General features: G+C 41.1%; 39 protein-coding genes, 2 tRNA genes and 2 pseudogenes. 10 read left to right on the forward strand and 33 right to left on the reverse strand.

Features of this window, described 5'->3' with window-relative positions:
- Positions 1-423: 423 nt before the first annotated feature.
- The 4 genes and pseudogenes from ACI4L0_RS09930 to earP form a co-directional block, all read right to left on the reverse strand.
- A pseudogene (locus ACI4L0_RS09930) lies at positions 424-2,280 on the reverse strand (phosphoenolpyruvate carboxykinase (GTP)); the annotation flags it as partial.
- A gap of 259 nt (positions 2,281-2,539) precedes the next feature.
- A tRNA-Arg gene (locus ACI4L0_RS09935) sits at positions 2,540-2,614 on the reverse strand.
- Between the two features lie 92 nt (positions 2,615-2,706).
- The gene (gene efp / locus ACI4L0_RS09940; protein ID WP_439800016.1) at positions 2,707-3,279 is read right to left on the reverse strand and encodes an elongation factor P; all 573 of its coding nucleotides are present in this window, start codon (positions 3,277-3,279) and stop codon (positions 2,707-2,709) included.
- A 151-nt stretch (positions 3,280-3,430) separates the two neighbouring features.
- Complete coding sequence (gene earP, locus ACI4L0_RS09945; protein ID WP_439800017.1) at positions 3,431-4,621, reverse strand: elongation factor P maturation arginine rhamnosyltransferase EarP; 1,191 nt, start codon at positions 4,619-4,621, stop codon at positions 3,431-3,433.
- A 169-nt stretch (positions 4,622-4,790) separates the two neighbouring features.
- On the opposite strand from earP, the gene ACI4L0_RS09950 reads away from it, so the two are divergent.
- Positions 4,791-6,356 (forward strand): YifB family Mg chelatase-like AAA ATPase, encoded by a 1,566-nt coding sequence (locus ACI4L0_RS09950; protein ID WP_439800018.1) that lies wholly within the window; start codon positions 4,791-4,793, stop codon positions 6,354-6,356.
- A 3-nt stretch (positions 6,357-6,359) separates the two neighbouring features.
- Here the strand turns inward: ACI4L0_RS09950 and ACI4L0_RS09955 are convergent.
- Positions 6,360-6,442: transfer RNA gene (locus tag ACI4L0_RS09955), tRNA-Leu, on the reverse strand.
- A 180-nt stretch (positions 6,443-6,622) separates the two neighbouring features.
- On the opposite strand from ACI4L0_RS09955, the gene ACI4L0_RS09960 reads away from it, so the two are divergent.
- A complete protein-coding gene (locus tag ACI4L0_RS09960; RefSeq protein WP_439800019.1) occupies positions 6,623-8,179 on the forward strand; it encodes a RecQ family ATP-dependent DNA helicase in 1,557 nt (518 codons plus the stop codon).
- Between the two features lie 71 nt (positions 8,180-8,250).
- On the opposite strand, the gene ACI4L0_RS09965 is transcribed toward ACI4L0_RS09960, so the two are convergent.
- From ACI4L0_RS09965 to ACI4L0_RS10030, 14 genes are all read right to left on the reverse strand, one after another.
- Complete coding sequence (locus ACI4L0_RS09965; RefSeq protein ID WP_439800020.1) at positions 8,251-9,936, reverse strand: HEAT repeat domain-containing protein; 1,686 nt, start codon at positions 9,934-9,936, stop codon at positions 8,251-8,253.
- 48 nt (positions 9,937-9,984) lie between these two features.
- Positions 9,985-11,121 (reverse strand): tRNA guanosine(34) transglycosylase Tgt, encoded by a 1,137-nt coding sequence (gene tgt / locus ACI4L0_RS09970; protein ID WP_439800021.1) that lies wholly within the window; start codon positions 11,119-11,121, stop codon positions 9,985-9,987.
- A gap of 46 nt (positions 11,122-11,167) precedes the next feature.
- Positions 11,168-12,241, reverse strand: a complete 1,074-nt coding sequence (locus ACI4L0_RS09975; RefSeq protein ID WP_439800022.1) for an LptF/LptG family permease — start codon at positions 12,239-12,241, stop codon at positions 11,168-11,170.
- Positions 12,238-13,581 carry an LptF/LptG family permease gene (locus ACI4L0_RS09980; RefSeq protein WP_439800023.1) on the reverse strand — a complete coding sequence of 448 codons (1,344 nt, stop codon included), beginning with the start codon at positions 13,579-13,581 and terminating at the stop codon, positions 12,238-12,240. The genes ACI4L0_RS09975 and ACI4L0_RS09980 overlap by 4 nt, the downstream gene beginning before the upstream one ends.
- A gap of 3 nt (positions 13,582-13,584) precedes the next feature.
- Entirely contained in the window at positions 13,585-14,028 is a 444-nt protein-coding gene (gene dut, locus ACI4L0_RS09985; protein WP_439800024.1) for a dUTP diphosphatase, read from the reverse strand.
- Positions 14,013-15,299: a M16 family metallopeptidase gene (locus ACI4L0_RS09990; protein ID WP_439800025.1), complete on the reverse strand. Its 1,287-nt coding sequence runs from the start codon at positions 15,297-15,299 to the stop codon at positions 14,013-14,015. Before ACI4L0_RS09990 ends, dut begins: the two co-directional genes overlap by 16 nt.
- A 178-nt stretch (positions 15,300-15,477) precedes the next feature.
- Positions 15,478-17,568, reverse strand: a complete 2,091-nt coding sequence (gene pnp, locus ACI4L0_RS09995; RefSeq protein WP_439800026.1) for a polyribonucleotide nucleotidyltransferase — start codon at positions 17,566-17,568, stop codon at positions 15,478-15,480.
- A gap of 240 nt (positions 17,569-17,808) precedes the next feature.
- Positions 17,809-18,078 (reverse strand): 30S ribosomal protein S15, encoded by a 270-nt coding sequence (gene rpsO / locus ACI4L0_RS10000; RefSeq protein WP_439800027.1) that lies wholly within the window; start codon positions 18,076-18,078, stop codon positions 17,809-17,811.
- Positions 18,079-18,317: 239 nt separating this feature from the next.
- Positions 18,318-20,174 carry a tRNA pseudouridine(55) synthase TruB gene (gene truB / locus ACI4L0_RS10005; RefSeq protein ID WP_439800028.1) on the reverse strand — a complete coding sequence of 619 codons (1,857 nt, stop codon included), beginning with the start codon at positions 20,172-20,174 and terminating at the stop codon, positions 18,318-18,320.
- Positions 20,149-20,556, reverse strand: a complete 408-nt coding sequence (rbfA, locus tag ACI4L0_RS10010; protein ID WP_439800029.1) for a 30S ribosome-binding factor RbfA — start codon at positions 20,554-20,556, stop codon at positions 20,149-20,151. The genes truB and rbfA overlap by 26 nt, the downstream gene beginning before the upstream one ends.
- Complete coding sequence (gene infB / locus ACI4L0_RS10015) at positions 20,556-23,318, reverse strand: translation initiation factor IF-2 (RefSeq protein WP_439800030.1); 2,763 nt, start codon at positions 23,316-23,318, stop codon at positions 20,556-20,558. The genes rbfA and infB overlap by 1 nt, the downstream gene beginning before the upstream one ends.
- Positions 23,319-23,336: 18 nt before the next feature.
- Positions 23,337-24,797, reverse strand: a complete 1,461-nt coding sequence (nusA, locus tag ACI4L0_RS10020) for a transcription termination factor NusA (protein WP_439800031.1) — start codon at positions 24,795-24,797, stop codon at positions 23,337-23,339.
- 11 nt (positions 24,798-24,808) lie between these two features.
- Entirely contained in the window at positions 24,809-25,276 is a 468-nt protein-coding gene (locus ACI4L0_RS10025) for a ribosome maturation factor (RefSeq protein WP_439800032.1), read from the reverse strand.
- 246 nt (positions 25,277-25,522) lie between these two features.
- On the reverse strand, positions 25,523-25,978 hold the full coding sequence (locus tag ACI4L0_RS10030) for a GNAT family N-acetyltransferase (RefSeq protein ID WP_439800033.1): 456 nt from the start codon (positions 25,976-25,978) through the stop codon (positions 25,523-25,525).
- Positions 25,979-26,230: 252 nt separating this feature from the next.
- Here ACI4L0_RS10030 and ACI4L0_RS10035 point away from each other — a divergent pair, with 252 nt between their 5' ends.
- The 5 genes from ACI4L0_RS10035 to ACI4L0_RS10055 all read left to right on the forward strand — a co-directional run bounded on the left by ACI4L0_RS10035 (position 26,231) and on the right by ACI4L0_RS10055 (position 29,401).
- Positions 26,231-26,479: a cysteine hydrolase family protein gene (locus tag ACI4L0_RS10035; RefSeq protein ID WP_439800052.1), complete on the forward strand. Its 249-nt coding sequence runs from the start codon at positions 26,231-26,233 to the stop codon at positions 26,477-26,479.
- Between the two features lie 708 nt (positions 26,480-27,187).
- On the forward strand, positions 27,188-27,772 hold the full coding sequence (locus ACI4L0_RS10040; RefSeq protein ID WP_439800034.1) for a DUF2589 domain-containing protein: 585 nt from the start codon (positions 27,188-27,190) through the stop codon (positions 27,770-27,772).
- Positions 27,773-27,840: 68 nt separating this feature from the next.
- Positions 27,841-28,422, forward strand: coding sequence for a DUF2589 domain-containing protein (locus ACI4L0_RS10045; protein WP_439800035.1), 582 nt, complete (start codon positions 27,841-27,843; stop codon positions 28,420-28,422).
- A 30-nt stretch (positions 28,423-28,452) separates the two neighbouring features.
- Positions 28,453-29,004 (forward strand): DUF2589 domain-containing protein, encoded by a 552-nt coding sequence (locus ACI4L0_RS10050; protein WP_439800036.1) that lies wholly within the window; start codon positions 28,453-28,455, stop codon positions 29,002-29,004.
- Positions 29,005-29,026: 22 nt separating this feature from the next.
- On the forward strand, positions 29,027-29,401 hold the full coding sequence (locus ACI4L0_RS10055; protein WP_439800037.1) for a hypothetical protein: 375 nt from the start codon (positions 29,027-29,029) through the stop codon (positions 29,399-29,401).
- A gap of 115 nt (positions 29,402-29,516) precedes the next feature.
- Here the strand turns inward: ACI4L0_RS10055 and ACI4L0_RS10060 are convergent, their stop codons facing one another.
- The 3 genes and pseudogenes from ACI4L0_RS10060 to ACI4L0_RS10070 form a co-directional block, all read right to left on the reverse strand.
- A complete protein-coding gene (locus ACI4L0_RS10060) occupies positions 29,517-30,038 on the reverse strand; it encodes a tyrosine-type recombinase/integrase (protein WP_439800053.1) in 522 nt (173 codons plus the stop codon).
- Between the two features lie 87 nt (positions 30,039-30,125).
- Positions 30,126-30,416 (reverse strand): annotated as a pseudogene (locus ACI4L0_RS10065) (phage integrase N-terminal SAM-like domain-containing protein); the annotation flags it as partial.
- A gap of 197 nt (positions 30,417-30,613) precedes the next feature.
- Complete coding sequence (locus tag ACI4L0_RS10070) at positions 30,614-30,949, reverse strand: DUF2589 domain-containing protein (RefSeq protein ID WP_439800038.1); 336 nt, start codon at positions 30,947-30,949, stop codon at positions 30,614-30,616.
- 87 nt (positions 30,950-31,036) lie between these two features.
- On the opposite strand from ACI4L0_RS10070, the gene ACI4L0_RS10075 reads away from it, so the two are divergent.
- Positions 31,037-31,318, forward strand: coding sequence for a hypothetical protein (locus ACI4L0_RS10075; RefSeq protein ID WP_439800039.1), 282 nt, complete (start codon positions 31,037-31,039; stop codon positions 31,316-31,318).
- Positions 31,319-31,519: 201 nt separating this feature from the next.
- Here ACI4L0_RS10075 and ACI4L0_RS10080 read toward each other — a convergent pair whose 3' ends face one another.
- Complete coding sequence (locus ACI4L0_RS10080; protein WP_439800040.1) at positions 31,520-32,176, reverse strand: glycosyltransferase; 657 nt, start codon at positions 32,174-32,176, stop codon at positions 31,520-31,522.
- A gap of 80 nt (positions 32,177-32,256) precedes the next feature.
- Here ACI4L0_RS10080 and ACI4L0_RS10085 point away from each other — a divergent pair, with 80 nt between their 5' ends.
- Together ACI4L0_RS10085 and ACI4L0_RS10090 are read left to right on the forward strand one after the other, a co-directional pair.
- Entirely contained in the window at positions 32,257-32,463 is a 207-nt protein-coding gene (locus ACI4L0_RS10085) for a type II toxin-antitoxin system HicA family toxin (protein ID WP_439800041.1), read from the forward strand.
- Positions 32,460-32,861 carry a helix-turn-helix domain-containing protein gene (locus ACI4L0_RS10090; protein ID WP_439795671.1) on the forward strand — a complete coding sequence of 134 codons (402 nt, stop codon included), beginning with the start codon at positions 32,460-32,462 and terminating at the stop codon, positions 32,859-32,861. Before ACI4L0_RS10085 ends, ACI4L0_RS10090 begins: the two co-directional genes overlap by 4 nt.
- A gap of 74 nt (positions 32,862-32,935) precedes the next feature.
- Here ACI4L0_RS10090 and ACI4L0_RS10095 read toward each other — a convergent pair whose 3' ends face one another.
- From ACI4L0_RS10095 to ACI4L0_RS10140, 10 genes are all read right to left on the reverse strand, one after another.
- Positions 32,936-33,097 carry a hypothetical protein gene (locus ACI4L0_RS10095; protein ID WP_439800042.1) on the reverse strand — a complete coding sequence of 54 codons (162 nt, stop codon included), beginning with the start codon at positions 33,095-33,097 and terminating at the stop codon, positions 32,936-32,938.
- 256 nt (positions 33,098-33,353) lie between these two features.
- Positions 33,354-34,604: an ATP-binding protein gene (locus tag ACI4L0_RS10100; RefSeq protein WP_439800043.1), complete on the reverse strand. Its 1,251-nt coding sequence runs from the start codon at positions 34,602-34,604 to the stop codon at positions 33,354-33,356.
- Positions 34,605-34,925: 321 nt separating this feature from the next.
- Positions 34,926-36,047 carry an NAD-dependent epimerase/dehydratase family protein gene (locus ACI4L0_RS10105; RefSeq protein ID WP_439800044.1) on the reverse strand — a complete coding sequence of 374 codons (1,122 nt, stop codon included), beginning with the start codon at positions 36,045-36,047 and terminating at the stop codon, positions 34,926-34,928.
- A gap of 6 nt (positions 36,048-36,053) precedes the next feature.
- On the reverse strand, positions 36,054-37,127 hold the full coding sequence (locus ACI4L0_RS10110) for a glycosyltransferase family 4 protein (protein ID WP_439800045.1): 1,074 nt from the start codon (positions 37,125-37,127) through the stop codon (positions 36,054-36,056).
- 140 nt (positions 37,128-37,267) lie between these two features.
- A complete protein-coding gene (locus ACI4L0_RS10115; protein ID WP_439800046.1) occupies positions 37,268-38,071 on the reverse strand; it encodes a glycosyltransferase family 32 protein in 804 nt (267 codons plus the stop codon).
- Positions 38,064-39,047, reverse strand: coding sequence for a glycosyltransferase (locus ACI4L0_RS10120; protein ID WP_439800047.1), 984 nt, complete (start codon positions 39,045-39,047; stop codon positions 38,064-38,066). The genes ACI4L0_RS10115 and ACI4L0_RS10120 overlap by 8 nt, the downstream gene beginning before the upstream one ends.
- A 2-nt stretch (positions 39,048-39,049) precedes the next feature.
- On the reverse strand, positions 39,050-40,120 hold the full coding sequence (locus ACI4L0_RS10125; RefSeq protein ID WP_439800048.1) for an EpsG family protein: 1,071 nt from the start codon (positions 40,118-40,120) through the stop codon (positions 39,050-39,052).
- A 35-nt stretch (positions 40,121-40,155) separates the two neighbouring features.
- Positions 40,156-40,683 carry a glycosyltransferase family 2 protein gene (locus ACI4L0_RS10130; RefSeq protein ID WP_439800049.1) on the reverse strand — a complete coding sequence of 176 codons (528 nt, stop codon included), beginning with the start codon at positions 40,681-40,683 and terminating at the stop codon, positions 40,156-40,158.
- A gap of 40 nt (positions 40,684-40,723) precedes the next feature.
- A complete protein-coding gene (locus tag ACI4L0_RS10135) occupies positions 40,724-41,041 on the reverse strand; it encodes a glycosyltransferase (RefSeq protein WP_439800050.1) in 318 nt (105 codons plus the stop codon).
- Positions 41,042-41,089: 48 nt separating this feature from the next.
- Complete coding sequence (locus tag ACI4L0_RS10140) at positions 41,090-42,070, reverse strand: hypothetical protein (protein ID WP_439800051.1); 981 nt, start codon at positions 42,068-42,070, stop codon at positions 41,090-41,092.
- Positions 42,071-42,193: the final 123 nt, after the last annotated feature.

Raw genomic sequence — 42,193 nt, forward strand, 5'->3', positions numbered from 1 at the left:
CTAACTTTGCTAGACCACCACCATAGGTGGTGGGTTTCCCCGTACTAAGATTTTTGACACTGTATAATTATAGATAGAATCTTTTCCTGCATCTGATTCTATATAAACTATATTTTCCCAATGATCAGCTTTATATACCGAAAGATGCAAATGTGCATCATATTTTCCATCAATGCCTTTTTCATCAGAGAAAACACTAGTTCCTACTTTTCCAATTTATTATATTCTTTCAGATGTCCTAATAAGAAAATGCCACTAGAATCGCTATTTGCTATAAAAATAGCTCTCCCATAAAAAAACAAAGGACGCCGCACAAGCAGACGCCCTTTGCCACAGAATCAGCATACATCAACGCATGCTGTTCTCTAAAAATATCGCAGCCGGAGCTGAAACTCCGCACGAAAAAACTTTATATATCAGATTTTATTTAGAAAGTCTGGCTTCCAAATCATCAAGACATTCTGTAAGTTCTTTCGGCAGGTGCTTTCCGAACTTAGGATAGTGGTTTTCACGGATATCCTTACATTCTTTCAGCCAGCCTTCCTTGTCAACTGCCGTAATTGCAGGAATCTGCTGTTTGTAGACATCTGCAAGTCCGTCAAGGTTGAGCGCACCGTCTTTCGGCATAAGTCCGATTGGTGTTTCAACTGCATTGTCTTTTCCGTCGCAGCGGTCAAAAATCCATGCAAGAACGCGGCTGTTGTCGCCGTAACCAGGCCACATAAATCCGCCTGGAAGGTCTGCATTGTTTTCATCCTTTCTGAACCAGTTGACGTAGAAAATCTTAGGAAGCTTGTCTTTGTCCTGTGCAGCGTTTCCAACGTCAATCCAGTGCTGGAAGTAGTCGCCCATGTTGTAACCGCAGAACGGAAGAATTGCGAATGGGTCGCGGCGGATTTTTCCGACTTCAGCTGCATTGATTGTAGAAGCTGCTGTAATTTCTGAACCTACGATAGAACCGAGGAATACACCGTGGTTCCAGCTGCGTGCCTGATGAACAAGCGGAACAGTTGAAGGGCGGCGTCCGCCGAAGAGGATTGCAGAAATCGGTACGCCTTCCGGTGATTCCCATTCCGGTGCGATACAAGGACACTGTTTTGCAGGTGCTGTAAAGCGTGCATTCGGGTGAGCCATTTCTTCGCCCTTAGGAGCTTTGTCTTTAGGGAATGCAGGACGTGTGTTTCCTTTCCAGTCAACAAGGTTTCCTGTTGCAGGATATCCGATTCCTTCCCACCAGACGTCGCCGTCTTCTGTGAGCGCGCAGTTTGTAAAGATTGTATTCTTTTCAGCAGAGATAAGTGCATTCTTGTTGCTTTCTGCAGAAGTTCCCGGTGCAACGCCGAAGAATCCTGCTTCAGGGTTGATTGCATAAAGACGTCCGTCTTTGCCGAATTTCATCCAGGCAATGTCATCACCGACTGTTTCAACTTTCCAGCCAGGAATTGTAGGAATAAGCATTGCAAGGTTTGTCTTTCCGCAGGCAGAAGGGAATGCGCCTGTTACGTATTTTACTTCGCCCTGTGGGTTTGTAAGCTTCAGGATGAGCATATGTTCTGCAAGCCAGCCTTCTTCGCGTGCAATAACAGTTGCGATGCGGAGGGCAAAGCATTTCTTTCCAAGAAGTGCGTTTCCGCCGTAACCAGAACCGTAAGACCAGATAAGGCGCTCTTCCGGGAACTGGCTGATGTATTTGTGCTCAACGTCTGCGCAAGGCCATACGCCGTTGTCTTTTTCGCCGTTGTTAAGCGGTTTTCCAACAGAGTGAAGGCACGGAACGAAGTCGCCGTCAGTACCGAAATACTGCCATACTTTTTCGCCTGCGCGTGTCATAATGTCCATATTCAGGACAACGTATTCTGAGTCAGTAAGCTCGATTCCGTATTTTGCAATCGGTGAGCCGAGCGGTCCCATACAGAACGGAATTACGTACATTGTGCGTCCGTGCATACAGCCTGTGTAAAGACCTGTCATTGTAGCCTTGAGCTCTTTCGGGTCAATCCAGTGGTTTGTAGGGCCAGCATCTTCTTCTTTTACAGAAGAAATGAAAGTGCGGGCTTCAACACGTGCTACATCAGAAGGCAGCGAGCGGAAAAGGAAGCTGTTAGGTTTCTTTGCAAGCGGAGTAGCAAGTCCTGCGTCAACGCATTTCTGCATAAGGCGGTCATACTCTGCCTGAGAACCATCGCAAACTACAACTGAATCCGGTTCGCACATCTTAACACATTCTTCAATCCATGCCTTGATTTTAGCATGTTTGATGTCATTAATTGTCATACAATTACTCCTATGGTTGAACTCAGAATTGAAATAGCAAAACGCCTTCTAATTCCATTTCTATAAATATACATTTTTTTCTATTGATTTTCAATACAAGCACAAAAACAAAAAAAGGGAACTTTCCAAAGCTGCAATTTCAGACAAATCATGCGGAATGTCAGGACAAAAAAAATGCTGACAGCCACAAAAGCGGCTAATCAGCACAGCAGGGGAACTGTAAAAAACTTCAGTTTTCATAGGTTCCTTAAAGTTTTTTTGAAGATGACCCTCGCGGGGTTCGAACTCGCTACCTACAGCTTAGGAGGCTGTCGCTCTATCCATAGTGAGCTAGAGGGTCGTTTTCAGGGAAACAAAAATTCCCCTGATTTTAATCTGTAAAAATGCTGGAAAATCACAGAAATGACTTTCCGGCAATTTTTTTGGAAAACTCTATTTGTCTTTTGCTCTTTCTACAAATGAACCATCTCTTGTATCAATAACAATTTTGTCATCTGTATTGCAGAACAAAGGAACTCTCACTTCCATTCCTGTATCAAGAGTTGCAGGCTTCAAAGACTTTCCAGAAGTATCTCCCTTGATTCCAGGCTCACAGTATGTAATCACGCGAACAACATTAATAGGAAGCTTTACGCCAACAGGCTTTCCTTCGTAGTATGTGATTGTAACATCATAATCATCATCAGGTGAAATATATCCAGCGTTGTCTCCAAGATCATCCTTTGAAAGCATAACATCTTCATAAGTTTCCTGATCCATAAAGTGGAAATCATCGCCGTCAATATAAGAAAGCTTTACATTCTTTTCAACCAAATCAACATCATCGAATTTTTCACCGGCATCAAGTCCCAAATCCTGAGTTCCGCCTGTAACAATGTTTTTTACACGAAGCTTTACTGTAATTCCCTGACGGCCGGCTTTCTGGCCAAGCATTTTCTGAACAATAAAAGGAGAGCCTTCAAACATAAAAGCTGTTCCAACTTTAATTTCATTTGTCGATAACATAATAAACTTCCTTGAATATAAACTTGCTCAAGTATTATATAAGAAGTGAAATAAAATTGCAAGAATTCAAACTGAAACAAGATAAAAAAAACACTGGAAAAAATTTCTATCAAAATTCCACAGCGGACAATTTTTTTAAAGAACGGCAGCTTTAAGACAGGGGCAAAGCTTCAAGAAAATCAAGCAGGGCTTCCGCAAGGTTTCCGTTTTGCAAAAGCTCCTGTGAAAAGCGCTTGAATCCGGGCTTTAAATTTTCAGCATTATTCAGGATAGACAAAATTTCTTTTTTCATTTCAAGCTCCGAATTTTCTTTGCTGAAAAGCATTTTTTTTTCTTCAAGGACAGCCAAGGCTTCCGCCCCGCACTGAATTTCAAAATGCCTGTTGTACAAAAAAGAAAACCGCTCGATTTCCCGTACACCGAGCCGCTCCAAAAAAGCATTCAGCTTCACAAGATGAAACTCTTCGTCCTGCTGATAAATATTCCATATAAACGGCGTTCCGAGAAGACAGCACCGGCTGAACGAATCTTCGCCGCGCACAAACGAAAAATCCATAAGCGACAGCAGCGCATCCCATGTTTCCTGCGGAACAAACGGAAGGCTCGCAAAAGGAACATCAAATCGGCAGAAAGAATTCCTTGCAGACTCAAAGCCTGCTCCGGGCGCAAGAAAAACAAGAAGCTTTCTGGACTCTGAAAATTCCGACAGCGCGGCGGCAAGAAAATCAAAATTCCCGGGATAGGAAAAAAGCAGAATTTTAAACACCGAAGAAAAATCTTCAGGCAGAAAATTTTTTCCAAGCGACCGCTCCACAAGATCAAGCGCATGATTTTTTTCAGAAAGACAGCGGACAAAATTTCTGTCCAGAATCAGGCCGCCTGTTTTTTTTGTAAAGCCCGGCATGAAATTTATCTTCTTTATATATGCAGAGCGCGTTCCGCTTTTCAGCAGATGAAAATCGTCAGCCCAGGATTCCGCCGTAAGATATTCCACATTCACAATCTGAACCACAGAGTAAAACTGCGGTGAAAAAAGAATGTCCTCAAGCCATTCCGGCCGTCCGCACTGAAAGCACTCCAGAATATAGCGCGGGGGTCGCCTTGAAAATTCTTTTACGCAGGCTTCGCGGTCATTCCAGTCAAAAATTTTCCAGCCCCGGAATTCCTGAAAAGACCTTGAAGAATCCACTCCGCTCGAAATAGCAGCAAAGGCATTCAGGTTGCTTACAACAAGCCGCAGTTCAAGCTCCGGCCTCAGTTCAGACAGCGCGCGGCACAGACGGAACACAACTCCAATATCACCGAAATTATCAACAACCTTGCACAAAACCGTTATTTCCATAAAAACATTGTAGCAGATTTTTTGTAAAAACAAGACATTTTTTTTATTTTTGCGGAAATAAATTATTAAACAAGCTGAATGTGATTTTTAGATTTCGCCAATCAGCATACACCACGCAATCGCCGGGCATAAAAAAAGCGCGAATAATATCCGGCATTTTGGAGGCTCTATGAGAATTTTTTGCTTTTCACCGTTTGGCTACGAAGGAAATCTTGTGACTGTTGAAGTCGATCTGCGCCGTGGAATTCCGGCAGTTGATATAGTCGGGCTGGCAGACAATGCCGTAAAGGAATCGCGCGAAAGAATGAAAAGCGCAATCGTGAATTCAGGATTTTCCTTTCCGCCGGAACGCGTGCTCATAAGCCTTTCTCCTGCTGACGTAAAAAAAGAAGGCGCGGGCTTTGACCTTGCAATAGCTCTTGCTGTTCTATCGGCAAAGGAGCAGTCGGAAAATGGAGCAGACAATTTTCATACTGAGCCGATACTAGTGATGGGAGAGCTTGAACTGAACGGGAGCATCCGGCCTGTAAAGGCAATCCATGCGGCGGCGGCAACAGCTTATGCAGGCGGAATAAGATACTCCATTGTTCCAGCGGCAAATGCGGATGAAGCCAGGGAAATTCAGACAATGAAAATTTTCGGGGCGGAAAATCTTACAGAGGCTCTTCATGCGTTAAATCATCTGGAATATTTTTCAGACAGCAAAAGCCTCAGCAGCTGCAACGAAAAAAACGGTGTTCCGGCAGGCTCAGTTGAAATAAACGGAATTCTTTTTCCGCCTGAAGAATTTGATTTCAGCCAAGTCAGAGGTCAGAAAAAACTTCTGCGCGGACTGCAAATCGCCGCCGCAGGAGGCCACAACCTGCTTGCATTCGGACCGCCGGGCTGCGGGAAAACACTTTCATTGCAGCATTTTCCATCACTCGTTCCCCTGCTTACAAAAGAAGAAAGCCAGAGCACAACAAGAATTTATTCAATCGCAGGAATTCTTCAGGCCGGAACAAACGGAATAAGAAAAGCACCGTTCAGACAACCGCACCAGACATCCTCAATAGAAGGAATGTGCGGAGGCGGAGTTCACTGTAGCCCCGGAGAAATTTCACTTGCGCACAACGGCGCACTGTTTCTGGACGAAGCCGCGGAATTCAAAACATCGGTTTTGCAGATACTCAGAGTTCCGCTTGAAACAGGCACCATAATGCTCAGCAGAGCCGGGCGGACTACAATCTTCCCTTCAAATTTTCAGCTCCTGGTTTCAATGAATCCCTGCCCCTGCGGAAACTACGGCTCAAAAGAAAAAATGTGTCTTTGCTCCTCGCGCTCGGTGGAACTGTACTGGAGAAAACTTTCCGCGCCGCTTCTGGACAGAATAGATTTGAGCATACAAGTTGAAAAATCAGCTGCAATAAAAAGCGAATTCGAAGAACAGACTTCAACCTCGGAACTAAGAAAGGAAATCGCCGCCGCTGTGAAAATTCAGCGCAAGCGAGGAAAGAAAAATTCAAGGCTTAATCCTGCGGAACTAAAGGAATTCTGCCAGCTGGAACCCGGGGCAAAAAAAATTCTTAATGAAGCAACAGGCACGGAGGAATTTTCAGCAAGAGCAGTTTCAAGCTGTATAAAAATAGCAAGAACAATCGCAGATATGAAAGAAGAAAATCAAATTGGAAAAGAATCAATGGAAGAAGCAGTTCAGTTAAAAAAAGCAACAGGAGCGCTTGGACTTTTAAGGTGAAAATACCGGCTCAGAGACTTGAACTCTGACACGCTCGCGCGCAAAAGATTTTGAGTCTTTCGTGTCTACCATTCCACCAAGCCGGCATGGTTTGAATACTATAGCAAAAAGTAAAAATAAAATCAAGGGCATTTTTTAAGGGAAAGTTAATTTTCACGGAGGTTTTATTTTTGGAATCATTTTGGTATAATTGCTTGCAGAAATCTGCAGAAAGCGTTTCATTTCAATTTGCATCAACAAATTCCTTTTTATTTCAGGAAACAGTCATGAACTACACTTTATTTGACAGAACGCCAGAGGATATTTTAAAATCGGTTTTCGGATATGAAAATTTCAGGCCTTTGCAGCGGAAGATAATACAAAATGTTCTGGACGGAAGGGACACGCTGGCAATAATGCCGACCGGCGGCGGAAAATCCCTGTGCTATGAAATTCCATCGCTTATTCTTCCCGGGCTGACAATCGTTGTTTCTCCGCTGATTTCACTTATGCAGGATCAGGCGGCGCAGCTTGAGTCCTACGGAATTCCGGTTGTCTGCCTTAATTCCTCACTCGATTGGAATTCCTACAGTGAGTGTTGCAGAAAAATCACATCGGGAAAAGTAAAAATTGTTTATGTTTCACCGGAAGGGCTGAACACGGACAGAATTATCAGGCTGCTTCAAAATTCAAAGTATCCGGTGGAGTGCATTGCAATAGACGAAGCGCACTGCATAAGCGAATGGGGACATGACTTCAGACCGGACTATATGGAAATAATGCATATAAGAAAAATGTTCCCAAAGTCAGTTTTTCTTGCGTTGACAGCAACCGCAACAAGACAGGTTCAGCACGACATCATAAAAAATCTGGGAATGGAAAACCCGGAAATTTTTACAGCGAGTTTCAACAGACCGAATATTTTTCTTCAGGTTGCAAAAAAGGACAATCCTGAAATGCAGGTTCTGGACTTCATAGAAAAGCATCCGGATAAAAGCGGCATAATATATTGCTTTTCAAGAAAACAGGTCGATAAGCTTGTGCAGGAACTTCGGCTGAACGGAATAAAGGCACTGAGTTATCACGCCGGTCTGACAGATGAAGCGCGCATGAAAAACCAGCGGGATTTTATTTCTGACAAGGTCAATATTATTGTTGCCACTGTTGCATTCGGCATGGGAATAAACAAGCCTGATGTCCGCTTTGTAATTCACTTTGATATGCCGAAATCAATAGAACAGTATTATCAGGAAATCGGACGTGCCGGACGGGATGGACTTGAAGCCGAGGCGCTGCTTTTATACAGCAAAAGCGATATACACAAAATCAGATATTTCTTTAAGGAGAATTTTGATTCCGCAAAATCAGAAAAGCTCCTACAGGGAATGATAAATTTCTGCGAGCGAAACGTGTGCAGAAGACAGACGCTTTTGTCCTATTTCGGGGAAAGCTATTCAATCGCACGGGATGATGCGGTTTCCTCAGAGGAATGTTGCGATGTATGCGCTTCAATAAAAAATTCGCGCATAGCGCCTGCCGCAGTTCTTCATAAAAAAATTCAGTCATTCCCCAAGCCGTCAAAGAAAAATTCAGGCGAGCTGCTTATTTCCAGCACTACAGAAAGCCAGGGAAAATTGGCGGAAAAACTCCGGGCATGGAGAAAAAACGCCGCAGAAGAATTGCATGTTCCGCCGTATATTATTTTTGGGGACAAAACACTTTTTGACATTGCAAAGAAAAAGCCTGCGAGCATAAAGGAGCTTACAGGCTGCTATGGAATCGGAGAAACAAAGGCAGAGAAATTCGGCTACTTTATACTGAAAATAATAAAAGAAGCCGAATAGTTTTACTTCTTAAATCGCGCCAGTACAAGAGCCTGGCCAACAGCTAGCCCATGGAAATTTTAACCGCTATGCTAGGACTGGTCTAAAATTCTCTTTGCTTTTTTTGCATTTGCATTTTTCTTTTTTGCGCCGAACTGATAGCCTTTTGGTTTTTCAGCATCATTTTCTGAATCGGAAGGCTCTTCGGCATCTTTTGCAATTTCCTCAACCGCCGCCCTTGCGCTCATGTATCTTCCCTTGGCCCATATATCAAGCCCGGTTCCCTGGGTAGCCACATCGCTGCTTGCAATATACTCCGCGCAGATTTCCGCAAATTCAGAACGGTCATACTTTGCAAATTCCTTTCCCAGTGCATAGCGCAAATTCTTCTGGACATCATTATTTAAAGTTGAACGGGCAAGCTCAATAACTTCTTTTGTGCCAGCATGATTATATTCAAGCAAGGCCGCCGATACTTTTGCCTTTGTAGCATCGCCGATTTTCTTGTCCTTTAAAACACTGATCAGATAATCGTTGCCCTCGGAGGTATTTAAATCCGCAATGACAGAATAGCACTTTTCCTTCACCTGTTTCTGCTCATCCTTGTCCTTGCACCTGAAAATCAAATAAGGAACTGCCGCCTTGAGCCGTTTTTTTTCAACCGCGGAAACAGCTTCAAGCCGGACTTTGTATTGAGAATCCCGGAGAGCCTGCAAAATCAGCTCGTCAGATTTATCCGTGTTGAAATAAGAAATTCCTTTTATAACATAAGTCCTGATATTCGGATCGCTTGATTCAAAAAGGTCTGCGAGAATTTTTTCGGACTCGGGCTTTTCCATCGCCCCGATTGCCTCGGCAGCGTACATTCTGACAAAAGCATTTTCATTTTCGTCCATTGCAATTTCTGAAATTTTATCCCAGGTTTCAACAGCCTTGATGCGCCCCAGAACACGCATAAGCGACTGCCTTTGAGAAACATTCAGGTCATCGCGGTCAAGATAGTCCGAAAGAAAAAGAGCCTCTTCCGCGCCTCCGATTTCGCCAAGCGCAGAAAGCGCGCCTGTAAAATACGCCTCATCTTCCTTGTCAACCAAATCAACCAGTCCGGGATTGGCATCCTTTATATCCGCCTCGGAAACATACTTGAAACACTTTTCAACAATAGATTTTTTTGTATCGTAGGGATCATTTATAACTTCAACTGCAAAATAAGCAAGGCAGGGATCTTTCAGCTTTGTAAAATATTCAATGACCTTTTCCTTGACGGCAACGCTTTTTGTTTCCTGAAACAAATCATAAATGTCATTGACAAAGCGGTTGTCCTGATTTTTTGAAAGCTCATCTATAAGATCGGTAATCTGGCCTTCAAGTCCGTATTTCAAAATATCATCGCACTTTTTTTTGTATTCATCTGAACGGTCAAGATATGTTCCGGAGCTTTCATGTTTTTTTGGACGGGATTCAGCGGGAAATATTTTTTCCTTTTTGTATTTAAATTTTACAGCTTCAGAAATTCCAGAGGGCTGGCTTCCGGAAAGTGCATCAAAAGTTTCAGGCTCCTCTGAAGAAACTTCCGTTTCAGAAGAAAAAATTTCCGGGGCGGAAGTTTCAGAAAACAAAGCGGAATCCTGAAGCTCCGGGGACACTTCAGTTTTTTCAGTTTCGGTTTCAGTCTGGCGCGGAAGAACATTTTCAATTATCTCAGGCACAGAAGTTTCCTGCGCCCATGCAAAAACAAATGCAGCCGACAAGACTGCGGTCAAAATTTTTCTCTTCATTGTTTCTCCGAACAAAAAGGATATTTCAAGGCACACTACATTATCGGATTAAAATGCGCCTGAATGAAAAGCTTCTAAAAAATTCTTCTTGTATAGCTCAAAGCTGTCCGATTCAATCGCCTTGCGGATATCCAGAATCATGCTGTGAAGAAAATAAAGATTGTGATAGCTTGCAAGCATCGACGAAAGAATTTCCTGCTCGCGGAAAATATGCCGCAGGTAAGCCCTGGAATATGTTCTGCAAACCTTGCATCCGCACTCGCTGTCAATCACAGAAAAATCGCGCTCAAAACGCTTCTGTTTTATAGAAAGCATTCCCTTGTGGTGAAAATAAAGTCCGTGGCGCGCAATCCGCGTTGGCTGCACACAGTCAAACATATCGATTCCGCTTGAAACCGCCTCAAGAATATATTCAGGCGTTCCAATTCCCATAACATACTTCGGCTTGGACTTTGAAAGAAACTGCACGGTGTAATTCAGCTTTTCAACAAAAACTTCCTCAGGCTCTCCAACGCTCAGACCGCCTATTGCAAGCCCCGATGTTCCAAGGGAATCTACAAATTCCGCGCTCTCTTTTCTAAGATCATCAAAAAAATTTCCCTGCACAATCGGAAAAAGAATTCCCCTGTAGCCGCTTTCAGTGTGATTTTTCCATTCTTTTATCGCACGGACAGCCCAGTCGGAAGATAAACGCAATGCGCGCTCAGCCTCCCTGCGCTCAACACCGTATCCGGAGCAGACATCAAGCTGCATCTGAATATCGCTGTTAAGCTTTACCTGTGTCTGCACAACATTTTCCGGGCTGAAAAAATGCTTGCTTCCGTCAATAGTGCTTCTGAACGCAATGCCGTCGTTTTCGATTTTCCGCAGATTTGAAAGAGACCAGACCTGAAATCCGCCTGAGTCCGTCAGAAAATTCCGGCTCCATTTTGCAAACTGATGAAGTCCTCCAGCCTCGCAGACAATATCCGCGCCGGGACGAAGATACAAGTGGTAGGTATTTGCAAGAATAATCTCAAACCCGATTTCCTCCAGGTCGTCCTTTGTCAGCGCCTTTACAGTTCCTTTTGTTCCCACCGGCATAAAAACCGGAGTCTGCACATCTCCATGCGGAAGATGAATTACGCCGGTTCTAGCGCGGGAATCTTTGCTCCCGTGATGAATCTCAAAAAAATTTTCTATCATAAAATACGCACCTCATTTACTTTTACACTTTTGGAAAATTCCCTTTTTACGTCCGTGCAAATTTCAGCAGAACACAGCTGATGATTATAAAAAGCACAACCGGACTCCACGCCCCGAACAGCGGCGGAATAACCTGAAATTTTGCCATGAGCATTGTAATCATCTGAAGAACATAAAACAGAACAACAGCTGTAATGCTCATCGCAAGGCTGACAATAAGCACATTTTTTCTAGTTTTTCCGCTCAGCCCGATTGCCAGAAATACAACAATAAAAACTACAAACGGAAACGAAAATTTCTTATAGTAAACGGATTTTTCCTCTGCGCTCGGAAGTCCTGCTTTTTCAAGATGTTCAATGTATTCACGTGCCTCGCGCGTATCAACCTGCTCAACTGAAATAGTGTTGTTCCTGAAAGTTGCAGGAGGCTCCACAAGCCGCTCTTCAAGCCCGGGGTCAATTCCTTCAGAAAGCAAAAAAGTTCCGTCGCTGAATTTATATTCAAGCGGACTGTCGAGCTTCCAAAATCCGTTTCTCCAAAAGGCCTTCGTAGAAAAAACAAGCGTGTCGGGAGTTTGTCCGTCCGCCCTAAAAAGAACATACAAGCCCGAAAGCGACTCAGTCTTGTTATTGAAAAAATCAGCCTTGTAAATTATGCTTCCGCTTTCAGCCATAATCACAATCTTGCTGTTGTTCAGGGATTTTTCCTTTGCCAGAACGGATTCCTGAAGCTGAGTTTTTTTCGCAAAAAAGGGAACGACAATTTTATCCTCAAAAACAAAAAGCCCGAAGCTCATTGCAGCCGCAACAGCAAGCAGCGGAACAGAAAATCTAAACAGAGATACTCCGGAAGCAAAAACTGCCAGCAGCTCATTGCGCGCATAAAAATCACTCAGCATATAGGCAGTGGCAAACAGCATCGAAACCGGAACTGAATACCAGATAACCTTGGGAATATAATACAAAAGAATCAGCGCAACATCATGGGAAGATACATTTTTTGAAATGTAATTCCAAAGATTCATAAACAAATCAGTCAGGCACAGAATTAAAATAAAAAAAACAAGCGCGCCTATAAAAACCGGAAAGAACCGTCTGAGCACATAAAAAACAAGCTTCATTTTTTTCTAAGCCTCAGGTAAAGGAAAAATCCCAGAATTCCTATAACAAAATTCGGTGTCCATATCATCCAGAATGCATTGTAGCCGCCGCGGATTCCAAACATCTGCCCTATTATAGTTGCCGACCAATACAGCACAGAAATAATTATCCCGAAAATCAATCCCAGTGTCTGCCCGTCTTTTTTTCCAAAAATCAAAGCAAGCGGAAAAGCCAGAAGCGCAAAGAAAAACGAGCCGAACGGAACAGAAAATTTCTTGTTGTACTCAAGGACAAATGTATTAAATCTTTTTTTTGAAACATTTTCTTCAGTCTTCATTTTTTTTATCCGCTTCGACAAATCCCAGGATGTCATTTCACGCGGAGAAGTTCCGCTGCCGGAAAAAATTATGGAATCCTCAAAAATGTTGAGCTTGAGTTTTTCAGCCGAAATGGATTCGTAATTTTCCGGATTGGATTTATCAAGAACAAGAACAGCGGGGTTGCTCATGTCAAGCTGCATAAGAACGCCGGAAGACAATGATTTTTTTACATCAGAAGCGCCGGCCACTATAATGCGCTCCCGGGATGAATCCTGCGAATCAAACAGCACAATATCCGAAACAAGATTTTTTGAAACAGAGCCGATAACCAAAGTTGAATCGTTCATTCTCTTTATTGAATGTGACTCAAGCTCAATCGCAGGATTCGAGGCTATAACCTGCTTGAACAGGCGGTTGTATTTCAAAGTTCCGACCGGAAGAAAATAATCATTCATAATAAAACTGAAAACAGAAATCAAAATTCCCATGGACAAAACCGACTTTAAAATCAGGCTGTACCTCTGACCGCTTGCTCTTAAAATCAAAATCTCATTGTCTGTAACAAGCCGCCCTATGCACATCAGAAATCCAACGAGCGTAGAAAACGGCGCAGACTGAGAAACAACATTGGGCAGGCAATAGCAAATCAGCCTGAGAACAGAGCCGAGCGGAACCCGCTTCTTTAAAATTGTCTCAGCAAGAAGCAAAATCTGATTTACAAAAAAGACAACAAAGAAAAAAACAAAGCATATAAAAAAATAAAGCATCAGCTCTCTTGCTATGTATTTTGCCAAAACATTTTTCTTTATCGTTTTTAAGCTGTATGATCTTCTTGCAAAAAAACTCATTGCCCTTGCGCTTTTGAATTTTTTTGCAGCTGAAAATCCGAGCGCATAGAATTTTGCCCTCAGTGAAATTTTCTTTAGGTAGTTCGATTTCTTCCTGAGAAAAAGAAGACAACGTATAATCCGCCGCCTTGCGAAAACCGCAGCAGAATCAGCCTTGTCAAATATGCACTCCAGAAATTTTACCAGCAACATTTTTCAGACACCGGTGCTTCCGAATCCTCCTGCGCCGCGCAGAGTTTCAGAAATAGAATTCACAGGAATAAAACAGGCTGCGGAAACTTGTGAAATCACAATCTGCGCAATCCTGTCGCCGCTGTTCACAACAAAATCCTCCTGACCGAAATTCGCAAGAATAACTTTCAGCTCGCCGCGGTAATCGCTGTCAATCGTTCCCGGCGAATTCAAAACAGTAACTCCGTTTTTCAAAGCAAGGCCGCTTCTTGGGCGAACCTGAATTTCATACCCTGAAGGAATTTCAAAGCTCAAGCCTGTAGGAATCAAAGCCCGCTCTCCAGGTCTTATAACAACCGGGGACTCCAAAAAAGCACAGACATCAGCTCCGGCAGCCCCTTCTGTTTTGTAGGAGGGAACAACCGCATTTTTCTGCGCAATGCATTTCAGCGTTACTTTTTCTGACATAGTATTTCCTTTTTTTGCCGTGAAGAAAGAGATGGCCCGTAAACAAGAGAGGCCTTTTTTTCTTCATTCAGAAGTTTTGCTATGAATTCGATTATATCACGTTTTTCAGCTGAGCGTATACCAGCCAGTATTTTTTCTGTTCCGCACAAAGGAAAACCCATTGAATAAAAATTCCAGAGCCGCTGCATCAAAAATGCGGTTCTTGTTTCTCCAAGAATTTCAGAGCCGCATAGACGTTCCTTTGAAATTTCAATTTCCTCATCCGAAATCTGATTTTCCAGAAAGCCGCTTATTTCATCAGAAAGCCTGCGGTAAACCTGTGCGGCATTTGATTTTTCGCACACGGCATAAGCGGACCAAAGCCCGGCATTTTCGTAGGTCGTATAAAAGCTTCCCACAGAATAGCAAAGACCGGACTGTTCCCTGAGCGAAGAAAAAAGGCGGCTGCTCATTGTTTCTCCTGCCGCTGAATTAAAAATCAAAAGCGATATATATTCCTCAAACGAAAGCAGCGATGACAGCGGATACATGCAGAATATCTGTGTCTGGCTGAACCTTGCCTTTAAAATCCGCTTTTCAACATTCCATAAAGCCTTTTCTGAAAAATGACTGTGCCTGAAAAATTCCAGAGCCGGACGGTGAGTGCTGAGAGCCTGCAAAGTTTCAACAAGAAATTCCTCGTCAATCCGTCCGCATACAATCACCACAAGCTCGCCTTCAGTAAAATATTTTTTGTACCAGCCAAGCATCTGCTCGCGTGTAATTGAATTTACATCATCAGAAGTTCCGGTAATCGCAAGGCTGAGTTTTTGATTCGGCCACACACAGGAAGCGACTTCGTCCATTGCAGAATCATCAGGATCATCAAGAACGGCAAGAATTTCACTCTGAACCACGCCACGTTCCTTTTCCATTTCCTCAGGCGGAAAAGTGCAGTTTTCAGTCAGGTCGCAGAGCGTATCCAAAGCCACCTTGTAATTTTCCATGCTTTCGGAGGGGACAGTGCAGTAGACACCCACGTTTTCGCGCTCAGTAAAAGCATTGAAAATCCCGCCCATTCTGTCAAACACAAGCGAAATTTCCCTGTTGGATTTTGAAGCCGTGCCCTTGAACAGCATGTGCTCTGTAAAATGGCTGATTCCATGCTCGCCCTCGTTTTCAAAGCGGCTTCCGACAGAAAAATAAAATCCAAATGTTGTAACCCTTGAATTCAGGACAGGCTGGGTTATAAGCGTTATATTATTTGAAAGAATCTGTTTCTTTACTGGCATGCGGCAATTCTAGCAAATTTCAATTTTTTTTGCATCAGACAGTTTCAAGAACACCGCGGATACTCAAAGTGATTCAAGTATTATTTCCGCCATAAAAAAAAGCCGCCTGCATTTTTACAGACGGCTTAATCAACAGCCCCGGAAAACTAAAAGCACCGGGAATTAATTTGAAAATGCGCTATTTGTTTTCAACAGCGTCGATATAGCTCAAATTCAAGCGGCCCATTTTGTCAACTTCAAGAAGCTTCACAGGAACAACCTGGCCTTCCTTCAGAACATCTGTCACTTTTTCCACGCGTCCACGTGAAAGCTTTGAAATGTGGCAAAGACCTTCTTTTCCCGGAAGAATTTCTATAAAGGCTCCAAAATCCATAATCCGCTTTACAGTTCCCTGGTAAATTGTTCCCGGCTCCGGATCTTCGCAAATTCCCTTTACGGCAGCCTTTGCAGCGTCAGTTGAAACTCCTGATTTTCCATAAATCGTAACAGTTCCATCATCCTCTGTGTTGATAGTAACATTGTACTGCTGGCAAAGAGCCTTTACATTTTTTCCGCCAGGCCCAATCAGGGCACCAATCTTGTCAACCGCAATTTTTAACGTTTCAATTTTCGGAGCATACGGACTTATAGGCTGAGGCTTGCTGATGCATTTTTCCATTATATCCAGAATGTGATTGCGGCCGCGCTTTGCCTGTTCAAGGGCACGGCGCATAATATCCATGGAAACACCGGCAATCTTTATGTCCATCTGGAATCCTGTAATTCCATCGCGGGTTCCGGCAACCTTGAAATCCATATCGCCCAAATGATCTTCTTCGCCCAAAATATCAGAAAGAATCGCATACTTCTTGTACTGAGGACCGTCTGTAATAAGACCCATTGCAATTCCGGCAACCATTTTTTTCATCGGAACACCGGCAGCCAGCAGGGAAAGACATCCGCCGCAGGTTGAAGCCTGTGAAGAAGAGCCGTTTGACTCCATGATTTCAGAAACAACACGGATAGTATAAGGGAATTCGCTTCTTGAAGGAATCATAGGAGCCAGTGAGCGGCGCGCAAGATTTCCATGTCCAATTTCGCGGCGGCCGGTTGTAAGCTTTCCTACTTCGCCAACTGAATACGGCGGGAAATTGTAGTGAAGAATGAAATTCTCGCTTCTATCACCTTCAATATCATCATAAACCTGCTCGTCCATCGCTGTTCCCAAAGTTGTAACAGCCAGCGACTGTGTTTCTCCGCGGGTAAACAAGGCAGAGCCGTGCGGACGAGGAAGAACATTCACTTCGCATGTAATAGGGCGGATGTCCTCTGTTCCGCGGCCGTCAATGCGCAGCCCCTTTTCAAGAATACTTGAGCGGAGCAAATCATACTGAATGTCATCAAACAGATTATTGAACAGTTTTGCCTGAATATCGTCTTCAAGCTGCTCTGCATATTTTTCAGCAATCTTAGCCTTCACAGCCTTAACCGCATTTCCGCGCGCCATTTTTCCTTTCTGGAAACACGCTTCCTGCATAAGGGGAATTGCCTCTGCTTTTATCGCATCCGCATTTTCAAGCTTTGCCTCGAACGGAGCAAGCGGAAGCTTTTCTTTTCCTGCCAGCTTTACAAGCTCCTCCTGAAGAAGACACATATCGGTGATAAATCCCTGCGCTTTTTCCAGTGCGCCAAGCATGATCTCCTCGGAAACCTCGTTTGCGCCGCCTTCAACCATTGTAAAGCCATCTTTTGTTCCGGCTACAACAATCTCAAGCTGAACCTTTTCCATCTGCTTGTAAGTAGGATTAAGAATATACTCTCCATTCAAATAACCCACGCGGACACCTGCAACAGGACCGTTGAAAGGAATGTCGGAAATTGAAACCGCCGCGCTTGAAGCAAGCACCGCAAGAATATCAGGAGGATTCACTCCGTCAATAGAAACACAAGTAGGCACAATCTGAATCTCACGGCCGAATGAAGTTTCAAACAGCGGACGCATCGGGCGGTCAATAAGGCGGCTCACAAGAATTTCCTTGTCCTTTGGGCGGCCTTCGCGCTTTACAAAGCCACCTGGAATTTTTCCAGCGGCATAGAATTTTTCATTGTACTCAACTGTCACAGGAACAAAATCAAGCCCTTCCTTTGCCTCGCTTGAAGCGCACACTGTTGCAATTACAGCAGTTCCGCCAAGCTGCGCATAAACACAGCCGTTTGCCTGTTTTCCAACTTTTCCTGTTTCAAGAATCAGCTCCTGATCGCCGATTTTTCTTGTTACTCTTTGAATCATAAAAATTTCCTAATATAGCTTTTTATGAACTTCTGACTATCCACAGATTATATCGATTCCCTGGCCGCATTGCCGGAAAGCTCTAAAAACTTCCCAAGGCATTTTCAGGAAATCCATATAATCAGTGGACAAGTCCGCGCCAGAACATTCAAAGGGAAATCCTGATGGATCCACCTTAAAAAAACAACGGCAGCAAATTCAATTCAGAATTCATCTGCCGTCATCATCCGTTTTATCAAACTACTTGCGGATTCCAAGCTCTTTTATAAGAGAACGGTAACCCTCAAGATTTGTGCGCTTAAGATATTTCAAAAGCTTGCGGCGTGAACCGACAACTTTCAGAAGTCCGCGCTGTGCACATGTGTCTTTAGGGAAAAGCTTGCAGTGCGCTGTAAGTTCCTTGATACGCTCTGTCATCAGTGCAATCTGAACTTTTGAATTTCCAGTGTCGCTTGCGCTCGCTCCGAATTTTGAAACGATAGACGCTGTTGTTTCTTTTGTAAGTGCCATTTCTTACTCCTGATAAAAATAAAATTGTCCCGAAAACTGAAGTTTCCGAGGCTCATAATCCAGTCCTTCGATTTTTACAGGGAACAAAAGTGGCGCTTTATATTCCAAGCAAAATCACAACGGAATGAACTTCCCTTTATTTTACTGATATAGAAAGAAAAGTCAATGTTAAGAAAACACCTAAGCATTGAATCGACCGATGAGAGAATCTAAAGAGCCGCGGATTACATACCCTTGAATCAGCAAAAAGTCAGACGGCACATTTTTTCCGCGACCGAAAGAGATGGAAGCGAAATATTCAAAAACCCGTTTTTTATCTCAAGCGATGTATGGAAAATCTGCTCCTCCAGTGTAACTGCCGCAACAGTGTAAATTCCGTCCTTTGGCAAAAGCTGATTTTTTTCATTGCAGAATTCAAAAACAGAAGATTCGCTTCCAGATGAAATTTCCCTGAAGCAAATTCCGCGGACATCCATGCTGAACGGGCGCAAAAGCATTTTCTGAACAAGCGCAAAATTTCCGGCGAGGATTTCAGAGCGGATCCGGCTGGTGCTGATTTTTTCGCCGCCAAGGGAAACATCGTCCTTCCTGCAAAGCTCAAAGTCCTTTTCCCGTGCGATTTCAAAAAGACCGTCCATGCCAAGCAAGCCTCCGCGGCCGCACTTAAAATCTCCGCCTTCCACCAGAACTTTCATTCCGCAGGACGAAACAAGCGTATCTATAAAATCGCTTCCGCTGATTTTTGAAAACTCCGGAGTAAAGTCCACAACAACAGCAAACGCCAGCCCCAGCTCCCTGAAAAATTCCAGCCGCTGCTCAAGCGTAAAGACCGCGCCGCCGTCATCCTGTTTTATTCTGGAAGAAAATGTCACAGCTCCCGGCACAAGGCAAGAATGGGAAACAGCAGTTTTTATAAGCTGAACATGACCGGCATGCACAGTTTCAAAGCCACCGACCGTCAGAGCGCATCCGCGGGCCTTCCATTCAACAGGAAAATCCAGAGCGCAAATCCCGTCCCATGAAAAAACCTTAAATTCATTTTTTTCAGGCGGAACAACAAAACCGTACGAAAGCCTTGCATCCTTGTTCTTGCAGATTATTCCGGCGAATTTTCCCGTGGAATAAAAAACAGCTATCTCATTTTCAACATTTCCGGTACTTTCAATGGCAAACATTTTCTGTGAAAGAGGTCTTCCATTTAAATATGATTTTTCAAACTCCGGCTTTAAAACATCGCAGCTGAATCCGCAGAGCGATGCCATATCCTTGGAAAAAAGCAAAAAATGATCTCTTATACCGCGGAGTTTTTCTACAGAATCCTCCTGGCGCTTCTTGAATTTCTTTTCAAGCTTCAGGTGGATTTTTCCTCTCTGCCGCTGAAAAAAAAGAGCATTCTGTATTCCGTTTTCAATAGAAAATTCCTTAAGCTCGCTAAAGCAGGCGGCATCTTTCAGTTCAAACGGCCCAACCTTTGTTCTCCTGAGAGCGCACAGATGGGCGCAAGTTCCAATACTGGCCGCAATATCCCTTGCAAGCGCGCGGATATAAGTGCCCTTGGAGCAGACAATTTCAAGAAGCGCATAGGAGCATCCGTCATCCTGTGTAGGTGCCTTGAAATCAAGCAGCTGATTCTTGTAGACAAAAACCTGTCTGCTTTCAAGCCGAATTTCATTTCCACCGCGGACAAGATCACTCGCACGCTTTCCGTCAACATGGAGCGCAGAGTAAATAGGAGGAACCTGAAGAATAGCTCCGGTGAATGACTTCAACGCCTGCTCAATGTCTTCCCTTGTAGCGGCATCCCCGTTTTTTACAACAGCTCCGGTTGGATCCAGCGTGTCAGTTTCCTTCCCGAAGCAGACAACCGCCTGATATGTTTTTGTAAAAGAAGTTACATGGGAAACAAGATGTGTCAGGCTTCCGGACAAAACAACAAGCAGACCTTCCGCAAAAGAATCAAGCGTTCCAGTGTGTCCGACCTTTTCTGTGTTCAGGGCATGCTTTATGCTCCACAGCGAAGAAAAACTTGTAATCCCCGGTGTTTTTGCATAAAGAACTATCCCCGATGTGCTATTCCTGCTCTTCCTGGCCGGCATCTTGCTCTTCTTGTCCGTTTTCAATTTTCCTAGACTCATTTTCAAGCGCATTGAGCTTTTGAACCATTTTGTAGCCTTCCTTCATGCTGAAATCGGCAACAAAAGTAAGCTTTGGAAATCTATAGATTGAAACCTTCTTTGCAATCGAAGACTGAATAAATCCAGCCGCGCTCTGCAAACCTTTTACTCCGCGCTCAACAGAAGCATCATCCAAAAACGAGGACACATAGACCTTTGCGCATGACAAATCCCTGACAACTTCAACACGGTTTATCGTAAGAAATTCATTCACGCGCGGGTCTTTTACTTCATGCCGCATTATAAGAGAAGCTATTTCCTCCCTGAGCTGGTTTCCCAGCCTGTCCATTCTATACTGGCCCATTACAAGCTCTCCTGCTCAGAGGAAGGATCAGCGGCGGCATTTGCATTTTTCTTTTCAGCCTCAGCCTGCTCATCAGCCAAAGTTTTTCCGAGCTTGCGCTTTACTTCAATCATCTCAAATGCCTCAAGCTGGTCTCCGATCTGAAGATCCTGCCAGTTTTCAATTCCGATACCGCACTCAAAGCCGTCCTTGACTTCCTTGGCATCATCCTTGAAACGCTTGAGGGAAGCGATTTTTCCTGTATAAATAACAACACCGTCGCGGATTACGTTTACACTGCATGTCTTTTTTATGACACCATCTGTAACGTAGCAGCCCGCAATAACGCCGATTTTTGGAACTTTGAAAGTATTTCTGATTTCGGCGGTTCCTGTTGTTTCTTCTTTTGTATCAGGCTGAAGCATTCCTTCCATAGCCTGCTGAATTTCTTCAACACACTTATAGATGATATTGTATTTGCGGATTTCAACTTTTTCCTGCTCAGCAAGGGACTTTGCCTTTGGAGTAGGACGAACATTGAATCCAATAATAATGGCATTTTCATCCGCGGCGGCAAGCGTAACATCGCTTTCGTTGATTGCGCCTGCGCTTGAATGGATAACCACAAGCCTAAGCTCTTTTGTGCTGAGCCTTTCAAGGGAAGTCTTGAGAGCTTCGGCAGAACCCTGCAAGTCCGCCTTGATAATCACCTTGAATTCCTTGACTTCGCTTGCCTCGATAGTAGAGTACAGGTTATCAAGGGTAACTTTCTTGACAGCCTTGGCATCCTCAAACCGCTTGAGTTCCTGGCGCTTAGCTGCAAAGGCGCGGGCATCCTTTTCAGTTTCTGTAACCTGAATCGGGTCGCCGGCATTCGGCATAGCCTCAAGTCCAAGCACCTCTACCGGCATGGAAGGAACGGCCTCCTGAATTTTCTGTCCGCGGTCATTGAAAATCGCCCTGACACGTCCGGAGTAAATTCCGGCAACAAGAGGATCGCCAATACAAAGAGTTCCACGCTGAACAACAACAGAGGCAACAACACCGCGCCCCTGATCCGTGCGGCTCTCAATAACTTTTCCCTCAGCGCGGCAGTCGTACTGCGCCTTAAGCTCAAGAACTTCCGCCTGAACAAGAATCGCATCAAGAAGCTCATCGATTCCCTGATGCTTCAAGGCAGAAATATTCACATACTGTGTATCGCCGCCCCATGCCTCTGGAGTAAGTCCTAATTCTGACAGCTGTGTCATGACTTTTTCCGGATTGGCATCAGGCTTATCTATCTTGTTGACAGCGACAATAATAGGAACCTTTGCATCCTTTGCGTGGTTTATAGCCTCCATTGTCTGGGGCATTACACCATCATCCGCGGCAACAACAAGAACTACAATATCAGTAATCTGAGCACCGCGGGCGCGCATCATGGTAAAGGCTTCGTGTCCAGGAGTATCAAGGAAAGTAATCACACCCTTTGGAGTTGAAACCTGATAGGCTCCTATCTTCTGCGTAATTCCGCCAGCCTCTCCGGCCGCAACATCAGCATTGCGGATAGCATCGAGGGTTTTTGTTTTTCCATGGTCAACATGACCCATAACAGTAACAATAGGAGGACGAGCGCGCTCACCTTCAGAGCTGCCCTTGTCGCTTTCTATAACAGTTTCATCATACAAGCTCACAAGATGAACCTGGCAGTTGTATTCAGAAGCAAGAATTGTTGCCGTATCAGAATCAATGGACTGGTTTATCGTAACCATCATTCCCATTGACATGAGCTTTCCAATAATCTCGCTCGCCTTCAGGTTCATTTTTCTAGCAAGATCTGAAACCGAAATTGTTTCCATGATTTCAATTTTCTCAGGAACAGCGCTTGCCGGAGTTGTATCATGCTTTTTGTTCTGATAAAGCTCTTCCTCGTCAAAGAAGTCTTCCTTATCTTTTCTATTATAAACCTGTTTTTTTCCTTTAAATTGCTTTTTTGCAGGAGCCTTGTTTCCGGCAATGGCTGAAGGGTCTGAAAAACCGCCAGCTCTCGGGCCTGAAAAACCTGTGCGCGGAACACCGCCTGAAAAGCCTCCAGGTCCGCGATTAAATCCACCTGGACCGCGGTTGAATCCGCTGCCCTGCTGTCCGCCGCCGTTTCTGAAGCCATTGCCCTGACCACGGTTGAATCCGCCGCCCTGCTGGCCTCCGCCGCTCCTGAAGCCATTGCCCTGACCGCGGTTGAATCCGCCGCCCTGCTGGCCTCCGCCGCTCCTGAAGCCATTGCCCTGACCGCGGTTGAATCCGCCGCCCTGCTGGCCTCCGCCGCTCCTGAAGCCGCTACCCTGGCCGCGGTTGAATCCGCCGCCCTGCCGTTCACGGTTCTGATAGCTTTCACGGGCCTGGCTTCCTGTAAATCCGCCATCTCTGCGGCCGCCGGTTCCGCCATAACGGTTTCTTCCGCCGCTTAAATTTCCGGCCTTTACATTCGGACGGACATTCGGGAATTCAAGAGTCTGAACCTGAGGCTTGGAAACTTCAGGCACAGCTTTTTTCTCTTCCGCAGGAGCATTTTCCTTGATAACCGGAACATCAGGCTTTACATCCTCAGTTTTGACAGATGAATCAGGAGTCTTTTTAGACACCACGTGAATTCGCTTCTTCTGTTGTTCTTTTGTGTCATTGGAAGGCGCCTTTCGCTTTATAACAATCTTCCGTTTTGAACTGGGTTCTCCCGCAGGCTGAGGCTCCTGTACATGTTTATTCAAAACCACTCCTGTTTTTTTCTCTGATTCATCTGCCATACTATATCCTACTACCTCTTATTCTTCTTCAAACGAAAATTCAACACCGCATTTCGGACATCTTGTCATATCCGGTGTAATTTTTTCACCACATTCAGGGCAGAAATATTCTTCCTCTGAAACCTCGTCTGCAGAATCCGAATTCTGCTGAGATTCCTCATCGTCTTCAAACTCTACATTTTCATTTATTATTGAATAAACTTCATCGAGCTGCTCTTTTGTCACTCCGCCAAGATTATCCAGCGAACCGTTTTCATAGGCAGAAACAAAAGCTTCTATATCATCACAGCCGGCTTCCTTCAGAATTTCAGCAACACGCTGATCAATTCCCGGAAGCTGCGCAACTGTAAGAATTTCATCATAAACCTCATTGCCAGAACCGCCAAAAAGCTCCTCGGCAGCTCTTCTTGTGTCATTTTCAGTAAGATCTTCGCTTGTAACCATCGCCTCAGTCTTGACGTCTATTGACCAGTTGCAAAGGCGGTTTGCAAGGCGAACATTCTGTCCCTGCTTTCCGATCGCAATGGAGAAATTTTCATCGGAAACAATAGCAAGCGCCTCTCTTTTTTCCGAATCCTTAATTACAACCTGCTTGACTTCAGCAGGAGAAAGCGCGTTTTTTATAAATACATGGGGATCTTCGTCATAGCGGAGAACATCGATTTTTTCGCCCTCCAGCTCGCGGATTACATTCTGAATGCGGACACCCTTCAGACCAACGCAGGCTCCAACAGGATCAACATCTATTTTATTTGAAGCAACTGCGATTTTTGTGCGGTAGCCGGGCTCGCGGGAAATATTCTTTACAAAAATTGTATTGTCCTGAATTTCAGGAACTTCAAGCTCAAGAATGCTTTTTACAAAATTCTCGTCAGTGCGGCTCAGAATAACCTGAATTCCGGAGCCGGAAGGAAGTCTTTTTACATCCTTTACAAGCGCGCGGATTCTGTCATTCTTTTCATAAAATTCACGCGGACTCTGGTACTTTTTGGGAAGCACACCTTCCACTTTTCCAAGCTCCACATAAATATTATCCTTGTGCATACGCTGGTAATACCCAATGATAATCTGCCCGATTTTTTCCTTGTATTCATCAAAAAGCTTTCTGCTGGAATTTTCGTTCAAATCCTTGTGGGCTTCCTGCTTGCCAACGGAAACTGCGCCGCGCTCAAAATCATGCTTTGGATCAAGAAGAATATCAAGCGTGTCATGCACAGCCGCTTCAGGAGCAAGCTTCTGCGCATCCTCGAGCTCAATTTCAATAACAGGATCGTAAACCCCGTCCACAACAGTTTTGCGCGCATAAACATTCACTTCCGACATATCATCCGCAAATTTTACAATGCAGTTGTCATATCCTTTTCCAAATGATTTTTGATATGCGGCAAGAATCATTCTTTCTATAGTTTGTTTAACTGAAGATTCATCGATTCCTTTTTCTGCAGAAAGTGCACGGATTGCATCTGCCATTTCTGACATAACAAGCCCCCTTATAAATGTAAAAATTTTGCTTTCGCAATATCAGCATAGGCAACAGTTTTTTCACTGCCGCCTTCAGTTTCCAACACAACACAGGATTTGTCAGCGTCCTTGATTTTTCCGCAGACCCAGTCGCCTGCGTTTTTATCCCAGACACGGACTTCCCTGCCTTTGAAGATTTCGAATTCAGCTGCATTTTTTAAATTGCGCTCTATTCCGGGCGAGCAAACTTCCATGGAAATATCGTCCTCGGACTTTCCAAGAAGCTTCAGCATTTCAGCAAACAGAGCGCGGTGTGCCTTTGCACAGTCCGAAACACCAATATTTTTCTTTGAATCAGAAGAAGCTATAACAGCAGAAACACAGAACTGTCCGTTTTTGGGAACAACATGAAGCTCCACAAGCTGGAATCCTTCCGCAGATACAGCGGCGGAACATTCATTGAAATACGGAATATCCTTGAAAGAACTATACTCCAAGCCAAACCTCTAAAATGCGCTTACAGAATCATTTCAGACTAAAAAAAAAGAGCCTTGTTTGAGGCTCAATTCTTAAAGAAAATCAAAATGTACATATACCATACAATTTTTATTTAATATTGTCAACAACGTGAAATCCCAAAGAAAGACAAGCAACTAGAGGTGGGCCATAAATTTTCTGTGCATCGGACAATTTTATGTGAAGAGTGCCGCTCAGAAAACAAAGGAAAAACTTGCGGAAAAAATTCACCGTGCCAGATTCAGCGTCATACATTCATCTGAATCGGAAAAGCCGAGGCTTTTGTAAAGCGGTCTGCCGGAAGATGTTGCATCGAGGCTGATTTCCGTGACGTTTTTTTGCTTTGCTTCGGTTATCAGCATCTGGACGAGGGTGCGGGCGATGCCCTGTCGTCTGTACGCGGTGTTTGTGTAGACGTTCATCAGGTGCGCGCGCTTTCCTGTCGGGTGCGAAAATGTCGGCATTACTTCGATGTACGAAATTGTTGCGCAGGCTGCGATTTTTTTGTTTTCGACGGCAATGGCTGTGCTCTGGTTTCCCTGCAAAAAATATTGCCTGCTGTTTTCTGTAAGTTCATCTGAAAAAATAAAATCGTCAGAAAGTCCGTTTACAATCCGGAGCATTTCAAGCCGGACTTGCATAAGAAGTTCTATGTCATCTTTTGTTGCCATTCTGTATTCCATAGCTTCATCCCGAAAAAAAGTTTGCAATCGACCTTTTCAAGAATTGACTTTTCAAATCCTTTTGTGGTCTATAAGAATTTTATCGCAATTACCGCACACTTTCAATCATGAAAAAATATTCCCGAAAAGCACGGAGATTTCAGTTGCAATTTCCGCAGTTTTTTATAGAAGGAAACTCTCTCTAAAGTTCAATTTTAGCTTTATGCCATAGCAAGAATTGCAGATCAGACAAAAGCCTTTAAAAGGACTGTTATTCTTGCAGGAACAACAACCCCTAACTGCATACGGACTACATGCTATGACGCCAATTCCCTGGAATACAATGTTGTAATTCTGGAAGACTGCTGTTCATCCCAGACAGAAGAAATCCAAAGGGCGAACATTGCAGATATGGAAAGAATGGGCGCTGTAATAATGAATTCAAAAGATTTTTATAATTACAGCGAAAATACCGTAGCAGATATGAGCAGAAGGATTTTTGAAGAAATTCAGGAAACCTGACATAATGCCAGAAAGTTTTAGTTGTGATATAGCTGTCTGAAAACTATCGTCATGGCTGTCTAAAAACTCTGTCATGCTGTCTGTGAACTTGTCATGCTGAACTCGTTTCAGCATCTGTGCTATAAGTGCATGGATTCCGAAACAAGTTCGGAATGACAGCCCCCACGTCATGCAGTGCAAGTGCCTATGTCATGCTGAACCTGTTTCAGCATCTATGCTATAAGTGCATGGATTCCGAAATGAAATTCGGAATGACAATATGATTAAAACTTATCAGATATCCCCTTAAAGACTTCAGTCGATCAAAAACAAGTCATTTTAAAAACACGCTGAAAATCCGGCCTCTGGAATCCGGGAAGATTTGAAATATGTATTCTGGCAGAACTTTTTTACGCGGATTGAATTGACTGCAAACTTTTTATGCTGTCAGAAAGAAAAAGCAATCTATTACAACAAAACAATGAAGCTGTCAATGTTTTTCTCTTAGACTTTTACGAATTTTTTGTCTTTTCTTTATCAAGTTTACAGTTTCTATTGCATTTTTCCTCCGTTTTCATGATTCCAGCTCTATATTTTCACAAAAAAATAGTTCTCATATCGCATTCAAGTACAAATTTTGTAAAAAGTTCCGTCAATCTTCTGTTGTATAAAAATGATAAAGAAACTTAAGGAAATGGCTTTCTGTCATTTTCTGCAGGAGGCATTTTTATGGCAATTTGGAATAAAGACGGACAGCGGAACGGTGAAAAACAGTCATCTGTTGACCTTTCAGATGTAATAAAGGGCATGCAGAATGCAGTGAACGAGGCAGAAAAAATGCTTGAGATGCACAATCTGCGTTCAATCAGGAATTTTTTCCACGAAGACGGCGACCCGAAGACAATCGAGCTTCATCTTACGGAAGACAACTATCTTGAAGTTCCGGTTCTTGCGCTTGCAAACCACAATTCCCTCAAAATCGACAAACTCACGATGGAATTCGAGGCAAAAATCGAGCAAGTCGGGATTTCAAATGCTGATGACATTCTGAAGGCGGTTCAGAAAGACGGAACGGTAGAAACCGAAACGACTGACAGAAAAGGCCAGTCTGGAAAAGAAAGGCAGGAGCGCAATGCCGTATTTTCTGTAGGATTCGCCGGAAAACCTGACTCAAATCTTCTCAAGGTCAAGCTTGAATTTTCATCGGCAGGACAGACAGAAGGTCTATCGAGGATTATCGACGAATACAACAAGCTGATTGTGCCTTACACCGCGATTGAAGGCGAAGATGCGTCGCCATGGAAAAACCACTAACCATAAATCTTGATTCTGCTGTCCGGGAGCAGAACAGGAAATAAATCTTATCTCATGAGGAGGATATTATGGGAGTAATTGCAGAAATGATGGGCGGACTTCCAATGGACACACTCATCGCAGCTCCATTAACATCTGTCGTTGATGCACAGCGGGGTCTTGCCGAAGTGATGGTTGATTATGTCAATCAGGTGGGTTACGACAAGCCGGGCGAATCCAGTGCGGCGCGTATGCTCAAATTCGAAATAGACAAACCTGTAATCTCAGAAGAATCGGTTACCACAACAAAGATGACGCTCCAGGCGCCTATGCTCGGTCTGCTGCCTATGCCATCTCTTCTTGTAGACCATGTGACAATCGACTTTCAGATGGAAGTCAGTGCAACAGAAACAGAAAAACAGAATACAGATGCGGAAGCTTCAATGAACGTTTCAGGCGGATGCAGATGGGTAAAAGCAACAGTTTCTGGAAAAGTTTCAACAGCAAAGGAAAACACCCGCTCTACAAACCAGACAGCAAAATACCAGGTGCATGTCGAAGCAAAGCAACAGCCGCAGACAGAATGCCTTGCAAAACTTATGGATATGTTCGCATCATGCACTGAGCCTGTAAAGCTTGAAAAGCAGTCAGATGGAAGCAAAGCTGCATAGCGCTAAAGGCTGACAAAAAAGGAGGAAACGATGGCTACAGAAACAGGCACTGACATGAAGAACAGCGTTACCGGAATATCAATCGCAGATTTGATTGCCGCCCCGCTTAAAGCAGCCGCCGATGCACAGCTGGATCTTGCAAAGAGCAATGTTGATTTCATCCGTACAGTTGGAATTGAAAAAAGCGATGACGGAAAAGAAAAAACACGAAATCTTTCGTTCACTCTGCACAAAACGGAAAAAGACGGCAAAAAAAACGAACTGTCCGTTCAGGCCCCGCTTCTGGCTGTCGTTCCCATTCCGAATCTTGCAGTGGAAGAAGTGAATATAGAATTCCAAATGGAAGTTACTTCCGCAACAAAGGAAAATGCAAGTTCCTCAGCGGAAAATAACACAAATGAAGAAAGGGAAGGAATAACCGTCTGCGGAAAAGTTTCTGCAAACGCGGCAAGCACAAGGAAAACAAACCAGAGCGCAAAGTACCAGATTCAGGTGAAAGCAAGAAAACAGGAAATGCCGGAAGGTCTGAGCCGTATGCTTGATATTCTTGCCCAGTCCGTAAGCGGATTCAAGAAAGCGTAAAAGTATTTGGAGGAAAAATATTATGAAAAAAATAATTATTGTTGCACATGGACTTTCCAAGAAAGGAGCCAGTCACCCTAATATCAAGACAATTACCAAGGCTGAACAGCCTCTCTCATTTCAGGAAGGTATAGAATATATGAACGGAAAGGTTTTTCCAGAATATTCATCTGCTTCTATGAGCGAATTTTCTTCGTTAAGTGATGAAGAATGCCTTCAAATATTCGGTAAAATTCCACAAGGAACTGGCATTGTCAATACTGGAATACGACGTGGCGGTTGCCATGGTGATGAAGTTTTTGTATTGCGGAATTGTGAAAAATCTCTTCCTGAAATTGGAATTTACGCAAGCAACAACAAAGTCAACATAATAATGTTGGCATGCCGCACATATTAATAATGCACCTAAAATCACAGGGAACGGGAAGCTTGTACGACCGTTCCCCTCATCTTTTTCTTCAGAAGCTTCATATTTGAACTTAACAGATCTTTATAATTTCAATGAGGAAATCTTACAGCCCCAGTGCCTCTATACGCTCTTTTTTTTCTGACATTGTTGTACGGGTATAAATTCTTGTGGTTTCGATGGAAGAATGCCCTAAAATATCGGCAAGTTCGCAGACATCCTTGTATGTGCCGATGTATTCCTTTGCAAAAAAATGACGAAAACTATGTGCATGCACATATCCCTTTGGAAAATTCAGAAGGCAGGAAATTTTGTCCAACTGTCTCCAAAGATAGCTTTTATCCATCATTTTATCAGGATTTTTTTTTGAATGAAAAACAATGCCTTTTTTGATTCCTACTGAGTTACAATATTCCAAAAGCAGACAACAGATAGAGTTTGGAATAAAAATTTCCCTTGCCCTGCCCTTGTTTACGACAGAACAGATACCTGTAAATAAACTTTCAACTGTTATGTAAGCCAGCTCCCCTACTCTGATTCCAGAAGATGCAAGAAGCCTCATTATATAATAAAGACGCTTGTTCCCAGTCTCCAAAGCTTTTCCAAGCATTTTTTTATAATCTTCCATAGAAAAGACCGATTCTAAACTTCCATATCTCTGCATTTTAAATAATTTTAAATAAAGACTTTGATTTTTAGCATAAATTCTAAAAAACTTATTCAAAACGATAATCACAGAATTACAGCCACTTGCTTTACGTTTGGAAATCAGATAATTCCTATAATCTTGAAGCACAGGCAAGTCAATTTTCTTTACACATTTTTCTTCGCACCATACAAGAAATAAACGCACATCGCTAATATACTTTTTTACAGTCTTTCCGGATTTATCCTCATTTTTAAGCATCCGCTCGAAGTCTACTAATTTTACCTTGGCATTCGAACATTTCATAATTCTCCTCAAAACACATACAAACTTTGAAGAAAAAAGTCCCGTGAATTGCATTATGAAAAATTTAAACTTTCGAAAAGTATAATTTGTTTGCAGCCTTACGAACAGTCTAAGCTATCCTGTCGTCATCAAACAAAAACTACGACTTTTTTCTCCTGCTGAACATTCTATTTCTTTTTCGTAGGTTCTAACAAACCTACGAAAAAAGCCATCAGGCTTTTTTCGTAGGTTTGTCAATGGATATATTAAAATTATGAAGGCTTATTTTCAGATACCGTAGATGAAACTTCCATCTGAAAATCAACGGCTTTATCATCCATTAATATTTCATGAAGTTTCAAAAGTCCTAACAGAGGTACATTTTCAGGAGTTTTTCCACTTTCATATTCCCTTATAGTTTTTATAGCCTGCTCAACTTCATCCTCTACAGCTAAGAGATTCTCAGAATCATACAATCGGATATTCTTCTTATAAGCAGAGGATGCTTCAGCCAATCTATCTTGTGCCTTACAAGCAGCAGCTAATGGACTTCCAATAATAATTGGCATTGGATCTGGATTAAGATTTTGTTTTGTTTCATTTGCCATAGTTACCTCCAATTAATATTCTACATGATTTTCACAAAAGAAGTAAAATAATTTTGTCAAATGTTGTTTGTGTTCCATTTTTGAACATTGCAACAAGATTCTGTTTTTCTTCTTTTGTATATTGTTTCCGCATTTTTTTACCTCGCCGGTATTGTAATGCACAGGGATTTTTTTTGTTACAAGGGTAGAATTGACGGATACGAAATAAAAGCCGGTTCAACCTACTCGCCCGACTATTTCAAGAATCTTAAACATTGGTCAATGCTCACTAATACAAAGGAAGATTTCTGCAAAATTATTTACACAGGCGAAACAACCATGCAAACTCAATATGGAGAGTTAGCAGCATGGGGAAAATTGGAAATGTAGATTGAGAAAATATTGTGGCGTTTCCAGTGGAATATATTTATGAATTTGATTAACCTACTCGCAGCTGAAAGTATGCCCTTCCACCTTGCGGACAAACTCGTAGTCAATTGTGCGCTTCAAGCCCTCTTATAGGGAAACTGGGGCTGAAAATCCTGTTTGTGGAACGCGGGAAGATTTGAAATAGAGAATTAAGATCAAAAATCAGTTTATAAGCGAACCATATATTTCTGACATATTGTTTACGGCTATACTAACAGAATACTTTTGCGCCTCGATGACATTGCGTCTTCCCATTTCTGTGCGCAGGGCGGGATTTTTGTAAAGAGTATAGATTGCCTTGGCAAAACCGGCAGAATCGTTTTCGCCAAACAGAAAACCGTTTACGCAGTCTTCAATTACATCAGTATGACCGCGTATTTTTGAAGCAACAACAGGAAGACCTGTGGCAATCGACTCTATCATAGAAAGCGGAAGTCCTTCCTGATGGCTCGGCATGACAAGAACATCGCTTATTCGGCAGTAATCTGCAACATTTTTTGTATAGCCTGTAAACGTAACATAATCCATTTTGTTTTGGGCAGCAAAATCTTTGTAATGTTCCAGAATCTCGCCTTTTCCGCAAAGAATGACTTTTAGTGCGGGAATCTTTGCTTTCAAATCAGGCAGAATATCGAATAAAAGTTTATGATTTTTCCGGGGAATGAACTCCGCAGTATAAATCAGAATGAAATCTTCACTGCCATATCCAAGTTCAGAACGAAGTGCATTTTTTTCTTCAGCAGAATTGACAGGACGGAAACAACCTAAGTTCACGCCAACTCCGTCAATCTTGAAAACTTTAGAATGATTTTTTTTCATATTTAATTCTCCTGGCAATGTATTTCTGGTTTAAAAAATTAAACTTGTATATACAACATAAATATTGTATAATTCGGCCAATGGGCATGACTGCAAAGCAAATAATAAAAATTCTAAAAAAACATGGCTGGAAATTAAACAGAATAAAAGGCTCTCATCATGTCTTTATAAAAAAAGGTTCTGACAGACCTGTAGTTGTTCCAGTTCATGGAAATATAGATTTGGGAAAATTTGCTGATGATATACTGAAAGAAGCTGGAATTAATCTTAAAGGAGGCGCAAGATGACTTATAACTGTACTATCGAACAGCAAGGTAAAAATATGTACATTGTGCATTTTCCAGATATGCAGAATGTTGCTACTTACGGAAAAACACTGGAAGATGCCAAGAATATGGCGAAAGAAGCACTTGAAGCCGTTCTTGAAACAGACATAGAAGAAAACTTCCCTATTCCAGAACCTGAATACAAGGGCGGAACAGAAATAGAAGTTTCTCCGAAAATTGCATTTGCAATAGAGCTTCGAAAAGCCCGGGGAAACCGTACTCAAAAAGAAGTCGCACAAAGAGCCGGAATGTCATATCAGCAATACCAGCGGCTGGAAAATCCAAAAAAGACAAATCCGACGCTTGAAATGCTATACAGGCTTCAAAAAGTCTTTAAAAGACCATTTTTAGCGTTGTAGCTCTAATTTTAGATTTTTGTAAAAAATATAGAAATTTAGAAATAAGTATCGAAATTTTTACGGTTAAATAAAAATTATCCTTTTATTTTGCTGTCTGTTTTTTTCAAAAACTTAAGAAGCTCATCGCCACAAAGCATTTTTGCAAGTCCGAGGCGATTAATTGAAGGCAAAGGCATTTTTTCACTGTCAATCAACTGTTGAGCAATTTCTACTGCTGATTTTTTGCTATTTATCACAAAATTCTTTCTGATACTGCTAGTTGCCATACTGCACCTCCAATTTTTAATATAAATCACAACAATACAAAAAGCAAGTGTTTTCTACAAATGTTGCAGCATAAAAAACACAAACATTTTTAGAATGATTTCTTTGCTCTTTCATAGTCTTCCTCGTTTATTGTCACAATCACATCTGTGCAGTGTGAAAGCCATTTTTCCATAGGATAATACAAAAGCCAAGGATTTCTATTTTTTTAATGAAGTTTTGTGAAGCTTAAAGCTCAAGGCTTTTCTCATCAAGAAGAAAATCCAAAATGTTTATAACGAGGTAACCTTTTTGCGTGTGCCACAGCTTTATATCGTCCTGTGTTACGATTATTTTTTTGAACGAATCTGAAATGCGGTCAAGAGAAGCCGTTTCCTGGCTCATTTTTGCTTCATCAGGAACAGAATATGCTGACTGTATATAATACCGCGAACTTCCTTTGTTGCACACAAAGTCAATTTCAAGCTGAACATTTTTCTGCTTTCCATCAGAATCCTTTATATGCTTCTCAACAACGCCAACATCAACATTGAAGCCCCGGACTAAAAGCTCGTTGTAAATAATATTCTCCAAAATATGGCTCGGCTCCTGTTGCCTGAAATTCAGTCTCGCATTTCTAAGTCCCACATCGGTGAAATAAAATTTCCTGGCCGAATTTATGTACTTTCGCCCTTTCACATCATAACGCTCGGCCATCTCAATCAAAAAAGCATCCTCCAGATATGAAATATACGAGGAAACAGTCTTGTCATTTGTCATAATTCCATTTGACACAAATGTATTTGAAAGCCTTGTTGCGTTTGTAAGAGAACCGACAGTAGAGGCAAGAAAATCCACGATTGATTCAAGAACTGTGTCGCCCTTTAAATGATTCCGTTCCACAACATCTTTTAGATAGACGCTCTTAAAAAGATCCTGCAGGTATTTCGCTTTTTGCTCGTCAGATTTACAGGAAAGAATTCGCGGAAGCCCGCCGTAAAGCATAAATTCCCGCCAGGCATCATTTTTTTCTCCGTTGTACACGCTCAGATACTCAGCAAACGAAAGCGGATAAACACGAACTTCATCTCCACGGCCTCTGAATTCGGTAAGAATGTCAGAAGAAAGAAATCTTGAATTGGAGCCTGTAACATAAATGTCAAGGTTTTCTTTCCGCGAAAGTCCGTTCAAAACGCTTTCAAAACCTTCACAAAACTGAACTTCGTCAAGAAAAACATAAAAAGTTCTGTTTTCGACAGTCCTGCTTTTTATATACTGGCTAAGATTTTTTCGCTCCCGAAGCTCTTCAAAATCATCATCATCAAGAGGAATCTCAATAATATCCTCGTTTTGAACTCCAGCAGAAAGAAGATATTTTTTATAAAGCCTGAACAGAAGATAAGATTTTCCGCATCTGCGCACTCCTGTGATGACTTTTATTGCACCGTTATTTTTTCTGTCAGCAAGTGCCTTTACATATCCACCGCGTTCTATTTCCATGCTGTCTCCATTTCGGAAAAAGGTATTTTATATCTTTTTCCGAAGTATAATAACATAACTCTTCTTTAGCAAGATAAAAGTCGTTTTTTTTGTGCAAATGAGCAGATGAAATAAAACAAAAAATTCTTATAAAAATCAATGCTTGGACAGATGATTTTTCATTGGAGCAAAACAGAGATTTTAATGCATCCTAAAAAACTATTGAACAATTAACTTTTTTTCATCAGCAATAGCCGGAAGCTATGAAACCTAAATAATATGATTTACAGAACGTAAACCGCGCGATTACAAAATGTAAAACAAACTGTTTTATATGCAAAGCTACTCGCAGTGGAAAACGTGCCCTTCTGTCTTTTTCACAAACTCATAGTCGATTGTGCGGCGGAGGCCTTCTTCCAATTCAACAGGCGCTTTGAAGCCGGTTTCAGGCACGCGCGAACTTTTGAAATATGTATTCTGGCAGAATTTCTTTACGCGGATTGAATTGATTGCAAACTTTTTATGCAGGATAAATGCCAGAAGGTCAAAGCATAGACCGCCGAAGTATGCAAGCCAGTACGGAAAGTGAACGAGTCTTGTCTTAGGTTTTCCCAATGCCTTGTAGCAGTCAAGGACAAGGTGGTTCATATCGTAGGCAGGTTCGTCGCAGTAATTGAAAAGGTGCTGTTTTCCGGCATTAGTTCCGTCAAAGTCCTTTTCAAAACAAGGCAGTTTTTCTTCATTTTCAATGCAGAACTGAATGAACGCCGCAACATTTTCAACATAATTCATACTCTTGCGGTTCGTGCCCTTCCCCACCATCGGGAACTTTCCGCCGGCAATCTGACGCAGAAGGTTGTAGACATTTCCACGGTTCTGCTCGCCGAAAATCACTGTCGGACGGATTACAACCGCGCGTTTTTTGCTGTCAGCCTCAAGCCATTTTTTGTATTCCTGCTCTGCGGCGTATTTTGTGCGTCCATAGTCGTTGAAATATTTTATCTCTCCGCTTTCGTCAGTTCCAACCGGAGCGAATCCGTAGACAGCGACTGAACTTGTGAAAACCACTTGATGAATTTTCAGTTTCGTGCAGGATTCAAGAACATTCGCGCTTCCTTGAACGTTTACTTCATCATAAAGCGACTTGGGCGTAACATCATCCCTGTGTTCCGCCGCAAGATTCACAACCGCGTCGCTTCCGGCTAAGACTTCTAAAAGAGAGTGCATCGGCTGGGCTTTTTTCGCAATTTCATCCGCGCCGGGAGCCATTGCCTCGTCGGTAAGACTCGCCTCAAACTCATTTTTCTCTTCCGGCGCGTTTCTTATGTCAACACGTTGCCAGAGTTCTGGATAAGTTACGCTTTTCCGTTTGTCAGCGATTTTCACTGTGTGCCCGGCTTCAAGCAAGCGTTTTGTGAGTCTTGTTCCAACGAAACCTGAACCGCCGATTATTGTGATTTGCATTGTTATCTACTCCTTTTTTTTCAACAAATTCTCATAAATTGATTTATAACCATTCCACATCTTTTCTAGTGTGAAATTCTGTAGAAATTTCTGGTATGATGCTTCTTCCATCTTTAAACACAAATCATCGTCAGAAAAGATTTCTCTTATCGCGTTGCAAGCAGAATCAATATCATTTTCAATAAGACGACCATTTGAATCATCTACCAGTTCATAAATACCGCCGACATTAGAAGCAACGACAGCCTTTTTCTGACTCATTGCCTCAATAATAGTCATAGGCAGACCTTCGAAATTTGAAAATAAAACAAACAGGTCGCAAAAATGAATGTAACTGCTTGCACTCGGCACATCACCAAGTAAATTAACGTTTTCAGGAATCCTATATATGGAAGAAAGTTCTTCTGCTGAATACTCAGGAGAACCACCAAACCATATAAACTGATAGTCAGGCAGTTTTTCTGCAACTTCCAAAAACATCTGAATTTTTTTTTGGGGGGAAATTCTGGCAATTGTCATTACAGTTTTTTTGTCTGTTTTTACAGGAAACTGTAATGATGGAAAAATAGATTTTTCATCTATTCCATTGTAAACAGTGCTGACATTTTTTATTATTTTTTCTGATCTCAGATTTTTATTGTCATAATCAGAAACACCTACAATTGCACCACAAAAATTCTGTAAGATTTTTTCAAGAGGAAGGAAAATACGATATTTTAAACGAATAGAATCAAAGCCATGTACGGTATATACAACTTTTCTGCAATGCGGGAATGCGACAAGCCTGCCTAACACACCAGTCTTGCTAGAGTGCAAATGAATAATATCTGGCTTAAATTGTTTTATAACCTTTTTAAGCTCAAAAAAAACAAGAATATCTTTCTTTGGCTTTATGGGCTTTACCATATTCTTCAATTTGAACTGAAGAACACTTTCTGGTAATTGTTCCCATAGATAGCCGCCTGCCATGCTTGCAACAGCAACTCTATTGCCATCTGCAACCGCTGAACGGCATAAGTCAATACACACTTTTTGTGCACCGCCCAACTCTGTGTTGGTAATAATGTGGAGAATTTTCATAAAATATGAACCTTGGAAATTGAAATTATTTAGTCAACTTTGAAATTTATTTTGAACGATGTTTTATATTTTTTATGACGCATAATAAGGAAGATTGAATTTTGAGAAGTTCGCCGTGTTGGAAAGAAAAAGGAGTTTTTTCATTTTTTTGCTCCAAATAGTTTTCTGATTGTCGATTTGAATCCGACCTCTTTAATCACACAAATAAACTGCAAGGGAAGAAGAACAACTTTTGCAGCTTTTATTCCGATTTTTTTTGCAAGCATATTTCTTAGTTCCATATATTTTTTCCGAAGCGGTATTGTCCAGGTTGCGGCATAGTGATGAATTGTCCGCGTGTTTTCAGTTATTTTCAGTTCGCCTGTCGAAGGGTTTATCGGGCAGAAATAGTCGGCAGGATAAACCGTTACACCGGCGACAGTCTGGATTTCATCAGAATCCTTGAGCCCAAGCTTCTTAAAAATACCAGAAACACGCTCAACAACAGTTGTTAAATTCATTGAGCCGTTTTTTCTTAAAAATGAACTTTGCATATAAGAATCTAGAATTTCTTTATAGACTGGACTCGCCGCCGGGCTTGCTATGCCAAGTCCGGCGTTGAGAGAGCCGGCGCAGCCGGTTCTCTCAACGCCAGCAAAAGCTCCCTGCTCAATAATATCATCAAGACTTCTTATAACTTCCACATCTGTGTCAAAGTAAATTCCACCATACTGATACAGAATATCAAAGCGGGCATAATCGCTAACAAAAGCATATTTTTTTGCATCATACGCCTGCGCAATGTAAGGAATCTTTCTGACATCATAATTAGACTCATTCCATTCTTTTATTTCATAACCAGGAAAAAACTTTCTCCAGGAAGCAAGGCATTTTTCGGCAAGCTCAGGAAGCGGATTTTCGCCGAACCAGCAGTAATGGATTATTTTAGGAATCTTATCATTCATTTTCTAAACTCCTGTAAAGTTCTGAATATTGAGAAAAAATCACATTTTTTGAAAATCTTCTTGCATTTTTTATTCCCAATTCAGCATATCTTTCATACAACAAATTATCAGAAAACAATTTCTTTAATGCATTTGAAATATCCTCTACCCTGTTTGGATTTATGTAATAGACCGCATCCTGTCCAACTTCCCTTACAATAGGCAAATCGCTAGAAATAATTGGTTTTTGCATGACATTTGCCTCAATAATTGGAAGTCCAAAACCTTCGTAAAACGTCGGAAACACCACAAGCTTTGCACGGTTGTAACAATCAACAATTTTCTCATAAGTGATGTCAAAAGCATTTTCATAATCAATTTCATATTCTTTTAATAGTTCAAGTTGATTTTTATTCAGTTTACCAATCACAAGAAGTTTCGCATTTATTCCTTCCATTGCTCTAATTGTTGATTCAAGATTTTTTCTTACTCCAGTTCCAATCTGCAAAACAACTGGCTTTGGCTCGAAATTAGATTTGTCATTTGGGACAAGCCTTTCATCATAAGAATTGTAGATAACATGAAGATTTTTTATTTTTTTCCATTTTTGCTTTAGAAATTCTTCTTCCGTTTGATTCGAGACAAAAGTTATTGCATCTGAAAAATATTCTGCAGTTTTAACATAGACAAGAATTTTCAACAGTCCATATAAAAAATTTCTTGAAGCATACAGTGTTCCAAAATCGTGAAAAGTTACAATTTTTTTACCTTCTAAAAATGGCACAAGATAACTTTCTGTCTGAGCCGCAATATGGTTTATTTTTCCCTGTTCGTCCTTTGCAAATTTTATATTTTCCAACATTCCCCTTAATGTTGTCGAATGGCAGGGACAAACTTTAATAACTGCGCCTGTTGCTTCTGCGACTCTTTGTGCATATCCTTCTATTGAATTTTCACCATCAATTTTTTTTCTTAAGAAAATAACTCTTTCGTCCATAATTAATGAAAAATATTTCCTCCGCTATTCATAAAATTTTGTCTGAAAAAAATATAAAAATTTATAGCTATAAAAATTGGAATAATAATAAATTCTGTTTTTTTCTTTTTGTATTCTTCAAGATAAAAAGATGCCTGAGGAATATTGCTTATCAAGAACAACTGATTAATTCTTGCAAATGAAGCAATTGCAGAAAAAGCAATCATAAAATAAGCAGATAAAATCATATAAAGAGATGTTTCACGTAAAAAAGGATTTTGTTTTTTATGATTAAATAAAACTATAAAAGTCATTAAAAAAGAAATTGAATAAATAATTACAGTCTTTAACCCACCTGCTGAATGTTCCTTTTCCAAATAATTATTAACTTTTACTGAAACCATTGATAAAACATTGTTTGCAGACAACTCTCCCAAACTCCTCAAAAACTTTATAAAAACTTTATCATTTATAAAAAAAGCCAATGGAATCAGAATAAACAATCTATATGAAATCTTTTCATTCTTTACAAAAAACGGTAGCAAGCCAAAAATTCCAACTGTATGAAAGGAAAATGCCAATAAAACACAAAGCAATGCTCGTTTTTTCTGATTTTTTGACAAATAATAAATTTCCAATAAAATCAATGAAGATGCTAATCCATGACGCAAAACTATAATTTCATTCAAAAAATAAAAACATGATATGTATGTAAAAAGAGAAATAAAAATATTTTTACAGTTCTTCAATATTATAAATCTGTAAATTAGGATTGAAACTGCTGAAAGAAAGAAAAAATAAAAATGATAATTTAATCCAAAAGCATTAAAAAAAATGCAAAGCAACTCCCAGCCAGGCTCATACCCTAATATATATGGAACAAAATTACCTATACTTGGCACTGAATTATAGAAAAGCACATAATTATTTGTGTCATAGCAAGTTTCTGGAGTCTTTGTCGAAGCAAACAAGATCAACACAATACAGAAAACGTTAAAAATATATTCTTTATATTTTCTGTGGATTTTTGTGAAATCTAGACCAATGGACAAGAATGATACAAAAAAAATTAGTAAAACAATTTTAGCTGACATATAACTTCCATAATTTTTTACGCATATTTTTTGTTCTATAGAAAAAAATAAAATAGATATAACTGTTCTAAAATAAAAATCATAAACAGCCAAATTTTCTTGTGATTATTTTTCTTAAAATATAGAATTCTTGAAAAAAGAATCTGAATTGATGAAAAAGAAATATACCTATCTAATGATTTCATTTTTATCTTATTTGACTTTCCTTCAAGATGAATTATCTTAGGATCTGATATTAAAATCCGTTTTAAATTATTTTTATTCATTTTTAATTGCAAATCAGTTTCTTCAAAATACAAGAAGTATCTCTCATCAAATTCTGCAAAACTATTATTACGGATAAATAAATCAGCACCTGTAACATAGTCAACAGATTTATAAACAGCATTTCCAACCTTACACTTTTTCTTATGAATCTGTTTTATATGAAATAAAGAAAGTAAAGAATTTATAGAAATCGAAACATTTTCTTTTATAAACCTAAAAATTTCTTTCTTATAAGTCGAAAACTCTCCGCCCGAATGTATCAAGTTGCCTTTATCATCTTGGAGAACACAGCCCAAGGCCCCGGTTTTTTCTTTTTCAGAAGAATTCTCCCAATAATCAAAAAAAAATCTTCACAGCTTTGTTTAACAAGACAGTATCACTGTTCAGATAGAAAATGTATTTTCCTTTTTCAATTTTCAATCCACGATTATTTGCAGCTCCGAATCCCAGATTCGCATTGTTTTCTATCAAAATAACCTGTGGAAACTCAGATTTTATCATCTCAATGGATCCGTCAGTACTCCCATTGTCAGAGACAATCACTTCAAATAAAATTCCGTTTGTTTGTTCAAAAATCGATTTTAGGCAGTTTTTAGTCAATTCTAATGTGTTGTAATTCACAATTATTATTGATACATCAAGTGTATTTTCCATCAGGCATACCACCTGATGTTATTTTCTTTAGCAAACTTCTTGACAAAGTCAAATCGTACTACATAATTCTGCTGTCTGCTGAGTAAACTCTGTTATCCAATTATTTATTGTATATTGCGAAAGATTATTTTTCACAAATGGTTTTGAAAGAAACATTTTTATATCCTCAAGATTTTTATCATTTAACACAAAAACATTTTCAGGTCTGTAAAACACTTCATTTTTTATACTTTCATTATTTGTAATTACTTTACGACCGAAAAATAATGCTTCAAGAACCCTCTGCGTAAGACCATTCTGTCCATTTACAGGAATATCAAGAACTGCACGGCTGTTGTAGATTCTTCTAGAATTTTCCAAAGAACCAATTCGTCCATTTATAAACTTTAACATTTTTTCTTTTTTGGGACTTTTTTCGTCTTTTAGAACATTAAAATCACATATCAACCCAAGCTTAGAAAAATCTTCATATAAAGTATTTAAGATTTCGTAGCGTCCTCTATCAAGACCAACAAAGTAAATATCTTTAAGTTGTTTACCATCTTTCTTAGGTTCTTGTTTTAATTCAGGCAAATAACCTACAGTATTTTTGTAATTTAATTTGTATTTTTGAGAGTCGTTGTAATCAAATGTATAAACTTCATAATGTTTTTTGAAATATTTAAGAAATCGCTTTTCAGCCTTATTGTGAACAGAATCCCAAAGCCATAAAAATCTTCTCTCTGCCTTACAAAGTTTCAAAAAAGCAAAACTTATACTAGGAGATATTCCAAAACCTCCACCAAAAACCAAAATAGAGTCATTTACCTTTATTTCAGATATTTTTTCTAAAAATAACTTTTCAAAATTAAAATTAAAGGGAATATTTAGAAAAAATCCTAGATGAAGAACAAATCTTGATATTTTGTTTTTATACTTCCAAAGAGATTTTCCCGCAGGAATTACTTTTACATCTGTTCTGTTTAATTCTGAAAGAACTTGCCTTGCACATTGATTTTTATCAATATCATTAAAAAACACATACAACATCAGGCACACCACCTGATGTCATTTTCTTTAGTAAACCTCTTGACAAAATCAAATTCTACTACATAATTCTGCTGACTGCTGACTGCTGACTGCTGACTGCTGACTGCTGACTGCTGACTGCTG

The sequence above is a fragment of the Treponema sp. genome (assembly GCF_051883275.1).
Classification (GTDB): domain Bacteria; phylum Spirochaetota; class Spirochaetia; order Treponematales; family Treponemataceae; genus Treponema_D.

Excerpts from the sequence above, each read along its gene's own strand:
- efp (WP_439800016.1), bottom strand. The coding sequence starts at position 3,279 with ATGTTATCGACAAATGAAATTAAAGTTGGAACAGCTTTTATGTTTGAA.
- earP (WP_439800017.1), bottom strand. The coding sequence starts at position 4,621 with ATGGAAATAACGGTTTTGTGCAAGGTTGTTGATAATTTCGGTGATATT.
- ACI4L0_RS09950 (WP_439800018.1), top strand. The coding sequence starts at position 4,791 with ATGAGAATTTTTTGCTTTTCACCGTTTGGCTACGAAGGAAATCTTGTG.
- ACI4L0_RS09960 (WP_439800019.1), top strand. The coding sequence starts at position 6,623 with ATGAACTACACTTTATTTGACAGAACGCCAGAGGATATTTTAAAATCG.
- ACI4L0_RS09965 (WP_439800020.1), bottom strand. The coding sequence starts at position 9,936 with ATGAAGAGAAAAATTTTGACCGCAGTCTTGTCGGCTGCATTTGTTTTT.
- tgt (WP_439800021.1), bottom strand. The coding sequence starts at position 11,121 with ATGATAGAAAATTTTTTTGAGATTCATCACGGGAGCAAAGATTCCCGC.
- ACI4L0_RS09975 (WP_439800022.1), bottom strand. The coding sequence starts at position 12,241 with ATGAAGCTTGTTTTTTATGTGCTCAGACGGTTCTTTCCGGTTTTTATA.
- ACI4L0_RS09980 (WP_439800023.1), bottom strand. The coding sequence starts at position 13,581 with ATGTTGCTGGTAAAATTTCTGGAGTGCATATTTGACAAGGCTGATTCT.
- dut (WP_439800024.1), bottom strand. The coding sequence starts at position 14,028 with ATGTCAGAAAAAGTAACGCTGAAATGCATTGCGCAGAAAAATGCGGTT.
- ACI4L0_RS09990 (WP_439800025.1), bottom strand. The coding sequence starts at position 15,299 with ATGCCAGTAAAGAAACAGATTCTTTCAAATAATATAACGCTTATAACC.
- pnp (WP_439800026.1), bottom strand. The coding sequence starts at position 17,568 with ATGATTCAAAGAGTAACAAGAAAAATCGGCGATCAGGAGCTGATTCTT.
- rpsO (WP_439800027.1), bottom strand. The coding sequence starts at position 18,078 with ATGGCACTTACAAAAGAAACAACAGCGTCTATCGTTTCAAAATTCGGA.
- truB (WP_439800028.1), bottom strand. The coding sequence starts at position 20,174 with ATGCCGGCCAGGAAGAGCAGGAATAGCACATCGGGGATAGTTCTTTAT.
- rbfA (WP_439800029.1), bottom strand. The coding sequence starts at position 20,556 with ATGGGCCAGTATAGAATGGACAGGCTGGGAAACCAGCTCAGGGAGGAA.
- infB (WP_439800030.1), bottom strand. The coding sequence starts at position 23,318 with ATGGCAGATGAATCAGAGAAAAAAACAGGAGTGGTTTTGAATAAACAT.
- nusA (WP_439800031.1), bottom strand. The coding sequence starts at position 24,797 with ATGTCAGAAATGGCAGATGCAATCCGTGCACTTTCTGCAGAAAAAGGA.
- ACI4L0_RS10030 (WP_439800033.1), bottom strand. The coding sequence starts at position 25,978 with ATGGAATACAGAATGGCAACAAAAGATGACATAGAACTTCTTATGCAA.
- ACI4L0_RS10040 (WP_439800034.1), top strand. The coding sequence starts at position 27,188 with ATGGCAATTTGGAATAAAGACGGACAGCGGAACGGTGAAAAACAGTCA.
- ACI4L0_RS10045 (WP_439800035.1), top strand. The coding sequence starts at position 27,841 with ATGGGAGTAATTGCAGAAATGATGGGCGGACTTCCAATGGACACACTC.
- ACI4L0_RS10050 (WP_439800036.1), top strand. The coding sequence starts at position 28,453 with ATGGCTACAGAAACAGGCACTGACATGAAGAACAGCGTTACCGGAATA.
- ACI4L0_RS10055 (WP_439800037.1), top strand. The coding sequence starts at position 29,027 with ATGAAAAAAATAATTATTGTTGCACATGGACTTTCCAAGAAAGGAGCC.
- ACI4L0_RS10060 (WP_439800053.1), bottom strand. The coding sequence starts at position 30,038 with ATGGAAGATTATAAAAAAATGCTTGGAAAAGCTTTGGAGACTGGGAAC.
- ACI4L0_RS10070 (WP_439800038.1), bottom strand. The coding sequence starts at position 30,949 with ATGGCAAATGAAACAAAACAAAATCTTAATCCAGATCCAATGCCAATT.
- ACI4L0_RS10080 (WP_439800040.1), bottom strand. The coding sequence starts at position 32,176 with ATGAAAAAAAATCATTCTAAAGTTTTCAAGATTGACGGAGTTGGCGTG.
- ACI4L0_RS10085 (WP_439800041.1), top strand. The coding sequence starts at position 32,257 with ATGGGCATGACTGCAAAGCAAATAATAAAAATTCTAAAAAAACATGGC.
- ACI4L0_RS10090 (WP_439795671.1), top strand. The coding sequence starts at position 32,460 with ATGACTTATAACTGTACTATCGAACAGCAAGGTAAAAATATGTACATT.
- ACI4L0_RS10100 (WP_439800043.1), bottom strand. The coding sequence starts at position 34,604 with ATGGAAATAGAACGCGGTGGATATGTAAAGGCACTTGCTGACAGAAAA.
- ACI4L0_RS10105 (WP_439800044.1), bottom strand. The coding sequence starts at position 36,047 with ATGCAAATCACAATAATCGGCGGTTCAGGTTTCGTTGGAACAAGACTC.
- ACI4L0_RS10110 (WP_439800045.1), bottom strand. The coding sequence starts at position 37,127 with ATGAAAATTCTCCACATTATTACCAACACAGAGTTGGGCGGTGCACAA.
- ACI4L0_RS10115 (WP_439800046.1), bottom strand. The coding sequence starts at position 38,071 with ATGAATGATAAGATTCCTAAAATAATCCATTACTGCTGGTTCGGCGAA.
- ACI4L0_RS10120 (WP_439800047.1), bottom strand. The coding sequence starts at position 39,047 with ATGGACGAAAGAGTTATTTTCTTAAGAAAAAAAATTGATGGTGAAAAT.
- ACI4L0_RS10125 (WP_439800048.1), bottom strand. The coding sequence starts at position 40,120 with ATGTCAGCTAAAATTGTTTTACTAATTTTTTTTGTATCATTCTTGTCC.
- ACI4L0_RS10135 (WP_439800050.1), bottom strand. The coding sequence starts at position 41,041 with ATGGAAAATACACTTGATGTATCAATAATAATTGTGAATTACAACACA.
- ACI4L0_RS10140 (WP_439800051.1), bottom strand. The coding sequence starts at position 42,070 with ATGTTGTATGTGTTTTTTAATGATATTGATAAAAATCAATGTGCAAGG.